The sequence below is a fragment of the Nonomuraea rosea genome, from assembly GCF_039539705.1.
Lineage (GTDB): Bacteria > Actinomycetota > Actinomycetes > Streptosporangiales > Streptosporangiaceae > Nonomuraea > Nonomuraea rosea.
Genome location: NZ_BAABDQ010000010.1, coordinates 227102 through 283767 on the forward strand (window position 1 = coordinate 227102; position 56666 = coordinate 283767).

51 protein-coding genes (1 of these 51 cut by a window edge) are annotated in these 56666 nt (G+C 69.9%); 31 read left to right on the plus strand and 20 right to left on the minus strand.

Annotation, left to right across the window (positions count from 1 at the left end; genetic code table 11):
* The 4 genes from secD to ABEA43_RS24570 form a co-directional block, all read left to right on the plus strand.
* Positions 1-1324 carry the 3' portion of a protein translocase subunit SecD gene (secD, locus tag ABEA43_RS24555; protein WP_345565212.1) on the plus strand. The gene continues 494 nt to the left of window position 1, outside the view, so only the last 1324 of its 1818 coding nucleotides appear in the window; the start codon falls outside the window, past its left edge; its stop codon occupies positions 1322-1324.
* 1 nt (position 1325) lies between these two features.
* Positions 1326-2315 (plus strand): protein translocase subunit SecF, encoded by a 990-nt coding sequence (secF, locus tag ABEA43_RS24560; RefSeq protein ID WP_345565213.1) that lies wholly within the window; start codon positions 1326-1328, stop codon positions 2313-2315.
* A 314-nt stretch (positions 2316-2629) separates the two neighbouring features.
* The gene (locus ABEA43_RS24565; RefSeq protein ID WP_345565215.1) at positions 2630-3148 is read left to right on the plus strand and encodes an adenine phosphoribosyltransferase; all 519 of its coding nucleotides are present in this window, start codon (positions 2630-2632) and stop codon (positions 3146-3148) included.
* Between the two features lie 189 nt (positions 3149-3337).
* Positions 3338-5530, plus strand: coding sequence for a RelA/SpoT family protein (locus tag ABEA43_RS24570; RefSeq protein WP_345565216.1), 2193 nt, complete (start codon positions 3338-3340; stop codon positions 5528-5530).
* 21 nt (positions 5531-5551) lie between these two features.
* On the opposite strand, the gene ABEA43_RS24575 is transcribed toward ABEA43_RS24570, so the two are convergent.
* From ABEA43_RS24575 to ABEA43_RS24585, 3 genes are all read right to left on the minus strand, one after another.
* Complete coding sequence (locus ABEA43_RS24575; RefSeq protein WP_345565217.1) at positions 5552-6640, minus strand: cupin domain-containing protein; 1089 nt, start codon at positions 6638-6640, stop codon at positions 5552-5554.
* Positions 6641-6768: 128 nt separating this feature from the next.
* On the minus strand, positions 6769-7998 hold the full coding sequence (locus ABEA43_RS24580) for a DUF349 domain-containing protein (protein ID WP_345565219.1): 1230 nt from the start codon (positions 7996-7998) through the stop codon (positions 6769-6771).
* Positions 7999-8060: 62 nt separating this feature from the next.
* Positions 8061-8942, minus strand: a complete 882-nt coding sequence (locus ABEA43_RS24585; protein WP_345565221.1) for a peptidylprolyl isomerase — start codon at positions 8940-8942, stop codon at positions 8061-8063.
* Between the two features lie 138 nt (positions 8943-9080).
* On the opposite strand from ABEA43_RS24585, the gene ABEA43_RS24590 reads away from it, so the two are divergent.
* The 3 genes from ABEA43_RS24590 (at position 9081) to aspS (ending at position 12836) form a co-directional block, all read left to right on the plus strand.
* Positions 9081-9761, plus strand: a complete 681-nt coding sequence (locus tag ABEA43_RS24590; RefSeq protein ID WP_345565223.1) for an MBL fold metallo-hydrolase — start codon at positions 9081-9083, stop codon at positions 9759-9761.
* Positions 9761-11020 (plus strand): histidine--tRNA ligase, encoded by a 1260-nt coding sequence (gene hisS / locus ABEA43_RS24595; RefSeq protein ID WP_345565225.1) that lies wholly within the window; start codon positions 9761-9763, stop codon positions 11018-11020. The genes ABEA43_RS24590 and hisS overlap by 1 nt, the downstream gene beginning before the upstream one ends.
* 64 nt (positions 11021-11084) lie before the next feature.
* Positions 11085-12836, plus strand: a complete 1752-nt coding sequence (gene aspS, locus ABEA43_RS24600; protein WP_345565227.1) for an aspartate--tRNA ligase — start codon at positions 11085-11087, stop codon at positions 12834-12836.
* Between the two features lie 78 nt (positions 12837-12914).
* Here the strand turns inward: aspS and ABEA43_RS24605 are convergent, their stop codons facing one another.
* Positions 12915-13802, minus strand: coding sequence for a peptidylprolyl isomerase (locus tag ABEA43_RS24605; protein ID WP_345565229.1), 888 nt, complete (start codon positions 13800-13802; stop codon positions 12915-12917).
* A 169-nt stretch (positions 13803-13971) separates the two neighbouring features.
* Here ABEA43_RS24605 and ABEA43_RS24610 point away from each other — a divergent pair, with 169 nt between their 5' ends.
* From ABEA43_RS24610 to ABEA43_RS24685, 16 genes are all read left to right on the plus strand, one after another.
* The gene (locus tag ABEA43_RS24610) at positions 13972-14454 is read left to right on the plus strand and encodes a DUF2231 domain-containing protein (RefSeq protein WP_345565231.1); all 483 of its coding nucleotides are present in this window, start codon (positions 13972-13974) and stop codon (positions 14452-14454) included.
* Between the two features lie 227 nt (positions 14455-14681).
* Positions 14682-16019 carry a replication-associated recombination protein A gene (locus ABEA43_RS24615; RefSeq protein WP_425570359.1) on the plus strand — a complete coding sequence of 446 codons (1338 nt, stop codon included), beginning with the start codon at positions 14682-14684 and terminating at the stop codon, positions 16017-16019.
* Between the two features lie 319 nt (positions 16020-16338).
* Positions 16339-16731, plus strand: a complete 393-nt coding sequence (locus tag ABEA43_RS24620) for a DUF948 domain-containing protein (RefSeq protein ID WP_345565235.1) — start codon at positions 16339-16341, stop codon at positions 16729-16731.
* Positions 16728-16961 carry a hypothetical protein gene (locus tag ABEA43_RS24625; protein WP_345565237.1) on the plus strand — a complete coding sequence of 78 codons (234 nt, stop codon included), beginning with the start codon at positions 16728-16730 and terminating at the stop codon, positions 16959-16961. The genes ABEA43_RS24620 and ABEA43_RS24625 overlap by 4 nt, the downstream gene beginning before the upstream one ends.
* A gap of 36 nt (positions 16962-16997) precedes the next feature.
* Complete coding sequence (alaS, locus tag ABEA43_RS24630) at positions 16998-19673, plus strand: alanine--tRNA ligase (RefSeq protein ID WP_345565239.1); 2676 nt, start codon at positions 16998-17000, stop codon at positions 19671-19673.
* 13 nt (positions 19674-19686) lie between these two features.
* The gene (gene ruvX / locus ABEA43_RS24635; RefSeq protein ID WP_345565241.1) at positions 19687-20166 is read left to right on the plus strand and encodes a Holliday junction resolvase RuvX; all 480 of its coding nucleotides are present in this window, start codon (positions 19687-19689) and stop codon (positions 20164-20166) included.
* The gene (mltG, locus tag ABEA43_RS24640) at positions 20163-21365 is read left to right on the plus strand and encodes an endolytic transglycosylase MltG (RefSeq protein WP_345565243.1); all 1203 of its coding nucleotides are present in this window, start codon (positions 20163-20165) and stop codon (positions 21363-21365) included. Before ruvX ends, mltG (ABEA43_RS24640) begins: the two co-directional genes overlap by 4 nt.
* 211 nt (positions 21366-21576) lie before the next feature.
* A complete protein-coding gene (mltG, locus tag ABEA43_RS24645; RefSeq protein ID WP_345565245.1) occupies positions 21577-22725 on the plus strand; it encodes an endolytic transglycosylase MltG in 1149 nt (382 codons plus the stop codon).
* Positions 22726-23128: 403 nt separating this feature from the next.
* A complete protein-coding gene (locus ABEA43_RS24650; protein ID WP_345565246.1) occupies positions 23129-23992 on the plus strand; it encodes a shikimate dehydrogenase in 864 nt (287 codons plus the stop codon).
* A gap of 186 nt (positions 23993-24178) precedes the next feature.
* Positions 24179-24859, plus strand: a complete 681-nt coding sequence (gene infC, locus ABEA43_RS24655) for a translation initiation factor IF-3 (RefSeq protein ID WP_425570360.1) — start codon at positions 24179-24181, stop codon at positions 24857-24859.
* Between the two features lie 167 nt (positions 24860-25026).
* Complete coding sequence (gene rpmI / locus ABEA43_RS24660; protein ID WP_103958467.1) at positions 25027-25221, plus strand: 50S ribosomal protein L35; 195 nt, start codon at positions 25027-25029, stop codon at positions 25219-25221.
* 24 nt (positions 25222-25245) lie between these two features.
* Positions 25246-25629 (plus strand): 50S ribosomal protein L20, encoded by a 384-nt coding sequence (rplT, locus tag ABEA43_RS24665; protein ID WP_345565249.1) that lies wholly within the window; start codon positions 25246-25248, stop codon positions 25627-25629.
* Positions 25630-25700: 71 nt separating this feature from the next.
* Positions 25701-26513: a TrmH family RNA methyltransferase gene (locus ABEA43_RS24670; protein ID WP_345565251.1), complete on the plus strand. Its 813-nt coding sequence runs from the start codon at positions 25701-25703 to the stop codon at positions 26511-26513.
* A 50-nt stretch (positions 26514-26563) separates the two neighbouring features.
* On the plus strand, positions 26564-27655 hold the full coding sequence (locus tag ABEA43_RS24675) for a sensor histidine kinase (RefSeq protein WP_345565253.1): 1092 nt from the start codon (positions 26564-26566) through the stop codon (positions 27653-27655).
* Positions 27656-27785: 130 nt separating this feature from the next.
* Positions 27786-28826 carry a phenylalanine--tRNA ligase subunit alpha gene (gene pheS / locus ABEA43_RS24680; RefSeq protein WP_345565396.1) on the plus strand — a complete coding sequence of 347 codons (1041 nt, stop codon included), beginning with the start codon at positions 27786-27788 and terminating at the stop codon, positions 28824-28826.
* Entirely contained in the window at positions 28826-31381 is a 2556-nt protein-coding gene (locus ABEA43_RS24685; protein ID WP_345565255.1) for a phenylalanine--tRNA ligase subunit beta, read from the plus strand. The genes pheS and ABEA43_RS24685 overlap by 1 nt, the downstream gene beginning before the upstream one ends.
* Before the next feature lie 46 nt (positions 31382-31427).
* Here the strand turns inward: ABEA43_RS24685 and ABEA43_RS24690 are convergent, their stop codons facing one another.
* A complete protein-coding gene (locus ABEA43_RS24690) occupies positions 31428-32006 on the minus strand; it encodes a Uma2 family endonuclease (protein ID WP_345565397.1) in 579 nt (192 codons plus the stop codon).
* Positions 32007-32093: 87 nt separating this feature from the next.
* A complete protein-coding gene (locus ABEA43_RS24695; protein ID WP_345565256.1) occupies positions 32094-32531 on the minus strand; it encodes a GNAT family N-acetyltransferase in 438 nt (145 codons plus the stop codon).
* 83 nt (positions 32532-32614) lie between these two features.
* On the opposite strand from ABEA43_RS24695, the gene ABEA43_RS24700 reads away from it, so the two are divergent.
* Together ABEA43_RS24700 and ABEA43_RS24705 are read left to right on the plus strand one after the other, a co-directional pair.
* On the plus strand, positions 32615-32962 hold the full coding sequence (locus ABEA43_RS24700) for a VOC family protein (protein ID WP_345565258.1): 348 nt from the start codon (positions 32615-32617) through the stop codon (positions 32960-32962).
* A gap of 19 nt (positions 32963-32981) precedes the next feature.
* Positions 32982-33215, plus strand: coding sequence for a hypothetical protein (locus ABEA43_RS24705; RefSeq protein WP_345565259.1), 234 nt, complete (start codon positions 32982-32984; stop codon positions 33213-33215).
* Positions 33216-33231: 16 nt separating this feature from the next.
* On the opposite strand, the gene ABEA43_RS24710 is transcribed toward ABEA43_RS24705, so the two are convergent.
* From ABEA43_RS24710 to ABEA43_RS24735, 6 genes are all read right to left on the minus strand, one after another.
* Positions 33232-33837 carry a Uma2 family endonuclease gene (locus tag ABEA43_RS24710; protein WP_345565261.1) on the minus strand — a complete coding sequence of 202 codons (606 nt, stop codon included), beginning with the start codon at positions 33835-33837 and terminating at the stop codon, positions 33232-33234.
* Positions 33838-33915: 78 nt separating this feature from the next.
* Positions 33916-35169, minus strand: coding sequence for an MFS transporter (locus ABEA43_RS24715; RefSeq protein ID WP_345565263.1), 1254 nt, complete (start codon positions 35167-35169; stop codon positions 33916-33918).
* A gap of 140 nt (positions 35170-35309) precedes the next feature.
* Positions 35310-35660, minus strand: a complete 351-nt coding sequence (locus ABEA43_RS24720; protein ID WP_345565265.1) for a nuclear transport factor 2 family protein — start codon at positions 35658-35660, stop codon at positions 35310-35312.
* A gap of 35 nt (positions 35661-35695) precedes the next feature.
* Positions 35696-36106, minus strand: a complete 411-nt coding sequence (locus ABEA43_RS24725; protein ID WP_345565267.1) for a hypothetical protein — start codon at positions 36104-36106, stop codon at positions 35696-35698.
* Between the two features lie 145 nt (positions 36107-36251).
* Complete coding sequence (locus ABEA43_RS24730) at positions 36252-36587, minus strand: hypothetical protein (protein ID WP_345565269.1); 336 nt, start codon at positions 36585-36587, stop codon at positions 36252-36254.
* 125 nt (positions 36588-36712) lie between these two features.
* Positions 36713-38374, minus strand: coding sequence for a class I adenylate-forming enzyme family protein (locus ABEA43_RS24735; protein ID WP_345565271.1), 1662 nt, complete (start codon positions 38372-38374; stop codon positions 36713-36715).
* 277 nt (positions 38375-38651) lie between these two features.
* Between ABEA43_RS24735 and ABEA43_RS24740 the strand changes: the two genes are divergently transcribed.
* Both ABEA43_RS24740 and ABEA43_RS24745 read left to right on the plus strand, forming a co-directional pair.
* Positions 38652-40316 carry an endo-1,4-beta-xylanase gene (locus ABEA43_RS24740; RefSeq protein ID WP_345565273.1) on the plus strand — a complete coding sequence of 555 codons (1665 nt, stop codon included), beginning with the start codon at positions 38652-38654 and terminating at the stop codon, positions 40314-40316.
* A gap of 104 nt (positions 40317-40420) precedes the next feature.
* Positions 40421-41236 carry a maleylpyruvate isomerase family mycothiol-dependent enzyme gene (locus ABEA43_RS24745; RefSeq protein ID WP_345565274.1) on the plus strand — a complete coding sequence of 272 codons (816 nt, stop codon included), beginning with the start codon at positions 40421-40423 and terminating at the stop codon, positions 41234-41236.
* Between the two features lie 53 nt (positions 41237-41289).
* Here ABEA43_RS24745 and ABEA43_RS24750 read toward each other — a convergent pair whose 3' ends face one another.
* Entirely contained in the window at positions 41290-41742 is a 453-nt protein-coding gene (locus tag ABEA43_RS24750; RefSeq protein ID WP_345565275.1) for a BP74-related protein, read from the minus strand.
* 123 nt (positions 41743-41865) lie between these two features.
* The gene (locus ABEA43_RS24755) at positions 41866-42471 is read right to left on the minus strand and encodes a VOC family protein (protein WP_345565276.1); all 606 of its coding nucleotides are present in this window, start codon (positions 42469-42471) and stop codon (positions 41866-41868) included.
* Between the two features lie 128 nt (positions 42472-42599).
* On the opposite strand from ABEA43_RS24755, the gene ABEA43_RS24760 reads away from it, so the two are divergent.
* On the plus strand, positions 42600-42863 hold the full coding sequence (locus tag ABEA43_RS24760; protein ID WP_345565277.1) for a hypothetical protein: 264 nt from the start codon (positions 42600-42602) through the stop codon (positions 42861-42863).
* A gap of 6 nt (positions 42864-42869) precedes the next feature.
* On the opposite strand, the gene ABEA43_RS24765 is transcribed toward ABEA43_RS24760, so the two are convergent.
* Together ABEA43_RS24765 and ABEA43_RS24770 are read right to left on the minus strand one after the other, a co-directional pair.
* Complete coding sequence (locus tag ABEA43_RS24765) at positions 42870-44909, minus strand: glycoside hydrolase family 99 protein (RefSeq protein ID WP_345565278.1); 2040 nt, start codon at positions 44907-44909, stop codon at positions 42870-42872.
* 8 nt (positions 44910-44917) lie between these two features.
* On the minus strand, positions 44918-47695 hold the full coding sequence (locus tag ABEA43_RS24770) for a carbohydrate-binding protein (protein ID WP_345565279.1): 2778 nt from the start codon (positions 47693-47695) through the stop codon (positions 44918-44920).
* 199 nt (positions 47696-47894) lie between these two features.
* Between ABEA43_RS24770 and ABEA43_RS24775 the strand changes: the two genes are divergently transcribed.
* The gene (locus ABEA43_RS24775; RefSeq protein ID WP_345565281.1) at positions 47895-48347 is read left to right on the plus strand and encodes an NUDIX domain-containing protein; all 453 of its coding nucleotides are present in this window, start codon (positions 47895-47897) and stop codon (positions 48345-48347) included.
* Positions 48348-48478: 131 nt separating this feature from the next.
* Here the strand turns inward: ABEA43_RS24775 and ABEA43_RS24780 are convergent, their stop codons facing one another.
* The 3 genes from ABEA43_RS24780 to ABEA43_RS24790 are packed head-to-tail and all read right to left on the minus strand — an operon-like array spanning position 48479 to position 51598.
* Positions 48479-49300: a carbohydrate ABC transporter permease gene (locus tag ABEA43_RS24780; RefSeq protein ID WP_345565283.1), complete on the minus strand. Its 822-nt coding sequence runs from the start codon at positions 49298-49300 to the stop codon at positions 48479-48481.
* 28 nt (positions 49301-49328) lie between these two features.
* A complete protein-coding gene (locus tag ABEA43_RS24785; protein WP_345565284.1) occupies positions 49329-50243 on the minus strand; it encodes a carbohydrate ABC transporter permease in 915 nt (304 codons plus the stop codon).
* Positions 50240-51598: an extracellular solute-binding protein gene (locus ABEA43_RS24790; protein ID WP_345565285.1), complete on the minus strand. Its 1359-nt coding sequence runs from the start codon at positions 51596-51598 to the stop codon at positions 50240-50242. Before ABEA43_RS24790 ends, ABEA43_RS24785 begins: the two co-directional genes overlap by 4 nt.
* 78 nt (positions 51599-51676) lie before the next feature.
* On the opposite strand from ABEA43_RS24790, the gene ABEA43_RS24795 reads away from it, so the two are divergent.
* Positions 51677-52861, plus strand: a complete 1185-nt coding sequence (locus tag ABEA43_RS24795) for an ROK family transcriptional regulator (protein ID WP_345565286.1) — start codon at positions 51677-51679, stop codon at positions 52859-52861.
* Positions 52862-52926: 65 nt separating this feature from the next.
* On the opposite strand, the gene ABEA43_RS24800 is transcribed toward ABEA43_RS24795, so the two are convergent.
* Positions 52927-55920, minus strand: coding sequence for an alpha-mannosidase (locus tag ABEA43_RS24800; protein ID WP_345565288.1), 2994 nt, complete (start codon positions 55918-55920; stop codon positions 52927-52929).
* A gap of 115 nt (positions 55921-56035) precedes the next feature.
* On the opposite strand from ABEA43_RS24800, the gene ABEA43_RS24805 reads away from it, so the two are divergent.
* Positions 56036-56605 (plus strand): dienelactone hydrolase family protein, encoded by a 570-nt coding sequence (locus ABEA43_RS24805; protein WP_345565290.1) that lies wholly within the window; start codon positions 56036-56038, stop codon positions 56603-56605.
* Positions 56606-56666 lie beyond the last annotated feature (61 nt).

The following is a 56666-nucleotide window of genomic DNA, read 5'->3' on the forward strand; positions in this document are numbered from 1 at the left end:
CTCGGCTTCGGCGCCGAAGCCCAGCACGTCTCCGACGGGCAAGGCGCTGTCGTCGGCACTCACCGAGGCCGCGGCGTCGCCCGCGCCCTCGTCCGCTCCTTCGGCCACGCAGAGCGGCCAGAAGCAGGAGACGAAGAAGGGCCAGGACCCCAAGTCCTCCCCGTCGGCGTCGCCGAGTGCCCAGGCCAGCACGCCGCCCACCGAGGACCCGGCGGCGACGGGCGTCAACACCGAGGGCATCGACCCCGCGGTGCTGGCCCAGTTCAACAAGCTCGACTGCGCCAACCCGGCCAACCGCGGCCAGGGCGTCCAGGACAACCCGAACAAGCAGTACGCCGGCTGTGAGACCGACGGCAGCTACAAGTACGTCCTCGACGTCGCCAAGGTCGTCGGCACCGACATCGACACGGCCTCGGCGGGCATCCGCCAGGGCACCACCGAGTGGGTCGTCCAGCTCGACTTCAAGAGCAAGGGCGCGGCCGAGTGGAGCAAGCTCACCACGGCCGCCTACAACTCGCAGGAGCCGCGCAACAAGGTCGCGGTCGTGCTCGACGGCGTCGTCATCACCGCCCCGAACATCATCAGCCCGATCCCCGGCGGACGGGCCGAGATCACCGGCGGCTTCGACCAGCTCAGCGCCACCAACCTGGCCGACCAGCTCAAGTACGGCGCGCTGCCGCTGAAGTTCAACCGCAGCTCGATCGACACGGTCTCCTCGACCCTGGGCCAGGACCAGCTCGAAGGCGGCCTGGTCGCCGGCCTGATCGGTCTCGCGCTCGTGGTCGTCTACTGCCTGCTCTACTACCGGGGCCTGGGCATCGTGGCGGTCCTGAGCCTCGTGATCGCGACGATCATCACGTACACGGCGGTGGTCGTGCTCGGTCACAATGCCGGCTTCCGGCTGTCGCTGCCGCACATCATCGGCTTGGTGGTCTCGATCGGCATCACCGCCGACTCCTTCATCGTGTACTTCGAACGCATACGTGATGAGATGAAGGAAGGTCGGCGCTCGCTTCGCGCGGCCGTCGAGGTGGCCTGGGTCCGTGCCCGGCGCACGATCCTGATCGCCGACGCCGTCATGTTCATCGCCGCGATCGTGCTGTACTTCCTGGCGGTGGGCGGTGTGGCCGGGTTCGCGTTCGCCATGGGCCTGACCACGCTGATCGACATCGTGGTGGTGTTCCTGTTCACGAAGCCGTTCATCGCCGTGCTGGCGAAGGTGAAGTTCTTCGCCAAGGGACACCCGCTGTCGGGTCTCGACGCCGAGCGCATGAGCGAGGTCGGCAGCACGACCGGCCGCACGAACACTCCGCAGGAGGCCTGAGATGGGATTGGGGCGTCGCCTCTATCGTGGCGAGATCGATGTCGACTTCGTCGGCAAGTGGAAGCTCTGGTACAGCCTGTCCGGCTTCCTGTTGCTCATCTCGCTCGCCGGCCTGCTGATCAACGGGCTCAACCTGGGCGTGGAGTTCACCGGCGGCTCCGTCTTCTCGTTCAAGGCGCAGACGGCCAACATCGAGCAGGTGCGTGCCGCGTTCCAGGAGGAGGGTGTGCACCAGCCGATCGTGCAGACGGCCGGAGACCGCTGGCGGGTCACCACCGAGACCCTCTCGGAAAGCACCATGAACCAGGTGCAGACCGCCATCGCCAAGGACTTCAACGTGCCCACCAACCAGGTCGACATCCAGTCGATCGGCGCGTCCTGGGGCGGTGAGGTGTCCCAGAAGGCCTGGCTGGGCCTGGGCGTGTTCATGGTGGCGATCATCCTGTACCTGTCGATGGCGTTCGAGCCGAAGATGGCGCTGGCCGCCATCGTCGCGCTCATCCACGACCTCGTCATCACGGCCGGCGTCTACGCCTGGTCCGGCTTCGAGGTCACGCCCGCGACGCTGCTGGGCTTCCTGACCATCCTCGGTTATTCGCTCTACGACGCGGTCGTGGTGTTCGACATGATCAAGGAAGTCACGGCCAAGCTGGGACACACGTCCAAGCAGACCTACTCGATGGCGGCCAACAACGCGCTCAACCACACGCTGATCCGGTCACTGAACACCTCGCTGGTCGCGATCCTGCCGGTGGCGGCGATCCTGTTCATCGGCACCACGCTGCTCGGCGCGGGCACGCTGAAGGACCTGTCGCTGGCCCTGTTCGTGGGCATGATCGTCGGCACCTACTCGTCGCTGTGCGTGGCCACGCCGCTGCTGGTGACGCTGAAGGAGCGGGAGCCGAAGTACCAGGCCATCGCGAGGAGGCTCGCCTCCTCGGGCGGCAAAGGGGCCAAAGGCTCCAAAAGCGCCGCGGTAGCCAAGGGCTAGCCGCAACGGCATGCGCACGACGCCCCCGCCCGGGAAGGGCGGGGGCGTCGTCGTGTGCGGGCGTCAGGGGCGTCCAGACGGTCCGGGAGCTCCAGGTTGGGCATATGGGCGGGTACGACCCTCCAGGGGCCGTACGGGACGTCCTGGGGCCCTGAGGGGCTCGCCTGGACGTGCCGGAGGGGTGGCGCGGTCCTGGCGGGAGCCGGAATGCACCATCATGGAGCCCGGCGGACGACCGGTTGAGAGAGCCGGTGGGACGAGCCGGTTGAGAGAGCCGGTGGGATGAGCCGGTGGAGAGATGCGAGGGAACCCCCATGAGTGAGCTGAGCGCGCTGATCCTGGATCGGATCAGGGACGTGCCCGACTACCCCAAGCCGGGTGTGCTGTTCAAGGACATCACCCCGCTGCTGGCCGACCCGGTCGCGATGGCGGCGGTGGTGGACGAACTGGCCGGGCTCTGCCAGGTGGACAAGATCGTCGGCATCGAGGCGCGCGGCTTCATCCTGGCCGCTCCGGTGGCCTACCGGGCGGCGGCCGGATTCGTGCCGGTACGCAAGAAGGGGAAACTGCCCGCCGAAACCCTCGAAGAGTCCTACGATCTGGAGTACGGCTCCGCGACCATCGAGGTCCACCGTGACGCCTTCACTCCCGGCGACCGGGTTCTCATCGTCGACGACGTGCTGGCCACGGGTGGCACCGCGAAGGCTGCGATGGAGCTGGTGGAGAGGGCCGGAGCCGAGGTCGTCGGCATCGCCGTGCTCATGGAGCTGGGCTTTCTCAAGGGACGGGAACGGCTGCCGGATGTGGAGCTGCACTCCCTCGTGATCGTCTGAGTTCTGGCCCGCTACGGTCCAGGTTTGCCACCTGGATACACTGGGGGGATCTGGACTCGAACGTGAGGAGCCATTGCGTGAGGAGTCTGTGTGCCCCGTGATGTGGTCGCGCCCGACGTAACCGACTCCGGCAATGCCGAGGCGGCAGGCGTTCCAGCGGTGCGCCGAAGGCGTTTTGGGGGTGGGGCCATGAATCCGGTGCTGGAGCCGTTGTTCCGCACGGTCCGTGCCACCCATCCCAAGGCCGACCTGCGCCTGATCGAGCGCGCCTACGATGTGGCCGCCTACCACCACCGCGACCAGAAGCGGAAGTCCGGCGACCCGTACATCACCCACCCGCTGGCCGTGGCGACGATCCTGGCCGAACTCGGCACCGACGACGAGACGCTGTGCGCGGCGCTCCTGCACGACACGGTGGAGGACACCGCCTACAGCCTCGACGAGCTGCGCGGCGACTTCGGCGACACGATCGCGTCCCTGGTGGACGGCGTGACCAAGCTCGACAAGGTCAAGTTCGGCGACGCCGCGCAGGCCGAGACCGTGCGCAAGATGGTCGTGGCGATGTCCCGCGACATCCGGGTGCTGATCATCAAGCTGGCCGACCGGCTGCACAACATGCGCACCATGCGCTACCTCCCCGAGCACAAGCGCCACCAGAAGTCGCGCGAGACGCTGGAGATCTTCGCTCCGCTGGCCCACCGCCTGGGCATGAACACGATCAAGTGGGAGCTCGAGGACCTCGCCTTCGCGATGCTCTACCCCAAGCGCTACGACGAGATCGCGCGCATGGTGTCGGAGCGGGCGCCGCGCAGGGACCTGTTCCTGCAGGAGGTCATCGAGAAGGTGCACGGCGACCTGCGCGAGGCGAAGATCCGCGCGGTGGTGAAGGGCCGGCCGAAGCACTACTACTCCGTCTACCAGAAGATGATCGCGCGTGACGTGGCGTTCGACGACATCTACGACCTGGTGGGCATCCGCGTCCTCGTCGACAGCGTGCGCGACTGCTACGCGGCGCTCGGCACCATCCACGCCAGGTGGAACCCGGTGCCCGGGCGGTTCAAGGACTACATCGCGATGCCCAAGTTCAACATGTACCAGTCGCTGCACACGACGGTGATCGGTCCCGAGGGCAAGCCGGTGGAGCTGCAGATCCGCACCCACGCGATGCACCACAGGGCCGAGTACGGCGTGGCCGCGCACTGGAAGTACAAAGAGGAGGTCGGCGCGCCCGGCCCCACGGGCAAGGTCAAGCCGGGCAGCGACATGGCCTGGTTGCGCCAGCTCCTCGACTGGCAGAAGGAGACCTCCGACCCGGGCGAGTTCCTCGAGTCGCTGCGCTTCGACCTGTCGGTCTCCGAGGTCTACGTGTTCACCCCGAAGGGGCAGGTCATCGCCCTGCCGGAGGGGGCCACGCCGGTCGACTTCGCCTACGCCGTGCACACGGAGGTGGGCCACCGCTGCATCGGCGCGCGGGTCAACGGCCGCCTGGTGCCGCTGGAGTCGCGGCTCGGCAACGGCGACACGGTGGAGATCTTCACCTCCAAGTCGCCCGACGCCGGGCCGTCGCGCGACTGGCTCAAGTTCGTCAAGTCGGGCCGGGCTCGTAACAAGATCCGGCAGTGGTTCTCCAAGGAGCGCCGCGAGACCGCGATCGAGGCGGGCAAGGAGGCCATCGGCCGCGCCATGCGCAAGCAGGGGCTGCCGCTGCAACGCCTGATGTCCGGCGAGGCGCTGCTCGCGCTGGCCCGCGACCTGCGCTATCCCGACGTGTCCGCGCTCTACGCGGCCGTGGGGGAGGGGCACGTCGCCGCGCAGGCCGTCGTACAGAAGCTGGTGGCCTCGATCGGCGGCGTCGACAGCGCCGAGGAGGACATCGCCGAGACGTCGCTGCCGACGCGGCTGCGCGGCCGTCCCCGTGGCGGGGGCGGCGCGGGCGTGGTCGTGGCCGGCGACGCCGACGTGTGGGTACGCCTGTCGAAATGCTGCACCCCGGTGCCCGGCGATGAGATCGTCGGATTCGTCACCCGGGGGCACGGCGTGTCCGTGCACCGGGGCGACTGCACCAACGTGCAGCAGCTGAAGACGCAGCCGGACCGGCTGGTGGAGGTCAGCTGGTCGCCCAGTGACGACAGCGTGTTCCTGGTGGCCATCCAGGTGGAGGCGCTCGATCGGCCGCGGCTGCTTTCCGACGTCACCCGTACGCTGTCCGACCAGCACGTCAACATCCTGAGCGCGTCCGTCACGACGTCACGGGATCGGGTGGCGGTCAGCAAGTTCACCTTCGAGATGGGCGACCCGAAGCACCTGGGACACGTCCTGAAGGCCGTACGCAACATCCAGGGCGTCTTCGACGTCTACCGCGTCAGCGGCGCCGGCGGCTGACCCGCCCAGCCCGGGGCGGCGTCAGCCGGACAGGCTGGGCAGGTTGACGACGATCGCCTCCTGCGTGCTGCGGGCGATCACCACCACGGCCTCCTGCGAGGGATCCGGGTTCTCCTCACGGTGCGGCACGTAGGGCGGGACGTAGATGTAGTCACCGGGCCCGGCGTCGAGGCGTACTTCGCGTGAGTCCTGGAGGAAGACGAACGACGGCGTGCCGCTGACGACGTAGATGGCCGTCTCCGAGGCGCCGTGGTGATGGTCGGAGGAGCGGGTGGCAGGGGAGACGTGCGTCTGGCCCATCCAGAGCCGCGCGGACCCGGCCGTGTCACCGCTGATCGCGGCCAGCCGGCGCATGCCGGAGCTCTGCGCCGTGTCGCCCGAGAGCTGCCCAGAGGCGATGTGACGCAGCGGCTGGTGAAACGGGTCGCCCTCGGCCCGGTAACCCTCCCAGAGACGCCCTCCCGCCCGCTCCAGCACGTCCGAGGCGACGGCGGCCAGGCGTACGGGATCCTCACGGGCGGCGAGCAGCGCTTCCGCGAGCGCCGGATCGTGCTCGCGCAGCTCGCGCAGCAGCCACTTCCCGCTCCCGTGCCACTTGCGCCCCACACTGAGCGCCAGGCGGGCGGTGTCCTGCACCAGCGCCCAGCGGATGAACGCCTGCTCCCCGGGATCGGTCGCCCCCGACAGGTCGTCCAGGAGGTCGGACACGGCGTATCGGGCGCGTTCGACCTGGGTGTCGCTCGGGTCGCCCGGCCCGGCCGACAGCCGCTCGCCCAGCGCGCTCTGCAGGTCGCTGGCCCGCCCGCCCGTCCTGTCGGCCAGCACCGCACCCTCCGCGCACATGCGCGCCAGGCTGGGCTGCCGCCTGCCGAAGTCCTTGTCGAGGTAGACGTCCAGGCTGGTCTCGCTGTGCACGAACAGCTCGACCGGCCACTCGCGCCAGCGCAGCGACTCGCGGTAGGGGGTGGTCAAGCCGTCGAGCACCACCACGACGTCGAGGTCGGAGGCGCTGGTGCGGCGTTCGGTGAGCACGCTGCCGCCGACGAAGGCGTAGAGAGCGCCAGGGAACATCTCCTCGACGAGGGCACGCGCGGCGCTGACGGGATCCATGCCGACAGCCTAGATCTCAGGCGCCGTCGCGCGCCGCCCGATTCTGCGACCTTGAACGACGGTGCCCGTAAGGGGGCCGTGCGGCCCGTGCCCGGTGAGAGGCCCGTACGGGGGCCCTCACACCGGGCTCAGCTGAACTCGGTGAGCGTGCGCTCGGCCTCCTCCAGCCAGGAACGGCGGGCGATCAGGGCCTCCTCGGCCTCCTTGACGTCCTTGGCCCGCCCGGCCGCCTGCGCCTTGACCAGCCGCTTCTCGAGCTGCTCGATCGAGGTGCGGAGCTGGTCGACCGTGCTCTGGGCACGCGCCCTGGCCTCGGGGTTGGAGCGCTTCCACTCGGCGTCCTCGGCCTTGCGCACGGCCTCGTCCACCTTGCGCAGGCCGCCCTCGAGCCGGTCGCGCTGCTCGCGCGGCACGGGACCGGCGGCCTCCCACCGCTCCAGGATGTGCCGCAGCGCCCCGCGGGCCGTGCGCACGTCGGTGACCGGCAGGATCTTCTCGGCGTCGGCCAGCAGGTCCTCCTTGATCTCCGCGTTGGCGGCCAGCGAGGCGTCGCGCTCGGCGAACACCGCAGAACGGGCCTGGAAGAACTGGTCCTGGGCGCCCTTGAAGCGGGCCCACAGCTCGTCCTCGGCCTCGCGCGAGGCCCGGCCGGCGTTCTTCCACTGCTGCATCAGCTCGCGGTAGATCGCCGCCGTCGCGCCCCAGTCGGTGGAGTCGGCGATCGCCTCGGCCTCGACGACGATGCGCTCCTTGGTCGCCCGGATGCCCTCGCGCTGCTCGTCGAGCCCCGCGAAGTACTGCTTGCGCCGCTTGGCGAACGCCGTGCGGGCGGCCGACAGCCGCTTCCACAGCGCGGCCTCGGTGACCCTGTCGATGCGGTCGGCGGCCTTCCACTCCTCGACCAGCTGGCGCAGCCGCTCACCACCCGACTTCCAGTGGGTGGTCTCGTCGGCGATGCGCTCGGCCTCGTCGACGATGCGCTCCTTGACCGTGCGCGCCTCCGCGCGCGCCTGCTCGCGAGCCGCCTTGACCTCCTCGCGGCGCTGGCCGACCAGCTCCGTCAGGCCGTCGAGACGAGCCACGAGCGCGGCCAGGTCGCCGACGGCGTGAGCGTCGGCGACGGCCTCGCGCAGCTTGGCGATGTTGGCCTCCGCCTGTGCCGGAGCCAGGTCGGTGCCCTTGACGCGCTGTTCGAGCAGCTGCACCTGGCCGGCCAGCTCGTCGTACTTCCGATGGAAGTAGGCCAGTGCCTCTTCGGGTTCACCGGCCTGCCAGGAGCCGACGGCCCGCTCTCCCTCAGCCGTACGCACGTAGACGGTGCCGTCGTCGTCTACCCGGCCCCACGGGTCGGTGCTCACCGTGTCCTCCCGCACTATCCATCAGACCCTTCGGGACTACTTCGTCCCTAGTTTGTATTACGTCAGCTCTTGCCGGCGATTGTCACGTCTTTGATTTCGACGGTTTCCTTCGGTGCTCCGGTCCCGTCGCCCATGTCGGCGATGACGCCTGCTTTGTTCACCTTGTCCAGGATGTCGAGACCCTTGGTGATCGTACCCACCGGCGTGTAATCCGGGGTGAGTCCGATGTCTCCGTAAACGAGGAAGAACTGGCTGCCCGTGCTGCCCGGCGCCGAGGTCTTGGCCATCGCCATCACCCCGCGCTTGTACGCCGCGCCCTTGAGGTTCTCCTCGGCCATCACGTAGCCGGGGCCGCCGGAGCCGTCCTGGCTCTTGCCGTCGGCCTTGGCCGTCGGGTCGCCGCACTGCAGCATCGGGAACTTCTCGCTGCCGAGCCGGTGGCACTTGCTGCCGTCGTAGTACTTCTTCTCCGCCAGATGCACCAGAGAGTTCGTGGTGCACGGAGCCTTGGCGTTGTCGAGCTCGACCACGATGTCGCCGAGGTTCGTCTTGAACGTCATCGTCTTCGTAGCCGGTGTGGTCTTGACCTTCTTCGCCGGCAGGCCGACGTCCTTGATCTGACCGCCCGCCGTGTCCTTGACGTAGTCGCAGGTGCCCGTCGCCGCGTTGTACGGCTTGGGCCCAGCGGCCGGCGTGGTCGTCGCGCTCTCCTGGGCCGACGCTGACGCCGACGCCGACGGCGACGCGGCCGCCTCCGTCTGCGGATCGCCACCGCCCAGCAGCGCGACCGCGGCCACGATGCCGCCCACCACGACCACTACGCCCACGGTGGAGCCGATGATCGCCGTGCGCTTGGACTTCTGCTCGCGCTCGATGCGGCGCTGCAACTGCCGCTCGTGATGCTCGCGCGCCAGCTGCTTCTGCCGGTCCTTCCCCGTGGCCACCGCTTTGCCTCCCATAGTCAATCAACTGAGGTGGGCGAATCGTATCGGCCAACGGGTAATGATTCGCAGCCCGGCGACCCGCACCGGTACCCTTCGGTTACATTCCCATTGGCTTTTCGACGAGATCACCTGAGGCAGATGCTCATCGCCGGCTTCCCCGCAGGGGCCTTCCAGACTAATTGTTACGTTGTCGCGCCTGCCGCCGGCGAGGAGTGCGTGATCGTCGACCCAGGTCAGGACGCGACCGACGGCGTCGACGAGCTGCTGCGCGAGCACCGGCTCAAGCCGGTCGCGGTCCTGCTCACCCACGGGCACCTCGATCACGTCTGGTCGGTGGCCCCGGTCTGCGGCGCGCGCGACGTGCCGGCGTGGATCCACCCCGACGACCGCCACCTGCTGAGCGACCCGGCCGCGGGCTGGTCGGGCACGAGCGCCTCGATGTTCGCCGGTCTGACGCTGAGCGAGCCCGACGACGTGCGCGAGCTGGCCGACGGGGCCGTGCTCCGGCTTGCGGGCCTGGAGCTCGTGGTCGATCACACGCCCGGCCATACGAGGGGGTCGGTGGGCTTCCGGCTGCCCGATGACGAGGTTCTCTTCTCGGGCGACCTGTTGTTCGCCGGCTCCATCGGACGCACCGACCTTCCGGGCGGCGACTATCCGACGATCCTGCGCAGCCTGGCTACCAAGTGCCTGCCGCTGCCTGACGATACGGTCGTCCTGCCGGGCCACGGACCACAGACCACGATCGGCCGCGAGCGCGCAACCAACCCATACTTGAAAGAGGCGGCGCCGCACGCCGGTCCCACACGAGGGATCTAATGAGCTTCCAAGCACCGAAAGGCACCTTCGACTGGCTGCCTCCCCGCTCCGAGCGGGTTCTGGCCGTACGCGAGGCGCTGGTCGCGCCCCTGCGCCGGGCGGGATACGGCTACATCGAGACGCCTGTCTTCGAAGACACACAGTTGTTCGCCAGGGGCGTAGGCGAGTCGACGGACATCGTGTCCAAGGAGATGTACACCTTTCCCGACAAGGGAGGCCGCTCCCTGACGCTGCGCCCCGAGGGCACGGCCTCGGTCGTGCGCGCGGTGCTGCAGCACAACCTGCACATCGGCCAGCTCCCGGTCAAGCTCTGGTACTCCGGGAGTCAGTTCCGCTACGAGCGCTCCCAGAAGGGCCGCTACCGCCACTTCTGGCAGGTCGGCGCGGAGGCCCTCGGCTCGGAGGACCCGGCGCTCGACGCCGAGCTGATCCTGCTCGGCGCCCGCGGTTTCGCCTCGCTCGGCCTCAAGGGCGTCCGGCTGCTGATCAACTCGCTGGGCGACAAGACCTGCCGGCCCGCCTACCGTGCGGCGCTGCAGGAGTTCCTGCGCGGGCTCGACCTCGACGAGGACACCAGGGCGCGGATCGAGATCAATCCGTTGCGCGTGCTCGACGACAAGCGGCCGGAGGTGCGGGCCCAGCTCGACGGCGCGCCGCTGGTCGTCGACCACCTGTGCGCGGCGTGCACGGCCTATCACGAAGAGGTCCGCGGCCTGCTGAGCACCTCGGGGGTGGCCTTCGAGGACGACCCGCGCCTGGTGCGCGGGCTCGACTACTACACCCGCACCACGTTCGAGTTCGTGCACGACGGTCTCGGCTCGCAGTCCGCCGTCGGCGGCGGCGGCCGCTACGACGGTCTCAGCGAGATGCTCGACGGCCCGCCGCTGCCCAGCGTCGGGTGGGCGCTCGGCGTCGACCGCACGTTCCTGGCCATGGAGGCCGAGGGGTTGCTCGGCGACGCCGCGGAGTCCCGCCTCCAGGTGTACGGTGTCCCGCTGGGTGACGACGCCCGCCGCCGGATGTTCCTGCTCATCAGCGAGCTGCGCGAGGTGGGCGTCAGCGCCGACATGGCCTTCGGCGGCAAGGGGCTCAAGGGCGCGATGAAGGGCGCCGACCGCTCGAGAGCCACGTACGCGCTGATCCTGGGCGAGCGTGACCTCGCGGCCGAGGCCGTGCAAGTGAAAGACCTGACCACCGCTGAGCAGACCGAGGTCCCTCTGGCCCAGGTCGTCGACTTCTTGAAGGGGAAAGTGCAGTGATCCGCCAGTCGGCACGCGCCCGGTCGCTGCCGCCCTTCTCCTATCCGCATGAAGGGAAAGTGCAGTGATCCGCACGCATACGGCCGGGTCGCTCCGCGAGGAGCATGCCGGGCAGCAGGTGACGCTCGCAGGATGGGTGGCCCGCCGCCGTGATCACGGCGGCGTGGTCTTCATCGACCTGCGCGACGCCTCCGGCTCGGCGCAGGTGGTCTTCCGCGAGGAGGACCACGCCCACGACCTGCGCGCCGAATACTGCGTACGGGTGGTCGGCCTGGTCAGGGTGCGTCCCGAGGGCAACGAGAACCCCGACCTGGCCACCGGCGCCATCGAGGTCGTGGCCGAGCGCGTCGAGGTGCTGAGCGAGTCGGCGCCGCTGCCGTTCCCCATCGAGGGCAACGTGGGGGTGTCGGAGGAGGCGCGCCTCAAATACCGCTATCTCGACATCCGCCGCCAGCAGGTCGCCGCCGCGATGCGTACCCGCTCCAAGGCCACCTACCTGGCCAACGAGACCATGCACGAGCTGGGCTTCGTCTACGTCGAGACGCCGACGCTGACCCGCTCGACGCCCGAGGGCGCCCGCGACTTCCTGGTGCCCGTACGCCTGCAGCCGGGCAACTGGTACGCGCTCCCGCAGTCGCCGCAGCTGTTCAAGCAGCTCCTGCAGGTGGCCGGCCTGGAGCGCTACTACCAGCTCGCCAAGTGCTACCGCGACGAGGACCTGCGGGCCGACCGGCAGCCGGAGTTCACCCAGATCGACGTCGAGATGTCCTTCGTGGACCAGGAAGACGTCATCGAGGTCGGCGAGAAGCTGATCGGCAGGCTGTGGCGGGAGATCGCCGGCTACGAGATCCCGGCGCCGCTGCCGCGCATGACCTACGCCGACGCGATGGCCCGCTACGGCTCCGACAAGCCGGACCTGCGCTTCGGCCAGGAGCTGGTCGAGATGACCGGCTACTTCGCCGACACCACGTTCCGCGTCTTCCAGGCCGCCTACGTCGGCGCCGTGGTCATGCCGGGCGGCGCCTCGCAGACCCGTAAGGAGCTCGACGGCTGGCAGGAGTGGGCCCGCTCGCGCGGCGCCAAGGGCCTGGCCTACGTGCTCGTGCAGGAGGACGGCACGCTCGGCGGCCCGGTCGCGAAAAACCTGTCCGCAGAGGAGATCTCCGGGCTCGCCGCCAAGGTCGGCGCCGAGCCGGGCGACGCGGTCTTCTTCGCCGCCGGGGCGAAGAGCGCCTCGCGTGACCTGCTCGGCGCGGCCCGGCTGGAGATCGGCCGCCGCTGCGGGCTGATCGACGAGTCGCAGTGGTCGTTCCTGTGGGTGGTGGACGCGCCCATGTTCGAGCCGGTGACCGACGACTCCGGCGCGGAGATCGGCTGGACGGCCGTGCACCACCCGTTCACCGGGCCCAAGCCCGAGTGGGCCGACAACTTCCAGGACCACCCGGGCGAGGCCCTCGCCTACGCCTACGACATGGTCTGCAACGGCATGGAGATCGGCGGCGGCTCGATCCGTATCCACCGGGCCGAGATGCAGCAGCGCGTGTTCGACGTGCTGGGCATCTCCAAGGAGGAGGCGGAGAGCAAGTTCGGCTTCCTGCTGGAGGCGTTCAAGTACGGCCCTCCGCCGCACGGAGGCATCGCCTACGGCTGGGACCGGATCTGCATGCTGCTGTCCGGCGGCGAGTCGATCCGCGACGTGATCGCGTTCCCGAAGACGGCCTCCGGGTTCGACCCGCTCACGGCCGCGCCCACGCCGATCACGACCGAGCAGCGCAAGGAGGCGGGCGTCGACGCCAAGCCGAAGGCCGAGGTGTGACGCGGCGCTCCCGTCGCTCCCGTACAACGTGAAACGGCAGGCACCCGCTCGGGTGCCTGCCGTTTCAGATCGCGGCCGCTACTTGAGCGTGACGCGCTTGATGATGATCGGGTTCTTCGGCGCGCTGGAGCCGCCGTCCCCGGTGATGTCGTCCGGGTTGGTGAGCACGCCGTCCTTGGCGACCTTCTCGATGATCTCCAGGCCGGACGTGACCATGCCCAGCACCGAGTAGGTCGGCTCGAGCTGCGAGTTCTCGTCCGACAGCGAGATGGCGAACTGGCTGCTGTTCTGCCCGGCCGCGTCGAGCGGCTGCGTCAGGAACACCACGCCCTTGGTGTAGGGGATGGCGCCCACGGCCTCGTCGGCGAACACGTAGCCCGCCGTGCCCTGCCCGTCCGTCGGGTTCTTGCCGTCGGCCTTGGCCTGCGGGTCGCCGCACTGCAGCAGGAAGATGCCGGCCGTCTCGGGCGTGGCGAGCCGGTGGCACTTGGTGTTGTCGTAGAAGTGCTTCTTCGACAGGAACGACATCGAGTTGACCGTGCACGGGGTGGCGTTCGGATCGACCTGGATGACGATGTCGCCGTGGTTGGTGGTCACGGTCATCGTCGAAAGCTTCAGATTGGGCTTCTTGCCCGGCATGCCGACGTACTTATTCGGTACCGAATCGTCACGCTTGTACGAGCATGCGACCGCGCCCGGCTTCGTCGTCGGGGTGGTGGTCGGCAGCTCCGTGGGAGCGGCGGAGGTCGCCGAGGCGGAGGGGGAGCTGGCCGCCGCCGGGTCCGTCTTGTTGCTGTCGGCCAGGGTGGTCGCGGCGAAGATGCCGCCCGCGACCACGACCACGGCCACGCCCGCGCCGATGAAGGTGTTCCGCTTCGTGCTGGACGGCTGGTCGGCTGCGCGCTTCTCCTGCCGCTCCTTGTGCTCCCGCGCCAGCTCGCTCTTGCGGTCGTCGTCGCCGCTCACCGCTTGTCTCCTTCATTTTGCCGACACATGACCAAACAACTCGCCGAATGCTACCGGCCTCCGATATGTGCCGGATGTAAGTGGCCAAAGCCGGTCTCTGTGGCACGAGTGATCGCGAACCATATCGTGCTGGGATGCGTAGTTGAAATGAGCACTAAGGAGACCCCACATGTTCGACCAGATCCTGGGCCTGCCGGCCCATCCGCTGATCATTCACTTCGCCGTAGTGCTGACCCCGCTGCTCGTCGCCGTCGCCGCGGCCTACGCGCTGCTGTCGCGCCGGCGCGCGTACGTCGCGTGGGCGGTGGTGCTGCTCTCCCTGGCCGCGCCCGCGGCCGTCTTCGCGGCCAAGCAGAGCGGTGAGAGCCTCAGGTCCGCTCGCTTCGCCACGGCGGACGGCGCGCTGGGCGCGCGGATCTCCACCCACCAGAGCTTCGCCAATCCGCTGCTGCTGTCGGTGGTCGGGCTTGCGGTGGCGGCGCTGCTGCTCGTGTACGCCACCCGGCCGGCCCGCGACTCGGTCGGCGGCGACCGGCTCGGCCGGCCCGTCACGCTGGGGCTGTCGGTGCTGACGCTGGTGCTGGCCGCCGTCGCGGGCTACTTCGTGTTCCGTGCGGGCGACTCCGGCGCGAGAGCGGTCTGGGGCTCCTAGCGCCCGCCCCCGCGTTGCCGGCGGTGTGAGGCTCGTAGCGCTCGCCCCCGCGCGTGCTCGGGCCGTCCTGCCCGCTGTCTGCGGTGCGTGGGACGCTCGGGCCGTCGCTGCCCGCTGCTTGTGGCGTGCGGGGCGCTGGGGGCCGTCCCACCGTGTAATCTCGCGTTGTGGATAGCCTGTTCGATTCGGCGGCTGAGGAGGCCACCCCGCAGCCCCTCGCGGTGCGGATGCGCCCGCGCAACCTCGACGAGGTGATCGGCCAGCGTCACCTGCTCGGCCCCGGCACCCCGCTGCGGCGGCTGGTCGAGAGCGAGGCGCCCATGTCGCTGTTCCTGTGGGGTCCCCCGGGCACCGGCAAGACCACCCTCGCCTACGTGGTCTCCAATGTCACCAAGCGCCGCTTCGTCGAGGTCTCGGCCGTGTCGGCGGGCGTCAAGGACGTCCGCGCCGCCATCGACAACGCCCGGCGCGAGCTGGGCATGAGCGGCCGGCAGACCGTGCTGTTCGTGGACGAGGTGCACCGCTTCAACAAGGCGCAGCAGGACGCCCTGCTGCCGGCCGTGGAGAACCGCTGGGTGACGTTCATCGGGGCGACCACCGAAAACCCGTTCTTCTCGGTCATCTCACCGCTGTTGTCGCGCTCGCTGCTGCTCACGCTGGAATCCCTGTCCGACGACGACATCCGCGTGGTGCTGGAACGCGCCGTGTCCGACCCGCGCGGCCTCGGCGGACGCGTCACGCTCGCGCCCGAGGCCATGGAGCATCTGGTACGCCTGGCGGGCGGGGACGCGCGCCGGTCGCTGACGTACCTGGAGGCCGCTGCGCTCCTGGCCGAGCCTTCAGAGGGGCCGTCAGATGGGCCCTCAGAGGGGCTGCTGGAGTTGCCGGAAGGCGACGACGACGCGTCGGCCGCGCAGGAGGAGCCGGTCCCCCGCATCACCGTCGAAGGGGTCGAGAAGGCCGTCGACAAGGCGGCCGTCCGCTACGACCGGCAGGGCGACCAGCACTACGACGTGATCAGCGCGTTCATCAAGTCCATGCGCGGCTCCGACGCCGACGCGGCGCTGCACTACCTGGCCCGCATGATCGAGGCCGGCGAGGACCCGCGCTTCATCGCCCGCCGCATCGTCATCTTCGCCTCGGAGGACGTCGGCATGGCCGACCCCACGTGCCTGCAGACCGCCGTGGCCGCCGCGCAGGCGGTGCAGCTCATCGGGCTGCCGGAGGGGCAGATCAACCTGGCGCACGCGGTCATCCACTGCGCGATGGCGCCCAAGTCCAACGCGGTGGTCAAGGCCATCGGGGCGGCGATCGGCGACGTCCGGCGCGGGCTGATCGGGCAGGTGCCCGGCCATCTGCGGGACGCCCACTACCCGGGGGCGGCCAAGCTCGGGCACGGCGACGGATACAAGTACCCGCACGATTTCGACCACGGGCTGGTCCGTCAGGAGTACGCGCCCGAGCAGGTGCGCGAGCGGCGCTACTACGAGCCGACCCGGCACGGCGCCGAGGCTCCGGTGGCCGAGCGCTGGGCCAAGATCCGCGACTTCCTCAGAGGGCCGTGATCCCGGCTCCGGTCCTGGCCCGGAATCGGGTTCCGGTCCCGGCTCCAACAGGGGTTCCGGGTCCGGGGTCCGGCATTCAGCTGGTTGCGATACCGGCTTTGCGTGGCGCGATCAGATGAACCCGGCGCGCGGCTCGTACGCGTGAGATAACGGCTGGTCGAGCCGGAGATCGGGACCCGTGGCGGGCGCGGGCGGGTGGTCATGGAAGTGCCAGGGCCCGACGCGGCGGCCAGGCCGAGCCCGCCGTCCTCAGTAAGGTTGTCACTCGAACGCGATAGGGTCTTGCCGTTCCGGCCCAGCTTACGAGGGAGATGAGCGGATGCTTACCGCTGGAGAGGTCGCCGGGCTGATCGCCGCCACGGGCTGGATAGTCCTGGTCTGCGTTCTCACCATGGTGCTCGTCAAGCTCGCCAGGCTGCTCACCGAGACCACCAAGGCGGTCTCCGACCTGAACAACCGCCTGACGCCGCTGCTCGACGACATGAGTGTCACGGTCAACGAGACCAACAGGCAGCTGGCCGCGGTCGAGGCCATCGCCAGGGACGTCAAGCAGGTCAGCGGGCACGCGGCCAAGCTCAGTGGGGTGACGCAGACCATCTTCACCGGTCCGCTGATCAAGGTGTCGTCGCTCGGCTACGGCGTGCGCCGCGCCATCGAGGCCCGCCGGGCCCGCAAGCCCAGGCAGCGACCGGTGCAGAGGCGGCCCCGATGATCAGGAGGCTGTTCTACCTGTCGCTCGGCGCGTTCCTCGCCTTCTGGGTGATGCGCAGGCTGCAGGCGCTGCACCCCGACCATGTGGCCCGCAGGACCGCCGACGGCGCCGCGGGGATGCTCCGGCGGGTGAGAGACTTTACCTCTGACGTGTCCGGCGAGGCCGCCGAGCGCGAAACAGAGTTGCGAGCTCGCTTCGGACTCGACAACCCTGATGACGACAACAGATGACCACCGATGATCACCACAACGTAAAGGATGGCCACAATGGAGTCGGCAGAGATCGCCCGCCGCTTCCTGCGCTTCTTCGAGGAGCGTGGGCACAAGGTAGTGCCCTCGGCCAGCCTGATCGCTGAGGACCCGACGCTACTCCTGGTTCCTGCCGGTATGGTGCCGTTCAAGCCGTACTTCCTGGGGCAGCGCAAGCCTCCGGCGTCCCGGCTGGCCACCGCGCAGAAGTGTGTGCGCACCCCCGACATCGAAGAGGTCGGCAAGACCACGCGGCACGCCACGTTCTTCCAGATGCTCGGCAACTTCTCCTTCGGCGACTACTTCAAGGCCGAAGTGATCCCGTTCGCGTGGGAGCTGCTCACCCGCTCCGAGTCCGACGGCGGCTTCGGCTTCCCCGAAGACCGGCTGTGGGCGACCGTCTACCACGACGACGACGAGGCCTACGACATCTGGCGCAACCGCGTCGGCGTGCCCGACGAGCGCATCCAGCGCCGCGGCCTGGAGGACAACTACTGGCACATGGGCGTCGCCGGTCCTGGCGGGCCCTGCTCGGAGATCTACTACGACCGCGGCGCCGAATACGGCAAGGAGGGCGGCCCCGTCGCCGACGAGGACCGCTACCTCGAGGTCTGGAACCTCGTCTTCATGCAGTATCAGCTGAGCCAGGTCCGCACCAAGGTCGACTTCGACGTGGCGGGCGAGCTGCCGGCGAAGAACATCGACACCGGCATGGGCCTGGAGCGCATGGCGACGATCCTGCAGGGCGTCGACAACCTCTACGAGATCGACACCACGTACAAGATCCTCGACAGGGCGGCCGAGCTCACCAAGACCCGCTACGGGCGCGACCACCGCGCCGACGTCAGCCTGCGGGTGATCGCCGACCACGTCCGCACCGGCACCATGCTGGTCGCCGACGGGGTCATGCCGGGCAACGAGGGCCGCGGCTACGTCCTGCGCCGCATCCTGCGCAGGTCCGTACGCAACCTGCGGCTGCTCGGCTCCGGCGACGAGCGCTACATGCACGAGCTGACCGACGTCGCGCTCAACGTCATGGGCGAGCAGTACCCCGAGCTCAAGACCGACGCGCCGCAGATCCACGGGATCATCGACGCGGAGGAGGCGAGCTTCCTCGGCACGCTCCGCACCGGCACCGCGATCTTCGACGTGTCGGTGGAGGAGACCAAGCGCAAGTCCGGCACCACGATCCCGGGCGACCAGGCGTTCAAGCTGCACGACACCTACGGCTTCCCGATCGACCTGACGCTGGAGATGGCGGCCGAGCACGGGCTCACGGTCGACGAAGAGGGCTTCCGCCGCCTGATGAAGGAGCAGAAGCAGGCGGCCAAGGCCGACGCGGCGGCGAAGAAGACCGGCAACGCCGACATCTCGGTGTTCGGGCAGCTGCTGGAGGCGGCGGGCAAGGTCGAGTTCCTCGGTTACGACCAGACCGAGGCCGACACGAGCATCGTCGGCATCCTCGTGGACGGCGTCCCCGTCCCCGCGGCGGGCGCGGGCACGACCGTGGAGATCGTGCTCGGGCGCACCCCCTTCTACGCCGAGGGCGGCGGCCAGCTCGCCGACCAGGGTGTGATCCGCACCAGCGGCGCCGAGGCGGAGATCGTCGACGTGCAGTCGCCGATCGCGGGCCTCGTCGTGCACCGCGGCAAGATCCGCTCGGGCGAGCTGAAGGTCGGCGACGAGGCGCAGGCGGAGATCGACCTGGAGCGCCGCCGCGCGATCTCGCGCAGCCACAGCGCCACCCACCTCGTCCACCGCGGCTTCAAGAACGCGCTCGGCGAGACGGCGGCGCAGGCGGGCTCGGAAAACTCGCCCGGCCGCTTCCGCTTCGACTTCACCGCCTCGGGCGCGGTGCCGCAGAGCGTGCTGCGCGACGTCGAGGACGAGGTCAACGCCGTGCTCATCAACGACCTCAAGGTCAACGCCTTCTACACCTCCCAGGCGGAGGCCAGGGCGATGGGCGCGCTGGCGATGTTCGGCGAGAAGTACGGCGACGAGGTCCGCGTGGTCGAGATCGGCGACTACTCGCGCGAGCTGTGCGGCGGCACCCACGTCCACAGCTCCGGCCAGCTCGGCCTGGTCAAGGTGCTGGGCGAGCAGTCGGTCGGCGCGGGCGTGCGCCGCGTCGAGGCGCTCGTCGGCATCGACGCCTTCCGCTTCCTGGCGCGCGAGAGCGTGCTGGTCGCGCAGCTCACCGAGCAGCTCAAGGCGCGCCGCGAGGAGCTGCCCGAGCGCATCGAGGGCATCGTCACCCGGCTGCGCACGGCGGAGAAGGAGCTGGAGAAGGTCCGCTCGGCCCAGGTGCTCCAGGTGGCAGGCGATCTGGCGGCCCAGGCTCGTGACGTGCAGGGAGCCGCCGTGGTGACACACCGCGCGCCTGATGGCACCGGTGCCGATGACCTGCGTAAGCTCGCGCTTGACGTGCGTGGCAGGTTCCCGGCCGACAGACCGGCGGTCATTGTGATCGCCGGTGCCCCCTCCGACCGGCCGGTGGTGGTTGCCGCGGTCAATGAGGCGGGGCGCGAGCGGGGGCTCAAGGCCGGGAGACTGGTCGGCGTCGCCGCCAAGGCTCTTGGGGGTGGCGGTGGCGGCAAGGACGATGTCGCGCAAGGCGGCGGCACACGACCGGAGGCGATCGGCGAGGCGCTGCGCCTGGTCGAGCAGGCCATCGCTGAGCAGATCGCCGGATAGTCCGGCCGCTGACATGAGGTTCGGTTCACGGATCGGCGTCGACGTCGGCTCCGTACGCATCGGGGTGGCCCGCAGTGACCCTTCGGGCATGCTGGCCACGCCGGTGGAGACCGTACGGCGGGGCAAGGGCGACCTTGCGCGCATCGCCGTGATCGTCGCGGAGCACGAGGCGATCGAGGTGGTGGTGGGGCTGCCCACCTCACTGTCGGGCCGCGAGGGGCAGGCGGCGACGCTGGCGCGCGAGTTCGCCGTCAAGCTCGCGGTGCGGCTCGCGCCGACGCCCGTGCGGCTGTTCGACGAACGGCTGACCACGGTGGCGGCGCAGCAGAGCCTGCGGGCCAGCGGCGTGAAGGCCAAGAAGCAGCGCGGGGTCGTCGACCAGGCGGCCGCGGTCGTGCTGTTGCAGGATGCGCTCGACTCCGAGCGCGCCACCGAGAGACCACCAGGCAGGCCCGTCGAACCGCCCCCAGCGGCCGACGGACCTGCCTCATGAGCGGCCCGCAGGAGAACGACGACGACGTCGGCGACGTGATCCCGTTCCGTTCCGCGGATGAGGGAGACACCCAGGAGGCCGGGCCGCCGGCCGGCGAGCCCGAGCCGGCGAATCCGGAGCGGCAGGCCGGCGAGGAGGCGGAGGTCATCCCGTTGCCCGCCCGGCGGCATGGCGCCGTCCGCAAGGCCGGCCTGCTGTCCGCGGGCCTGGTGGCCGCCGTGGTGGCGCTGGGCGTGGGGGCGATCACGGTGATCAAGCCGTACGTGAGCCCCGACGACTTCGACGGGGCCGGCAACGGCGCCGTGACGGTGCGCATCGCGCCCGGCTCCAGCGCGGAGGCCATCGGCTCCGCGCTGGCCGAGGCCGGGGTGGTGGCGAGCGTTCGGTCGTTCGTGAAGGCGACCGAGGACCGCGCGGTGACCGACCGGCTGCGGCCCGGCCACTACCGGCTGCGTAAGGGCATGGCGGCGGGGGCGGCGCTCGACCTGCTGCTCGCGCCCGCGTCCAGGATCGTGCGGCGGGTGACGCTGCCCGAGGGCATGCGCACGGCCGAGATGCTGCGCCGCCTGGCCCAGCAGGCCGGGCTGCCGCTCAAGGAGCTGGAGAACGTCGACAAGGGTCTCGTCGGGCTGCCCGAATACGCCCAGGGGCTCGAAGGGTTCATGTTCCCCGCGACGTACGAGATCGAGCCCGGGGACTCCGCCGTGGACGTGCTGGCGGCCATGGCCGAGCGCTTCGGCGCCGCCGCCCGGCAGGTGGGCCTGGTGGAGCAGGCCGCACGCGTGCACCTGACGCCTCTGGAGGCCGTTACGGTGGCCAGCATGATCCAGGCCGAGGGCGGGACCGACGAGGACTACCCCAAGATCGCCAGAGTGATCTACAACCGCCTCAGGAAGAACACTCCGCTGGAGATCGACAGCACTGTCCTGTACGCGCAGAAACGTCGGACACTGCGGGTAACGGAGGGCGACACCAAGGTCGACTCTCCTTATAACACCTATCGCCACAAAGGACTGCCGCCAGGGCCCATCGCCAATCCTGGAGAGAAGGCGCTGATGGCGGCCTTGAACCCGGCGGATGGCGATTGGCACTGGTTTGTGACGACAGATCCGGCGCATAGAATCACCAAATTCACCAACAAAGAGAGCGAGTTCGTGAGATACCGGGAAGAGTTGAACAAGAACCTCGGGACGAGCTGATGTTCGACGGGACCCACTCCGTTCCCGCGCAAAAGCCCCAAAACAGGGCATGCGCTCTCTTTCCGTCCCCTAGCATGGCTACCCAGAGTGATCTCCGCCGGTTGCGGGAGCGTGCCCGGCGGTTCCCCCAGTTCCGCTCGGTGACCCCAGCCAGTTGGGCAGTTTCGCTTGACGACCGGCGGGCCGAACCGGGAGATTGGCCAGCGCACCTATGAACGATCTCGATCTGAACAACCTGCTCGGCGCGGAGGACGACGAAGGTCGTACCCGCGCCTCCCGGGCGTCCGCCCGGCGTGGCCGCCGGCGGCGCAGGCGCCGCAACCGGGGCGGTTTCATGGCCCCGCTGCTCGCGTTCGTCGTGCTGGCGGGCATCCTCGGCGGCGGTGGCTACTACGGCTACCTGTGGCTCAGCGACGCGCTCGTGCCCGACGACTACACCGGCCAGGGCACCGGTGAGGTCGTCATCGAGATCAAGGACGGCCAGAGCGCGTCGGAAGTGGCACTGGAGCTGGAGAAGCAGGGGGTCGTGGCCAGCGCCAGAGCGTTCACCAACGCGATCGCCAACGCCAACATGAGCGACAAGCTGCAGCCGGGCTCGTACAAACTGCGCAAGAAGATGCCGGCGGCCAGCGCCGTCGCGCAGCTCGTCCCGGGGAACCGGCTGCTCGCCACGGTGACGGTCAAGGAGGGCCTGCGCCTGTCCGACACCCTGACCACGCTCGCCGAGAAGACCGGCAAGCCCGTCAAGGAGTTCACCGCCGCGGCCAAGGACGTCGGCGAGCTCGACCTGCCGTCCTACGCGAAGAACAAGCTGGAGGGCTACGCCTTCCCCGCCACGTACGAGTTCCAGCCGAAGACCACCCCGTCGCAGATGCTGGCGACGATGGTCGACCGGTTCAAGAAGACGGCCGAGAAGGTGGACCTTGAGGGCGGAGCGAAGTCGCTCGGCCACACGCCGCACGAGATCATGATCATCGCGAGCATCGTGCAGGCCGAGGCGGGGCGCGCCGAGGACATGCCGAAGATCGCCCGGGTCATCTACAACCGGCTCGACAGCAAGCCGCAGATGAAGCTGGCGATGGACAGCACGGTCATGTACGCCCTGAACAAGTACGGCACCGCGGCGACGTTCGAGGAGACGAAGACCAAGAACAAGTTCAACACGTACTTGTACTACGGTCTGCCGCCCGGCCCGATCGCGAACCCCGGGGACCACGCCATCGAGGCGGCCCTCAGCCCGACCAAGGGCGACTGGCTGTACTTCGTGGCCACCGACCCCAAGAGCAACGTCACCAAGTTCGCCACCACCGAGGCCGAACGCCAGGCGCTCCTTGCTGAATACCGGCGGAACGGCGGCTAGAACCCACCTCCATCCTTTACGGCTGCGCACGGTGGGCGCCTCCCGCCGTCGCGGGTGACCGTCCCTCGAAGGGACGCTCCTCCAGCGGCGGGTCGGCCCACCGTGACGCGCGTCCGGTGGGCCGTCCGGGTGGTTCGGACCCGCACTGCCTGCCATGGCGGCGGGTCGTCCCCCTCGGGACGGCTCGCCGCCGGGCGTCAGCGGGTCGTTCTACACAGGACGGCCCGCCCTCGGGCATCAGCCCTACTCGGGACGGCCCGCTCTCGGGCGTTTCCGCGGGAGGTGGCGGCGCTCGGCCGCGGTGTGGCGAGAGCTGCTGGCGGTTCGGCGTGGCGGGGGGTCTGCGGGGCGGGTGGATGGGTGAGGGTTGGCGGTAAGGTCTTCGAGGTCGGAAGGAGTGGGGATGCGGGCTGCGGTGATGGGGTCGCCCATCGATCACTCGCTCTCGCCCTACCTGCACAGGGCCGCCTACCAGGCGATGGGGCTCGGCGGGTGGAGCTACGAGGCGTTCGAGTGCGATGAGGCGCGGCTGCCCGGGCTGCTGCGCGAGCTGGGGCCGGTTCGCGGGCAGGTGCCCGGCGACGAGGACGCCTGGGCGGGGCTGTCGCTGACGATGCCGCTCAAGCGGGCCGTGCTGCCCCTGCTCGACACCGTCTCCGAGCTGGCCGTCGAGGTCGGCGGGGCCAACACCGTGGTGTTCCGCGACGGGCGGCGCCACGGCGACAACACCGACGTCTACGGCATCGAGCAGGCGCTGGCCGAGGCCGGGGTGGCCGCTCCACGCTCGGCCACGGTGCTGGGCGGCGGCGCCACGGCGGCCTCCGCGCTGGCGGCGCTGCGCAACCTGGGCCTGTTCTCGGCGACGCTGCTGGTGCGCGAGCCCGCGCGGGCCGGGGAGACGGCCGAGGTGGCCGAGCGGCTCGGCGTGGCGCTGGCGGTGGAGACGTTCGACAAACTGGACGCGCTCACCCGGGTGGACCTCGTGGTGTCCACGTTGCCCGGCGGGGCGGCCGACATGTTCGCGGCCCGGCTGGCGGGCGTGCCGGCGCTCTTCGACGTGGTCTACTCGCCCTGGCCGACGGGCACGGCGGCGGCCGTGCGGGCCGCGGGGGGCACGGTGGTCGGGGGGTTCGCGATGCTGCTGCATCAGGCGGTGCGGCAGGTGGAGCTGATGACCGGCCGGGCGGACGTGCCGGTGGAGGCGATGCGGGCGGCCGGGGAGGCCGAGATCCGCAGGCGGCGCGAACAGCTTGGCCAGCAGGGATGATTCGAGGAAGCCTGGTGGTTGTGGTAATGTAGCTCCCTGATCGGTCCGGCATCTTTGCTGGACGCGCAAGCGGAGGTCTCCCTCCCACCTAGTCACCGACGGTGACCTGGTCCAGGATCACGCCGGACTTCTCCGGGGAGCTCGAGGTCACGAAGCCAAAGAGCTCTGTGGCCCCGCATGCGCGACGTGCGGGGCTTTTCGTGTTCCACGCGAAGCTCCCGGCACGACGAGCACGTAGGGATCGCAAACCTAGGAGGCCCCATCAGCACTGAGCCCCGCATCAACGAGCGTATCCGAGTTCCCGAGGTTCGCCTCGTGGGCCCGAACGGCGAGCAGGTAGGCATCGTCTCGATTCACGACGCCCTGAAGCTCGCCCAGGAAGCCGACCTCGACCTCGTCGAGGTCGCGGCGACGGCTCGACCGCCCGTGTGCAAGCTCATGGACTACGGCAAGTTCAAGTACGAGTCCGCGATGAAGGCGCGCGAGGCGCGCAAGAATCAGGCGCACACGATCATCAAGGAGATCAAGCTCCGGCCGAAGATCGACCCGCACGACTACGAGACCAAGAAGGGTCACGTGGTGCGGTTCCTCAAGGCGGGGGACAAGGTCAAAGTCACGATCATGTTCCGTGGTCGCGAGCAGTCCAGGCCGGAGCTCGGCTTCCGGCTGCTGCAGCGGCTGGCGGACGACGTCCAGGAGCTGGGGTTCGTCGAGTCCCACGCCAAGCAGGACGGCCGTAACATGATCATGGTGATCGGTCCGCACAAGAAGAAGGCCGAGGCCAAGGCGGAAAAGGCCGCGGCCAAGGCGCAGCGTGGCGGCGAGGAGCCTTCCGTGGGCGAGGAGCCCTCCATACCGGAAGAGTGACCCGCAGTTGGGGTTAGCCTTACAACGGTGCCTCGCGCCAGCGGTATTTCGCAGGTAGCGGGGTCTGCGCCTACCCCCAGCAGCCACCGGCAGACGAAGACGCCGCGACCGGGCCGGCCAGCACCGGCCCGGCCACCGGCACGACCGAAACGAGGAGAGACGGCGACATGCCGAAGATGAAGACGCACAGCGGTGCGAAGAAGCGGTTCCGGATCACCGGTACCGGCAAGATCAAGCGCCGCCGCGCCAACCGCGCGCACTACAACGAGTGGAAGTCGTCCACGCTGACGCGCCGTCTCAAGAACGAGGTCGTCCTTTCCGACGCCGACTCCAAGAAGATCAAGAAGCTGCTCGCCAAGTAGCGCGAACCCCCGGGGAGATAGAACATGGCACGCGTGAAGCGGGCGCTCAACGCCAAGAAGAAGCGCAAGGTCGTCCTCGAGAGGGCGAGCGGTTACCGTGGCCAGCGGTCACGGCTTTACCGCAAGGCCAAGGAGCAGATGCTCCACTCGATGACGTACGCCTACCGGGACCGCAAGGACCGTAAGGGTGCGTTCCGTCGTCTCTGGATCCAGCGGATCAACGCCGCCGCACGCCAGAACGGCATGACTTACAACCGTCTGATCCAGGGTCTGCGCCTGGCGCACATCGAGGTCGATCGCAAGATCCTCGCCGACCTCGCGGTGAACGACAGCCAGACCTTCGCCACGCTCGTCGAGGCCGCCAAGAAGGCGCTTCCGGCGGACGTGAACGCTCCGGCCGCGAGCTGAAGCGACTGTCTTGAACGAGGGGCCCACCGATGACGGTGGGCCCTTTGCTGTATGCACACGAGAGGGAGAGCATGGCCGGGTCTGAGCTGACCAACATGAGGTCGCCGCGGGTGAAGGCGGCCAGGCGGCTCACCAAGCGGGCCTACCGGGAGCAGGATCGCAAGTTCCTGGCCGAGGGGCCGCAGGCGGTGCGCGAGGCGCTCAAGCTCGGCGGCGTGACCCTGGAGCTGTTCGCCACGGCCGAGGCCGAGCTGCGCCACCCTGAGCTGATCACCGAGGCCACGCTCCAGGGCGTCCCGGTCCACCGCGCCAGCGGCGAGGTCATGTCGGAGCTCTCCCAGACCGTCACGCCGCAGGGACTGCTGGCCGTGTGCGGGCTCGTCCACGTGCCGCTGGAGCAGGCTCTGGGGGGTGCGGACGGCACGCCGCGTCTGGTCGCCCTGCTCGCGCACGTGCGCGACCCCGGCAACGCCGGCACCGTCATGCGGGCCGCCGACGCCGCCGGCGCCGACTCGGTGATCTTCACCGACGCGTCCGTCGACCCGTACAACGGCAAGTGTGTACGCGCCAGCGCCGGCAGTCTGTTCCATTTGCCGGTCGCCATCGGTGCACCGGTGAGCGCCGCCGTGCGTCAACTCAAGGAGCGGGGGCTGCGCGTGCTGGCGGCAGACGGCGCGGGCAAGCACACGCTCGACGATGTCGATCTGTCGGGACCCACTGCGTGGATCTTCGGCAACGAGGCTTGGGGACTGCCGGAGGAGATACTCGCCGAGGCGGACGATGTGGTGAGAGTGCCCATCTACGGACAGGCTGAAAGTCTGAACCTGGCCACTGCGGCGGCGGTATGCCTTTACTCTTCCGCCAGGGCGCAGCGGGTGCCCTAGGTGGTTGGAAACCCGCTATTGTCGGCGTTGTAGGCGGAGGAGGCGAGGTCGTGCACGGCGCAGACACCGACGGGCGAGTGGTGGCCGCCGCGTGCACGATCGCCATCGACGACCTTCCCGACGGTCTTATCGTGACCGACCGATATGGGTGTGTCGTGGCCGTGAACCGGGCTGCGGCGAGGCTCACCGGGGTCGCCATGGAGCGCTCGGTCGGTCGGCACATGAACGACATCTTCCCCTTCCGCGACCATGACGGGCGCGACTGGTGGAAGGCGCTCGACCCGGAAGGCGGCCTGCCCAGCAGGAGCAGGGTGCCGGAGCGCCCGCTGCACCTGCCCGGCGGTCAGGAGCTCTACGTCGCGGCCAGGCTCGTCCGCGAGCCGGAGCGCGGCGGCGAGGTCGAGCGGGTCGCGATCACCCTGCGCGACGGCGGCGCCCGCGCCCGGCTTGAGCGCAGCCGCGCCGACCTGGTCTCCACCGTGGCCCACGAGCTGCGCTCGCCGCTGACCAGCGTCAAGGGATTCACGGCCACGCTGCTGGCCAAGTGGACGCGGTTCACCGACGAGCAGAAGCGCGTCATGCTGGAGACCGTCAACAACGACGCCGACCGGGTCACCAGGCTGATCACCGAGCTGCTCGACGTCTCGCGGATCGAGTCGGGCCGGCTGGAGGTGCGCCGCCAGGTCGTGGACGTTCCGGCCAGGGTGCGCAGGCTCATCGCGGGCCGGGTCGCGGCGGGCGAGCCGGAAGACCGCTACCGCCTGATCGTGGGCGACCATCTGCCGGAGATGTGGCTCGACCAGGACAAGATCGACCAGATCCTGGGTAATCTGGTGGAGAACGCGGTGCGTCACGGGCGTGGCACTGTGACGATCGAGATCGAGTCCGTCGGATGGGGAGTTGCCGTGTCGGTGCGCGACGAGGGCGAGGGCATCGAGCCCGAGCTGGCTCCGCGCGTCTTCAGGCAGTTCTGGCGCGGCGGCAACAGCCGCAGGCGCGGCGGCACCGGGCTGGGCCTGTTCATCGTGAAGGGCCTGGTCGAGGCGCACGGCGGCACGATCGCCGTGCAGCGGGCGCCCGAGGGCGGTGCGGAGTTCCGATTTACCGTGCCCACCGGCACGCCCGACTTCGCGTCTGTCTAGTCGCTTGATTCGGGCCCGGTGGGCGGGCCCCACTAGACTCTTTTCGCTCAAGCCCTGGATACGGAGCTCTCTCTTGTCTGACTACGACCCCGTCGAGGTGACACCGTTGCATGCCGACGAGGTGTCCCGCATGGAGGCCGACGCCATCGCGGCGATCAAGGCCGCTGCCAGCCTCGACGCACTCAAGCAGGCCAGGCTGGCGCACGCGGGCGACCGCTCGCCCATCGCCCTGGCCAACCGCGAGATCGGCGCCCTGCCGCCGAAGGCCCGCGCCGAGGCCGGCAAGCGCGTCGGCGGCGCGCGCCGTACGATCAACGAGGCGCTCGCCGCCCGCCAGACCGAGCTGGAGGCCGAGCGCGACGCGCGGGTGCTCGTCGAGGAGACCGTCGACGTCACGCTGCCGTGGGACCGGCGGCCGCGCGGCGCCCGCCACCCGCTGACCACGCTGCAGGAGCGCATCGCCGACGCGTTCGTCGCCATGGGCTACGAGGTGGCCGAGGGGCCCGACCTCGAAGGCGAGTGGTTCAACTTCGACGCCCTCAACATCGCCAAGGACCACCCGGCCCGCTCCGACCACGACACGTTCTTCGTCGGGTCCACCGGCTCCGGCATGGTGCTGCGCACGCAGACCTCGCCCGTGCAGATCAGGGCGCTGCTCCAGCGCGAGCTGCCGGTCTACGTGATCTCGCCGGGCAAGACGTTCCGCACCGACGAGCTCGATGCCACTCACACCCCGGTCTTCCACCAGACCGAGGGGCTGGCCGTGGACGAGGGGCTGACGATGGCCCACCTCAAGGGGACGCTCGACCGGTTCGCGGAGGTGATGTTCGGCAAGGGCATCACGGCCAGGTTCCGGCCCAACTACTTCCCGTTCACCGAGCCGTCCGCCGAGATGGACCTCAAGTGCTTCGTCTGCCGGGGCGCCTCGGCGGTCCCCGGCAACCCGCCCTGCCGCACCTGCAAGTCGGAGGGCTGGATCGAGTGGGGCGGCTGCGGCATGGTCAACCCGCGCGTGCTCGTCGCGTGCGGTGTCGATCCCGCGCGCTACTCCGGGTTCGCCTTCGGCATGGGCATCGAGCGGACGCTGATGTTCCGCCACAACGCCGAGGACATGCGTGACATGGTCGAGGGAGACGTGCGCTTCACGCTCCCGTTCGGAATGGAGATCTGATGAAGGTCCCGCTCTCCTGGCTGCGGGAGTATGTCGATCTCCCGGCGGTCACGGCCCACGAGGTGGCCGACAAGCTCACCGCGGCCGGGCTCAAGCTCGAGTCGATCACCTCGCACGGCCACGACGTCAAGAACGTCGTCGTCGGCGAGGTTCTCGAGATCGAGGAGCTGTCCGGGTTCAAGAAGCCGATCAGGCACTGCAAGGTCGAGGTGGGGGAGGCGACGCCGCGCGAGATCGTCTGCGGCGCCACGAACTTCGCCGCCGGTGACCGCGTGCCCGTCGTCCTGCCCGGCGGCGTGCTGCCCGGCGGGTTCGAGGTGGGCGCGCGCAAGACGTACGGGCGCCTGTCCGAGGGCATGATCTGCTCCGAGCGCGAGCTCGGGCTGGGCGACGACCACAACGGCATCATGGTGCTGCCCCCTGACACGCCCATCGGCACCGACGTGGTCGAGCTGCTCGGGCTGCGCGACGACGTGATCGAGCTGGAGATCACGCCCGACATCGGCTACGCGCTGTCGATCAGAGGCGTGGCGCGCGAGGCGGCGACCGGGTTCGGCGTGGCCTTCCGCGACCCCGCCGACGTGGAGCTGCCCGCCGAGCCCGAGCCGTCGTGGCCGGCCTCGATCGCCGACCCGACCGCGTGCGACCGGTTCGTGCTCCGTGAGGTCCGCGGGTTCGACCCGGCCGCCGAGAGCCCGCTCTGGATGCGCGTACACCTCACGCGGGCCGGCATGCGGCCGGTGTCGCTGGCCGTGGACGTCACCAACTACCTGATGCTGGAGCTCGGGCAGCCGCTGCACGCGTTCGACCGCGACAAGCTGAGCGGCGAGATCGTCGTGCGCAGGGCCGCGGCGGGCGAGCGGCTGGAGACGCTCGACCACGTCGTGCGCGCCCTCGACCCCGACGACATCCTCATCACCGACCAGTCGGGGCCGATCTCGATGGCGGGCACGATGGGCGGGCTGGAGACCGAGATCTCCGGCGGCTCGACCGACATCGTCGTCGAGGCCGCTCACTTCTCCGCCACGGGCATCTCGCGCGAGTCGCGCAGGCACGGGCTGGTGTCGGAGGCGTCCAAGCGGTTCGAGCGGGGCGTCGACCGGGAGCTGCCGCTCGTCGCCTCGTGGCGGGCCGTGCAGATGCTGGCCGAGCTGGGCGGCGCCACCGTGTCGCCCGGCGTCACGCACGCCGAGGCCGAGGTGTCGCCCGCGCGCATCGCGATCCCGTCCGGCTATCCGGGCACCGTGGCCGGGGTCCCGTACACGAAGGAGACCGTGGTCGCGCGGCTGGAGCAGGTCGGCTGCGTGGTGACGGGCGGCGACGACCCGGCCGTGCGGCAGGGCGGCGTCGACCCGACCGGGGTCGTGACCGGCGGCGCGCTGGCGGCCAGGCTGGCCGTCACCGGCGCCGACATGATCACGGTGACGCCGCCGTCCTGGCGGCCCGACCTGACCGACCCCAACGACCTGGCAGAAGAGGTCATCCGGCTGGAGGGCTACGAGAGCCTGCCGTCGGTGCTGCCCTCGGCTCCGGCCGGGGCCGGGCTGACCGAGGGGCAGCGGCTGCGCAGGAGGGTCGGCCGCGCGCTGGCCGAAGGCGGCTACGTCGAGGTGCTCAACTACCCGTTCATCAGCCCCGACGACTTCGACCACCTGCAGCTCCCCTCCGACGACGCCCGGCGCCGGGCCATGCGGCTGGCCAACCCGCTGTCGGAGGACGAGCCGCTGATGCGCACGACGCTGCTGCCGGGGCTGCTCAAGACCCTGGTGCGCAACGTCGGCCGCGGGTTCCCCGACGTGGCGCTGTTCGAGACGGGGCCGGTCTACCGGCCGCGCGAGGGTGCTCCTTCGACGGCGCCGGTGCTCGGCGTCGAGCGGCGGCCGACCGCCGAGGAGCTGGCCTCGATCGAGGCGGCGCTGCCCGACCAGCCGCTGCGGGTCGCGGTCGTGCTGGCCGGCGAGTTCGAAGGGTCCGGCTGGTGGGGCCCCGGGCGGGCGGCCTCCTGGGCCGACGCCGTACACGCCGCGCGCCTGGTGGCGGCCGAGTCGCGGGTCGAGCTGTCGATCAGCGCCGACCAGCACGAGCCGTGGCATCCGGGCCGCTGCGCCGCCCTCTACGCCGGTGACACGCTGGTGGGGCACGCGGGCGAGCTGCATCCGCGGGTCGTCGAGGCGTACGGGCTGCCCAAGCGGACCGTGGCCATGGAGCTGGAGCTGTCGCGCCTGGAGGCCGCCATGACGGGGCCGGTCGACGCGCCCGTCGTGTCCGCCTATCCGGTGGCCACGCAGGACGTCGCGCTGATCGTGCCCGACTTCACGCCGGTGGCCGACGTGGAGCTGGCCCTGCGTGACGGGGCCGGCGAGCTGCTGGAGTCGATCCGGCTGTTCGACGTCTACGCGGGGGAGCAGGTGGGCGAGGGCAACAAGTCGCTGGCCTACTCGATGCGCTTCCGCGCCGCCGACCGTACGCTGACCGTCGAGGAGACGACGGCGGCGAGGGACGCGGCGGTGGCGATGGCGGCCGACCGGGTGGGGGCTCAGCTCCGTAGCGTCTGAGCGCTGGCCGAAGGGCTGGTACGGCGGAGGCCGTGCCGGCCCTTCGTCATATGGTGTCGATCTCCGTGAGATCGACGTCGATGGGGAAGGGGACGTCCACCTTGAGTTTGGTGTGGTGGATCCCGGTGTGGAAGTAGGTGTTGGTCGCGGGGTCGAGCTCGTAGACGTAGACGACCGCCGCGTCCTCGCGCTCTTCGACGCGCCAGAAGTGCGGGATGCCCGCTTCGGCGTAGAGGACCGGCTTGCGCTTGCGATCGCGCACCACGGACTCCGGGGAGACCACCTCAATCGCCAGCGTGACGTCCTCGGCTTCGTAGAAGGTCGCGCTGTTCCTGATGACGGCACCGGGTCCCAGCACGATCAGATCGGGCTCGGGACGCTGCCGGGGGCCGAGCTTGACGCCTATCTCTCGGCGAACCCGATATCCCTCTGGCGCTGCATTGCGCAGACCTGTCTGCAGCAAGAACAGGACGGAGGTATGGAAGTCTCGCTGGGGGCTCACGAAGACCAAGCTTCCATCAATCAACTCTGTGTGTGCAGGCAGATCCGGAATGTGATCGAGATCTTCTGCTACGAAACCCTGCGGTGGCGGAAAGACCCAGTCGGGCAGCGAGGGAGATGTCATCGCAAAGATCACCGCTTCGGCAGTCATGTTCCAACGCTACCAATCTATTGTGCTCACGCCTTGTGAACGGGCGTACACGCAGCTGTCTTAGTCGGCCAGCGCGTACCGGTAGAGCGTCGAGTCGCGGCGTTGGAAGCCCAGGCGCTCGTACAGGCGGTTGGCCGCCTCTCGTGATGGGCGCGACGTCAGGTCGACGGTGCGGGCGCCGGCTGTGCGGGCGAGCTCGACGGCCCGGGTCGTCAGGGCCGCCGCGACGCCCTGGCCGCGGGCGGCCTCGTCCACCACGACGTCCTCGATGCGTGCGCGGGCGCCGGTGGGCAGCGGGATGATCACCAGGGTCAGGGTGCCGGCGATGCGGCCCTGGGCGCGGGCCAGCAGCACGGTGATCGTGTCGGCGGCTGCCAGGCGGGTCAGGGTGGCGTGGTCGAGCGGCTTCGCGGACGCCGACAGCTGCGGCAGCAGGAGGGCGAACGCGTCCACGATCTCGTCGCTCGCCTCCCTGAGGATCTCTATCTCGACGGGCACGGACCGACCCTACTCCGTGGTGCGGGGCCCGGCCGGATCGCAGGGTCCTGTGAGATGGTGTGAGGGTGATTCAGGGAGTGCATTTGCTGCTGAACAGCCGGGATCCGGTGGCGGACCGGGCGTTCTTCCGTGACGTGCTCGGCTGGCCGTCGGTGGAGGATCCGGCGTCGGGAGGCGGGTGGCTGATCTTCGAGACGCCGCCGTCCGAGCTGGGCGTGCATCCGACCGATGGCGATTCCACGGTGATGATGCACCTGATGTGCGACGACCTCGAGTCGACCGCCGCGGAGCTGGCCGCCAAGGGGGTCGAGGTGGGGCCGGTCGCCGAGAGGGAATATGGCCTGGTCACGACGCTGACCTTGCCCAGTGGCGCGGTGATCGGTCTGTACGAGCCGCGGCATGAGAGCCCCCTGGCCTCCTTCCGTCCGTGACGGCTGGACAATGGTGGGCATGAGGCAGTTGCTCGTGTTCGCGGAACGGGATGACGCCGAGGAGGTCGCGGAGACGCTGGGGGAGTGGTTCGCCGCGCTCGGGGTGCCTCGGGTGGTGCGGGAGACGCTCGCGGGGGAGGACGACGCCGAGAGCGCGCAGTGGCTGGTCGTCGTCGAAGGGCTTGACGAAGGTGCCCTGGCGAAGGTGGATGAGCTGGTGGAACGCTATGAGGGGTGGCGGGAGGCGGGCTGACCGGCTCTCGCTGGGCTCAGAGCTTGTCGATCTCGGTAAGGTCGATGGCCAGGTCAAAGGGGACGGTCAGCTTCAGAGACTCGTAGTGGATGCCGGTGAGGGCGTAGGACTTGGTGGCCGGGTCGAGCGCGTAGACATAGACCACAGGTCTGTCGGAGTCATTCTCGACCCGCCAGAAATGCGGGATGCCGGCCTCCGCGTAGAGCTGTGGTTTCCGGTGGCGATCGCGCAGCTTCGATTCCGGGGAGACGACCTCGACGATGACGACGACGTCTGCCGCGGCGTAGAAGGTGTCGGTAAGGTTTCGCACGGCCTCGGCCTTGATCACCATGATGTCAGGCTCGGGGCGCTGACTGGGGGCGAGGATGACGCTCATCTCTCGCCGCACACGAAGATCTCCCGGCACGGTTTGGCGTAGACCGGTGAGCAAGAGATCGACCAGATGTGCGTGGAAGGAAGCCTGCGGACTCGCGAAGATCAAGCTTCCGTCGATCAGCTCTGTATGTGCGGGCAAGTCTGGAATGCGGTCGAGGTCTTCTGCGGTGAAGCCTCCCCGTGGCGGGAAGACCCAGTCAGGCAGCGAGGGAGTGCCCATCTCTCCGCTCACCGCATCGGCCGTCATGGCTGGACGCTACCAACCTGGTGTCGTGGTTCGCTGACTTTACGTCACAGGCTGCGGAACGGGGCGGTCTGCTCGGGGTCAGGCGAGGGCCTGTTCGCTGGCCTCTCGGCGGGCCTTTTCTGCCAGGGCGTGCTCGTCGGTTCTCGCGTCGTAGTCGCGGAACTTGGGCAGTGCCGCGCCCAGGGCCATGACGGCGGCGACACAGAGCAGGCCGCCCGCTCCGAGGGAGAAGCGAGTGCCGCCGAAGTTGGCCATCAGGCTGGCTCGGGCGTTGCCCAGCATCGGGCCGCTGGCGTAGGAGAGGAGCTCGATGCCCGCCAGCCGCCCGCGCAGCTCGCGTGGGATCGTCTGGTTCCACATGGTCATGCGGAAGATGCCGCTGACCATGTCGGCCGCGCCGGCGAAGGCGATGCAGACGAGCAGGATCCAGATGTTCGGCGCCAGGGCGGAGAGGGCCACAGCGACGCCCCACAGCGCGGCCGCGATGATCACGCCGAGGCCCTGACGCTGGACGCGGGCCGCCCAGGCGCCGGTGAGCGAGGCGATCAGCGCGCCCACCGCGCCGGCTGAGTACAGCAGCCCGAGCGCCTGCGGCGTGCGCAGCTCGTCGGCCAGGAACGGGAACAGCGCCGTCGCCATCGCGAACACCATCGCCGCGATGTCCACCAGATACGTGCCCATCAGGTCGCGGCGGCCCACGGCGTATCGCATGCCCTCGACCAGCGACCGCAGCGACGCCGGCGCGGCGTCCTCGGCGGCCGGCAGGGAACGGATGCGCCACAAAAGGAGCATGGACAGCACGAAGGTGGCGGTGTCGATGGCGTACGCGGCGGCGGTGCCCCAGGTCGTGACCAGCAGGCCGCCGAGCGCGGGGGCCACGATGGCGCCGAAGTTCCAGCGCAGGCTCGACAGGACCGCCGCCGCGCCCTGCTGCTCGTGCCGGACCACCTGCTGCAGGGTGGCCTCCTGGCTCGGGCGCTGCAGGCAGGCGATGCCCATGGAGGCGGCGCCGACCACGTACAGGACCCAGACCTGGGGGTTGGGCAGCAGCGCGTTGACCATGAGGGCCGCCGAGGTGACCAGCAGGCCCAGCTCGCACCAGACGATGATCTTGCGGCGGTCGAGGGAGTCGGCGATCGCGCCGCCCCACAGGCCGAACACGACCATGGGCACGAACTCCGCGAGACTCACCAGGCCGACGGCCAGGTAGGAGTCGGTGAGCTCCTTCATCTGGTACGGCACCGCGACCATCGAGATCATCGTGCCGAACATCGTGATGACGCCGGACGAGAACAGCAGGCGATAGTCGCGAGAATCCCGCAACGGGCCCACGTCTATCGCGAGATTACGGAGAAGGCGTTTCAGTCCAGCGGGCACGAAGGTCAATTGTCCGATGAACGTGGTGTTCGGGGCAAATGGATAAGAGCCCCCGGTCGGTGGCGCATGACCGGAGGCTCTTGAAGGGGGAGAAATCAGCCGGGGATCTTGTCGAGGAAGCCGAGCACCTTGCGGATGCGGCCGTCCTCGGCCAGTTCTACGACGTCGAAGCCGATCGCGACCGGCTCCCCGCCCTCAGGGCCGAGGTGCCAGGTGAAGCGGGCGAGGTGGCCGTGGGCGTCGTACTGGTCGCCGGGGGTGAAGACGAGGCCGGGGAACATGCCCTGGGCGCCTTCGATGACGGCGTTGATGCCGGGGTGGCCGGCCACGTCCGCCAGCGGGTCGGTGTAGGTGGCATCCTCGGTCCAGAGCTCGGCCACGGCCTTGGCGCGGGCGTCGGCGTCGGTCTCGTTCCAGGCGGCGAGGTAGCGGTCGACGAGGGTCATATCAGGTCACTCCCAGGTGGTTCGGGGCTACGGGGTCAGGCGGTGGCGCGGGACTTGCGGAGGCCGGTGATCTGGAGCTCGGCGAAGACGCCGACCACCAGGGCCTGGGCGATGGCCCAGATCGCGCCGATCGTGGTGAAGCCGGCCGCGCCGGTGACGACGGCGGCGACGCTGGCGAGGGTCCAGATGATGTTCAGGGCGATGACGGCCTTGGTGCCGGCCGGGCTGATCGTGCGGCGGGTGGCCAGCAGCGCGACGCCGGCGCCGTACACGAGGAGGAAGACGCCGATCCCGCGCAGCAGGGCCGCGTCGGGGCCGAGCAGATCGCTCACAGGGCCGGCGAAGGCGAGGTAGACCAGCCCGTTGCCGGCGGTGACGACGGCGTCGGCGGCCAGCGCGATGCGCAGGAACTTGGTCCGGTCGGCGGTGACGGTCAGGGCGGTCATATCGGGCTCCTTCAGGCGATGCGTTCTGACACCTGAAAGATGTCAGGCAGCGCGTAGGTGCCGCGATTACGCCCTAGGTAATGCGCTTCGGTGAAACGGTGCCCGACCTGCGGATTCGTGGTTCGGAAAAAGGTGCAGGGGATGGTCAGCGGTAGGTGGTCGTCTTGTCGCCCGGGCTCGGGTACGCCATGGCGCGCAGCAGGCCGGCCTCCCTGCCGTGCCTGGCCGGCGCGCCCCGCAGGCGGCCGCGCAGCACCTGCTGGCACGCCCACACCTGCACCGCCGCGAACAGGGCGAGCAGGACGATCAGCCACGGCCGGGGCTGGATGCCGTCGGCGATGGAGCCCCCCAGGTACGCGACGAACCGCCACAGGGAAGCGATGTCGCCGATGACCAGTGCGGCGACCGCGAGGCCGAGCACGGCGACCAGGTAGGCCGCCGCGACGACGGTCGCGATCCTGCCGAAGCGGTGGCGGCGCACGAGGCTGCTCCAGGGGGCGCGGGACGGCGGAAGCGCCCAACCCCAGCGAGCCGCAGGGAAGTCGATCAAGGCTCGGTTGGGTGACGGCGCCGCGCCCCCGGAGGGCGGGCTCAGGCGGCCCGGGGTCAGGAGCCCAGGACCTCCCTGCGCAGGTGGGTCTTGAGGATCTTGCCGCCGGGGTTGCGGGGCAGTTCGCCCTCGCGGAACCACACGCGTACCGGGATCTTGAACTTGGCGATCCGGTCCGTCAGGAACGTCCGCAGCTCCTCGGTCGTGACCGACTGGCCGGGCGCCAGGCGGATCACCGCGCCGACCTCCTCGCCCAGCTCGTCATGGGGCACGCCGATCACCGCCGCGTCGTCCACCGCCGGATGCTCGAACAGCGCGGCCTCCACCTCGGCGCAGTAGACGTTCTCGCCGCCCCTGATCACCATGTCCTTGGCCCGGTCCACGATGTAGACGAAGCCCTCGTCGTCGATCTTGGCCAGGTCACCGGTGTGCAGCCAGCCGCCGACGAACGTCTGCGCCGTCGCCTCCGGCTTGTTCCAGTAGCCCAGGATGACGTTCGGGCCGCGTACGCACAGCTCGCCGACCTCGCCGGGCGGCAGCTCGGCGCCCATCGGGTCCACCACGCGCACGTCCACCACCGCCGTGGGCAGGCCGATGCTGTCGGGCTTGGCCTGGTACTCGGCGCCGCCGTTGCCGATGGCCAGCGCGGTCGTCTCGGTCATGCCGTAGCCGTTGGAGGGGGCGCGGTTGGGGAGGTTCGTGGTGATACGTTCCAGCAGCTTGGGCGGGGCGGGCGCGCCGCCGTAGCCGAGGGTGGTCAGGGAGCTCAGGTCGTACTTGCCGAAGTCGGGGTGGGACATGAGCTGCCAGGCGTTGGTCGGCACGCCGATCATGGCGCTGACCCGCTCGCGCTCGATCAGGCGCAGCGCCTGCTCGGGGTCCCACTTGTACATGAGCACCAGGCCGCCGCCGCTGAACATGGTGGTCGTCATGCCCGAGAAGCAGCCCGTCACGTGGAACAGGGGCACGGTCAGCAGGGTGATCCTGCGGGTGCCGGCCGCCGCCGCGATGTCCTTGCCCGCCATGGCCGTGGCGCGCATGAGACCGTAGGCGACGGTCATGGGGGACTGGCCCAGGTTGCGGTGGCTGCCGAGCGCGCCCTTGGGGTTGCCGGTCGTCCCCGACGTGTAGAAGATCGTGGCCGGGTCCTCGGGGGACAGCTCGACGTCCGGCAGCTTCACGTCGGCGGAGACCTCGCCCAGCACGTCCTCGAACGCGCGCGCCCCTTCCGGCGCCTCGCCCCTGGCGACGATCAGCGGCACGCCCGTCGAAGCCAGCCTGACCGCCCGCTCACCGTCCGCGATCAGGACCTTCGCGCCGGAGTCGCGCACGCCGTAGGTCAGCTCGGCCTCCGTCCACCAGGCGTTCAGCGGTACGGCGATCGCCCCCGTCGCCAGCGTGGCCGCGAACGAGACCACCCATTCCGGGTAGTTGCGCATGGCCACGGCCACCCGGTCGCCCTTGCGCACGCCGTACTCGTCGACCAGGCGGTTGGCGAGGGTGGCGGCCCGGCGGAAGAGGTCCTCGAACGTGATGTGCTCGTCCTCGTACACGAGGAAGACCTTGTCGCCATGGAACCTGCTCATCTCCAGCAGGGCGCGGAAGTGGGCGGGTGCGTGCTTCCATGTGCGTACCCCGGTGTCGCCGATCTCCTCGATCTCGAAAAGCTGGCCAGGTCCGGTGAGCTGGGCCTGAGCCTGGGCGTGCGAAAGGGACATGCGCAGAACTCCCGCAATAGACGATTATTCCGGATAAATCACAGTACCGACCGGTAGGTACGTCGCGCTAGAGCAGGAAAAACGGGCGCCACGGCAGGCCCCGGTGGCTCATGACCGGGCCGGCGACGTGAAAGTTTCATTTAGGCTCCGATAGTTTCCGGCCGCCAGCTGCTGGTTCAGCGTCGTCCCGCGACCGGCGTTGGCCCCTCGCTTGCATGTCCATGCCGTCTGCGGTGCGATGCGGCAAAGATCGAAAACTTTCGGAATCGAGTGGTAGATGTCTGTGCATTCGTCCTCACTCGTCAGAGTCCTCACCCTGGTGGGAGTGCTCGCGACCTTCCTGCTGCCCGCCACCCCGGCCGACGCGTCCGCGCCCCTGCGCACGCACGCGGCGAGCCGGGGCAAGTTCATCGGTGCGGCGCTCGCCACCGGCCCACTGTCCAATGAGACCTCTTATCGCAACATAGCGGCCACCGAGCTCAGCCAGGTCACCGCCGAGAACGCGATGAAGTGGGACGCCACCGAGCCCAGTCAGGGCCAGTTCAACTTCTCCGGCGCCGACGCCATCGTCAACTTCGCCACGCAGAACAGCCAGCAGGTTCACGGCCACACGCTCGTGTGGCACAACCAGACGCCGGGCTGGGTGCAGAGCCTGAGCGCCACCGCGATGCGCACGGCGATGCAGAACCACATCAGCCAGGTCGTCGGCCACTACGCGAGCAACGCGACCGTGGTCTCATGGGACGTCGTGAACGAGGTCTTCGACGACAGCGGCAACCTGCGCACGTCGTTCTGGTACAACACGCTGGGCGAGAGCTACATCGCCGACGCCTTCCGCGCCGCCCGCGCCGCCGACCCCGACGCGCGGCTGTGCATCAACGACTACAACACCGAGGGGATCAACGCCAAGAGCACCGCGATCTACAACCTGGTCTCGTCCCTGCGTCAGCAGAACGTGCCCGTGGACTGCGTGGGCTTCCAGAGCCACCTGGCCATCCAGTACGGCTTCCCGAGCGACTTCCAGCAGAACCTCCAGCGCTTCGCCGCGCTCGGCGTCCAGGTCCGGATCACCGAGCTGGACGTGCGGATGCAGCTGCCGAGGGACGCCACGAAGGACGCCACCCAGGCCACCTACTACCGCAACGTCGTCAACGCCTGCCTCGCCGTCACCGCCTGCGCGGGCGTGACGATCTGGGGCTTCACCGACAAGTACTCCTGGGTGCCCGACACGTTCTCCGGACAGGGCGCGGCGCTGATCTACGACGAGAACTACCAGCAGAAGCCCTCGTACACCGCCGTGCACGACGCGCTGGCGGGCGGCACCACCACCGATCCCACCCCGCCGACCACGCCCGGCACGCCCGCCGCGAGCAACGTCGCATCGAGCTCGGCCACGCTGACGTGGACCGCCTCGACCGACAGCGGCGGCAGCGGGCTCGCGGGGTACGACGTCTTCCGCGAGCAGGGCGCGACCGACCAGCAGCTCGGGCAGAGCACCACCACCTCGATCTCGCTGACCGGGCTGAGCGCCTCGACCCAGTACCAGGTGTACGTTCGCGCACGTGACGGAGCCGGGAACCTGTCGGCGAACTCCGCCCTGGCCACCTTCACCACCACCGCGGGCGGCGGTGGTGGCGGCGGCTGCACGGCGGTGGGGACCGTACAGAGCCAATGGGGCAATGGGTACGTCGTCCAGCCCGTGGCCGTCACCAACACCGGCACGTCCGCCATCACCGGCTGGACGGTCACCTTCACCCTGCCCGCCGGCCACACGCTGAGCGGTTCGTGGAACGCGGCCGTGACCGTCAGCGGGCAGACCGTCACCGCGAAGAACATGGGCTACAACGGCAACCTGGCGCCGAACGCCGGCACCACCTTCGGCTTCCAGGTCAGCCGCCCGAACGGCAACACGCAGACGACCTCCGGGTACACCTGCGCGTGACCGGGACCTCCCCTGGGTGGCCGGCCGCCCAGGGGATTCTCTCTTCCGGGAACATTGACATTTAAACCGTTGAGGTCTGTCGTTCGCCGTAGGAGGTGAACGGCATGAACGAATGGGATGCCACCTCGTACGCGGGAAAGGACACCATCCTGCGGGTCGTGGCGGAGGAGGCTGAGCGGCTGTTCGCGCTGGCCGAGGCCGAGGAGGCCTGGGAGGCTCCGACCGCCTGCCCGGGCTGGACGACGCGAGACGTGGTCGCGCACATCGTGGACACGACGGAAGGGTATTTCGCCGGCTTCGACGCGGCCCGCGGGGGCGCGCTCCCTGAAGGGGCGTACGGGCTGCCCGGGATGGGGGCCCGGGTCAACGAGCAGGCCGTGGCGCTGCGGGGGATCCCGCAGAAGGAGCTGCTCGACCGGCTCAAGGCGGACTTCGAGCGGATGCGGGCGATCCTGCGCGAGCTCGGCGAGGACGAGTGGGCGGGGCTGACCGTTCCGCACTACTACATGGGGCCGCTGCCCGCGTACTTCTACGCGGCCGGGCAGCTCATGGACTACGCGGTGCACTCGTGGGACATCCGCCAGGGCACCGGCAGGGCGCACGGGCTGTCGGGCGAGGCGGCCGATCTGCTCGTGCCGTTCATGTTCGTGCTGTGGCAGTCGACGATCAGGAGGGAGGCCGACCTGACGCCGTTCGAGCTCGGGATCCGGGTGGGCGGGGTCAACGGCGGCGACTTCCACGTCTCGGTCGGAGCCGACGGGATGGCGTACCGGGAGGGGAGCTTGGTGGGGCTGCCCGCGGTGATCGAGTTCGACGCGGGGAGCATGGTGCTCACGACGTTCGGGCGGAGCAACGCGGGGACGGTCAGGGGCGACCTGGCGATCGCCGACCGCTACCTCAACCTGTTCTTCCGGATCTGAGCGCCGTACGGCCTGCCGGTCTGTGCGCCGGCAGGCCGTGGCGCCGGCGGCTGCTACAGCTCGTTGACCAGGCGCGAGGTCCACGGGCACCACACGAGGCCGGGCAGGAACGGGCCGCCCGCCTCGTCCAGGTGGTCCTCGACATAGGGGATGACGGCGTCGCAGACCTCGATGGCCACGTCGAAGAAGTCGACGGTCTCGGGCTGGTAGTGATAGCTCCAGGGGGCGTTGTAGGGGGCCGGCACCTTGCGGATCCTGCCGACGACGTGCGGCCGGTCCGTGGTCTCGCCGCTGAGCAGGGCCCGGGCGTGGGCGATCTTTCCGGCGTCCGTGAGCTGGAGGACGAACCGCGCGCCGGTGATGTCGGTCATCGTGAAGTACGCCGGCGCGGCGGCCTGCCGGGCGGCGCCGCTCGTGCCGGCCGCCGTGGCCGGGGCGACGGCGGTCAGGACGGCGAGCGCCGCTGCGGCGAGGGGAAGGCCGATCTTGCGGGCGAGACCTGGCATGGATTACCTCCGGTGCGTGGAGTCACGAAGCGTGACTCTCCGACACGGAAGGTAGTCGAGCGATTACCGAGTGTGGCACTAGCGGAACGGCCACACCGTGCTGTCCCTGATCGCGGCAGGTGATCAGGGCTCCAAGGTGATCCCCTCGCGCTTGAGGTCCTCGACGATGCCGTCCACCAGGCGGGTGCCGACGGTGTGGTGCAGCCGCCCGTCGTCGCGCAGCTCGCGTACGGCGGGCACCGGGTCCTGGTCGGCGAACAGCCGTTCGTCGGTGTAGTCCACCGGGCGGCCCGTCGGGTCGATGGTCCACCAGGAGGCTTCCAGTGCGATGCCGTTCGGGTCGCTGAAGTAGATCGAGCGCAGGAACCCGTGGTCGATGACGTCGGTGACCTCGCACGCGTGGGCCTTGAGCCGGTCGCGGAGCCGGTTGAGTGAGTCCTCGTCCGGCAGGTGCAACGCCAGGTGGTCGAACTGCGCCGCCTTGGCGTACGGCACGCCCGCGGGCTTGGCGAAGCTGTCGAGGGGCTGGCCGGTGTATTCGAAGAAGGCGACGGTGTTGCCCGGCGCCACTTCGAAGAAGTAGTGCTTGAACGCGGGGACGGCAAGGGTGGTGACCAGGCGGGCGTCGAGCACGCCGTGCCAGAAGCGCACGGTCGCGTCCATGTCCGCAGTCACCAGGGCAAGGTGGTGCACGCCGCGCCAGTGCACCGTTTCTGGGGTCGCAGCCATGCGCCAACCGTACGCCTTTCAACTATCTCTGTTAAGCCAGAGCCTTGTGCCTGTCGAGGGCTTTCTTGGGCGCTGCTTATAGCGAACGTAAGAATGGAGTCAATGTAAGATCTGGCCCGTGGCCTCTGGTGAGCGGGTCCCCGCGCGGCGGGAGCTCGCGGGCGGCCGGGAAGCCACCCGCTACCTGCTCGAACGCGGCTACCACCGGATCGGCTTCGTGTGCGGGCCCGCCGAGGAGGGGCCGGCGGCCGAGCGCGTGGCCGGCCAACCCGGCCGGGGAGGTCGGCCGGGCCGGCGCGCGCAGGCTGCTCGACCGGCTCGAAGGCAGGGTGGCGGAGCCGTCGAGCGAGCTGATCATCCCGGCCAGGCTGATGCGCCGCGAGTCCGCCTGACCCGCGCTATCCCGCTGACGGCCGGAACCGCTCCACCCAGTAGCGCGTGCGATCCAGGTACGCGGTCTCGGCGGCGGCGCCGGACGTGCCGTACGCGCCCTCGAAGCTCTGGTACCCGGACCTGACGACGGCGGGTTCGAGCACGCTGCCCTCATGCCATTCGTTGAACGAGGTGATCGACACCCACGTGGGGGCGGTGCCGATGGCGTTGGCCCACTCCTTGTCGTAGGTGGCGCCGTTGTCGCGGGCCAGGGTCGGGGTGGTGTTGCCGGGGACGGCGCGGTCGTCGATGTAGCCGGGACCGACCGACGGCGCCCAGACCAGGTTGTGCTGCTTGGCGTACGCGGCGGCCTGCTGCCAGCCGGGCGCGGTGGCCCCGGCGATGGCGTCGTAGGTGTACATGCCGGAGAAGTGGGCGATCTTGGAGGTGTCGGTGGTCTGGGCGAGGACCACGTTCGTGCCGGTGACCTGGTCGAGCGCCGTCCAGTCGGTGATCAGCAGGCTCTCGAAAATGTAGAACGCGTTGCGGAAGGCCGGGTGGGCGCCGTAGGTCTGGTTGAGGTACTGGACGTCGGACACGACCGAGGCGGCGGTGCGGCCGGCGTACGGCTCGATGTGCCAGGCCACCTTGACGCCCTCGCGCTGGGCGGCGTCCATGACCCGGCGGGCCAGGCCGTCCTCGTAGCCGCCGCGGCCCCACCAGCTGTAGACGAGCACGCCGGCGCCCGACTGCCTGATCCACTTCATGTGCTGGTCGATCGCGGCCTGGTCGCCCGAGTCGTACGGGCCGAGCTTGGGGTAGAGGTCGGCGCCGACGTCCGCGGGCGGCGTGTGCCCGCCCTGCTGCCAGTGCCGCCAGGCCCCGCTCACGGGCGGGCTGCCGTACCAGGGGTAGTAGAAGACGTGCACGTCCGGCGAGACCTGCGCCGGCGTGCCCGTGCCCAGCGTGAAGGTGTCGACGTCGAACAGGGAGCCCGCGCCGCCCGCGAAGACGAGGAAGAGGGGGCCGGTGCCGGTGCCGGTGAGGGTCGTGGTGACGCTCTGGAAGGTTTCCCAGCCGCCGGTGACCGGGACGGTGAGGGTGCCGAGCTGGGTGCCGGTGGCGGAGCCTGCGCGGATGGTGATGGTGCCGCCGGCTCCGGCGGAGGAGACGCGGGCGGTGAAGGTCTTCGCGCCGGTGGCGCTGACCTGCGCGTAGCCTGCCCAGTCGCCGTTGTCGATGTAGCCGAGGGTCCGTCCGCCGCTGGCCGGCGCGTGGTTCGCGATCTGCACGCCCTGACCCGACGTGTACGCCTCGCCCTCGGTCGGGGCGGGGGTGGCGCTCACGCCGGCCGCGTACTGGATGCCGCCGAGCAGGAGCCGCCGGAAATCTCCGTCACTGTACGACTCGGCGGTGTGGCCGAGACCGGTGTAGAACGACCTGCCGGAGCCCTGCGCGTGATACCAGGTGATGGGGTGGTCCGCGCCCATCGTGCCGCCCGAGTAGCTCGCCTCGTCCAGGGTCTGCAGGACCTTCACACCGGGACGCGGGTTGGTGCGGTAGTCGTACCACTCGTCGGTGCGCGTCCAGGTCGCCCCCAGGTGCGCGGTGGCGGGGTGCGAGCGGTCCTCGTTCCTGATCACGGCCTGCTGGATGGCCGGATGGCTCTTGAACCAGGCGCCGACGAGCTGCCCGTAGTACGGCCAGCCGTACTCGGTGTCGGCGGCGGCGTGCACGCCCGCGAAGCCGCCGCCGTCCACGTACGCCTGCAACGCGGCCTGCTGACCGTCGTTCAGCACGTCGCCGGTGGTGCTCAGGAACACCACGGCCCGGTAGTTCGCCAGACCGGCGGCGGTGAAGACGCTCGCGTCCTCGGTCGCCGTGACGGTGAAGCCGTTGGCCGTGCCGAGGCTTCTGACGGCCTCGACGCCGGCCGGGATGGAGTCGTGACGGAAACCGGCCGTCTTGGAGAAGACCAGCACCTGGTAGGCGGCGCCGGCGGTGGCCGGCGCCGGCGCGAACACGCAGACGAGCGTGGCGATGACGATCGCGATGAGAGGACGCATGCCGCTGCCTACCTCGTGAGGGTGAAGGTGTCGATGTCGAACAGGAAGCCCGCGCCGCCCGCGAAGACGAGGAAGAGGGGGCCGGTGCCGGTGCCGGTGAGGGTCGTGGTGACGGTCTGGAAGGTCTCCCAGCCGCCGGTGTTCGGGACGGTGAGGGTGCCGAGCTGGGCGCCGGTGGCGGATCCCGCGCGGACGGTGATGGTGCCGCCGGCTCCGGCGGAGGAGACGCGGGCGGTGAAGGTCTTCGCGCCGGTCGTGCTGACCTGCGCGTAGCCTGCCCAGTCGCCGTTGTCGATGTAGCCGAGCGTTCGTCCGCCGCTGGCCGGCGCGTGGTCCGCGATCTGCACACCCTGACCCGACGTGTACGACTCCGCCTCCGTGCCGGTCTCGAACGTGAACGCGTCCAGGTCCAGCAGGTTGCCCTGCCCGGTCACGCCCTTGAACACCAGGAAGAGCGTCGTCGTGCCGGACGGCGCGCCGGTCAGATTCGCCGAGACGGTGGTGAAGGTGTCCCAGCCGCCGGTGTTCGGCACGGTCATGGTCCCGAGCAGGGTGCCGGTGGCCGACCCGGTCCGCACCTCGATCGTGCCGCCCGGGCCGCCGGACGACACGCGGGCGGTGATCCTCGTGGCGTCGCCGAGCGCGTACGGCTGGAAGGAGATCCAGTCGCCGTTGTCGGTGAACCCGGCCGTCCTGCCGCCCTCCGCCCCGCCGTGGTCGGCGGCCTGGATGCCCGACTGCGCGCCGAAGTGCTCGGCCTGCCGATGCCTGGGCTGCAGCGTACGGGTGCTGTGCGTGGTCAGGCCGCCCTTGTCGGTGTACTCGGCGTCGAGGACACCGTAGATGTTGGCGGCGCTGTCGTGCTCACCGTCGACCGGGATCGCGATCGAGCCGGTGCAGCCCGTGTTCGAGGTGATCGCGTGGCTGTGGCTGTCATGCCCGAGCAGGTACGTCACCTTGACCTTCGCGCAGTCGATCGCGCCGTCCTCGGGATCGGTGACCGTGACCGCGAACGGCAGGGTGTCGCCGAAGGAGAACAACTGCCCGTGCGCGGGCCTGGTCAGGGTGACCGACGGGGCGGTGTTGCCGGCCGTCACCACCAGGCTGGCCGTGCCCGTCAGCCCTTGCGGGTCCCGGACCGTGAGCGTGGGTGTGTACGTGCCGTTGGCCGCGTAGGTGTGGGACGGGTTGGGCTGGGCCGAGGTGGCGCCGTCGCCGAAGCTCCACGCATAGGTCAGCGCGCCGCCCTCGGGGTCGGAGCTGCCCGCCGAGGAGAAGGCCACGGTCAGCGGCGCCGGGCCCGAGGTCTTGTCGGCGGCGGCCTTGGCGATCGGGTTGCGGTTGGTGCCGCCGATGTACTCGACCCGGTAGAGCGCCTGGTCGCCCGCGCCCGTGCCGTAGTCGAGCACGTAGAGGGCGCCGTCGGGGCCGAAGTCGGTGTCGATGATCTGCGTGCCCGTCCACGGGAACGCCTCGATCACGCCGGGCGAGCCGTCGGCCTTCACCTCGATGGCCTTGATCCACTTTCGCCCGAACTCGGCGGCGAAGTAGCGGCCGTTCAGGGCGGCGGGGAACTTGACCGGCGAGTTCAGCGCGGCGTCGTACCGGTAGACCTCGCCGCCCATCGGCGACTCCGACCCGCTGCCGAACTCCGGCGGAGAGCCGGCGTCTCCCGCGTACCTGATCCAGCTCGGCTTGGCGGGCGGCAGGGTGGCCAGGCCGGTGTTGCGGAAGGAGTTGTTGGCGGGGCCGCCGGCGCAGTCGTACTTGGCGGAGGCCGGGCCGCTGGGGAAGGCGTACTCGGTGTAGGTCTCGGCGGCCGTGTTGGTCCCCGTGCAGTACGGCCAGCCGTAGTTGCCCGGCGCGGTGATCCGGTCGAACTCGACCTGCCCGCTCGGGCCCCTGCTCGGGTCGGTGGTGCCCGCGTCGGGCCCGTAGTCCCCCAGGTAGACGACGCCGGTGGGCCGGTCGACCGACATCCTGAACGGGTTGCGGAAGCCCATCGCGTAGATCTCCGGCCTGGTCCGGGCGGTGCCCGGCGGGAAGAGGTTGCCGGTCGGGACCGTGTACGTGCCGTCCGGCTGCGGCTTGATGCGCAGGAGCTTGCCGCGCAGGTCGTTGGTGTTCCCGCTCGATCGCTGCGCGTCGAACTGGGGGTTGCGGCCGGTGCGCTCGTCGAGCGGGGAGTAGCCGCTGGACTCGAACGGGTTCGTGTCGTCGCCGGTCGTCAGGTAGAGGTTGCCGGCAGCGTCGAAGTCGATGTCGCCGCCGACGTGGCAGCACTGGCCGCGGTCGTTCGGCACCTGGAGCACGACCTTCTCGCTGGCCGGGTCGAGGGTGGCGTCCGCTCTGAGGGTGAACCTGGAGAGGTTGAGGTGCCCCTTCCACGCCTCGAAGTCGGCGGCCGTGCCCGTGGTGGGCGCGTCGCCCGCGGGGGTGGTGAGCTTGGGGGAGTAGTAGAGGTAGACGAAGCGGTTCGTGGCGAAGGCGGGGTCGGCGGCGACGCCCTGCAAGCCCTCCTCGTCGTGGGTGTAGACGTCCAGCTTGCCGGCGATCTTCGTGTTGCCGGCCGGGTCGGTGTGCCTGAGCGTGCCGTCGCGGGCGGTGTGCAGGACGCCCCGGTCGGGCAGGACGGCCAGCGAGATCGCCTCGCCGGTCTCGGCGGGGCCGGCGGCCAGCTGGACCTGCTGGTAGTCGCCCGGCGGGATGTCGGCGGCGATCGAGGTCGCGGTGGTGGCGCCGGGGAGCGCCAGGAGTAAGGCCGTGAGGAGGCGTGCTGCTGCCATGGGCTTCCCTTCCTGACCTGGGGGGTTGAGTCAGGCGTCAGGCACTTGCGCTTGACGTTTTGTGCGGCAAAGGGAGATATTTCGCCAGAGTTGCGAATCGTTTGCGATGGTGACATCGGAAAAGTGAGCTGTCAAGACGGACTATTTTTACAGTTGATGAAAGATAAGTTGAGGCAGGTCAGCGCAAGGTCTCGTGTTTATGCTGGAAATTTCTGACTTTAAGGTCAGATCCAGCGCCTTGGGCCGCCCTGCGGCAGGCGGTCGCGGAGCAGCGGGACGCCGAGGGGGCGGCGGGCTCCGGCCGGGGGAGAGCCACGAGCAGGCCGCGTTGCGCGAGCTTCGCGAGGAGACCGGGCTGCCGGGGGCCGTCCTGGGGCCGGAGGTGTGGCGCGGGCGGCCGTGGACGGCGGTCCGTGACGGAGTCGCCTACGAGGTGCGGCAGCGCTACTTCCTGGCCCGGGTTCCCGCGTTCGAGATCGACACCTCGGGGTTCGAGGATTTCGAGAGGTCCTCGATCCGCGGGCATCGGTGGTGGAGCGCCGGGGAGCTGGCCGCCACGACGGACCTGCTGCGTCCGGCCGGGCTGGCGGAGCTGATGGCGGCGCTGCTCGCCGACGGGCCGCCGCCGGAGCCGGTGATCGTGGACGGCTGAGACCTCTTGCGCTTGGCCGTAGGTGGTCGGGCAGGTCGCCGCCGATCCGTTCGGTAACGCCCTCGTCCTGGTCGATCTGTCCAAAGGGCGGGAGCGTGACGGGCGTCGCGGCCCCGGAATGAGGGGGCGGGTCAGCCCTTGACCGAGCCGGCGAAGCTGAAGGAGCCGGCCAGATACTTGTTGACGGCCACGTACAGGACCACGGCCGGGGCCGTGTAGAGGATCGAGAAGGCGGCGAGCTGGCCGTACGCGACCTGTCCGTACTGGGAGAAGAAGGTGTAGATGGTGACCGCGGCCGGCTGTTTCTCCGGGGTGTCCAGCAGGACGAAGGGGGCGAAGAAGTTGCCCCACTGGCCGACGAAGACGAAGATCGCCACGACCGCGATCCCCGGGGCCATCAGGGGGCCGACGACCGCGGTCAGCGAGCGGACCCAGCCGGCCCCGTCCACCCAGGCGGCCTCCTCCAGGCTCACCGGGACGCCGTCCATGAAGTTCTTCATCATCCAGATGGAGAACGGCAGCGAGCTCGCGGCCAGGAAGAGGACCATCGCGGGCACGGAGCCGTACAGGTTGAATCGGAAGAACATCGCGTAGACCGGCACCAGGATCGCCGTCACCGGCAGGCCCGTGGTGAACAGCAGGGTCAGCATGAAGTGGCGGCGATAGCGGAGCTGGTAACGCGACAGCGGGTACGCCGCCAGGCCCGCCACCAGGACCGTCAGCACCGCCGTCGCGCCCGAGATGATGATCGAGTTGATCAGCGGCAGGATGATCGTCTCCCAGGTCAGGACCGCCTTGAAGTTGTCCAGGGAGAAGGTGAGCGACGGCTTGGCGGCCAGCGTCGCCTCCGGCTGGACCGAGGCGATCAGCACCCAGAGGAACGGGCCGACGAAGGCCAGGGCGATGAGGAGGAGCGCCAGCAGGGCCGCGCCCCTCGCGGCGAGCCGGGTCATGCGGTCCCCGTCCTGCGGTGTGGTCCTGTCATGCGTCCTCCACCTTGATCAGGCGTAGGTAGACGAGCGAGAACAGAGCGCCGATCACCAGCATGACCAGGGCGATCGCCGCGCCGTAGCCGATCTCGAAGTAGCGGAAGGCCTGCTCGTACATGTACAGCGGCGTCGTCTGGCTGGCCGTCCCCGGGCCGCCGCCGGTCAGGGCGTAGATGAGGCCGAAGCTGGCCAGGGTCTGCAGGGTGATCAGCATGAGGTTGGCCATGATGGAGCGGCGGATCAGCGGCAGCGTGATGTGCAGCAGCCGGCGGCCGGGGCCCGCGCCGTCCACCGCGGCGGCCTCCACCAGCTCGGCGGGCACCTCCGAGAGCGCGGCCGAGTACACGAGCATCGAGAAGGCCGTGCCGCGCCAGATGTTGGCCAGGATGACCGCGAGCATCGGCGCCGTGTACAGCCATTCCTGCGACAGGCCCAGGAACGAGTTGAGCGTGCCCTCCTCGGCCAGGAAAGAGAACCAGCAGGCCGCCGCCACGACCTCGGGGACGACCCAGGCGGCGATCACCACGCCGTTCACGACGCTGCGGGTCACCCGGCCGCGGCCGCGCTGGAGCAGGGCGATGATCAGGCCCAGGGTGTTCTGGCCGATGACCGCCGAGCCGATGACGAAGACGAACGTGAGCAGGAAGGAGTTCAGGAAGTTCGGGTCGCTGAAGAGCTTGACGAAGTTCGCCACCCCCACGAACTGGGAGTTCACCGAGGCCGAGCCCGTCAGGGTCTCGTTGGTGAAGGCGATGTAGACGCTCCACAGGATGGGACCGACCAGGAACAGGACCAGCAGGAGCAGCGCCGGGCCCAGGGGGAGGAGCCAGCGCAGCGTGCCCCGCCGCGACGGGCCGCGCCGGGGCGGGCTCGTCACGGGCGGGGCGGGTGCGGTGGTGATCGTCATCGGGCGAGGACCTTGTCGGGACCTCCGACCGCCGACGGCAGAGCCTTCACGTACGCCGCCGTGGCCTCCTCAGGGGTCCGCGTGCCCGTCGTGACCGCCTCCATGGCCTCCTGGACCTGGGCGGAGACCTTCGGGTACGCCTCGAAGGCCGGCCGGTAGTGGGTGACCGAGGCCAGGTCGGTCCAGAACTTGACGCTCGGGTTGTCGGCGCTGTACTTCGGATCGGCGGCGACGTCCTTGCGGGTGGCCAGGTCGCCCGTGCCCACCGAGTACGTCATCGAGTTCTCCTTGTTGGTGGCCACCGTGATGAAGTCGAACGCCTCCTGCTTGTTCTTCGTGTACGAGCTCATCGCCATGACCCAGCCGCCCGACATGCTGACCGCCCCCGGCGCCTCGCCGTTCTGCGTCGGCATGGGCGTCCAGCCCATCTTCTGCGTCCACTCGGGCCACGGCTTGGTGCCGGTCGGCTTCCAGGCCGAGGAGGCCCACGCGCCGTCGAGCGAGATGCCGAGCCTGGCCGCCGGGAACCATTCGAGGCTGACCTTGTCGGCGAGCTTGGCGTTGTGGGCGTCGGGCTGCTTGGGACCGAGCTCTTCGCGGTAGATGGTGTTGACGAAGGTCAGGGCGTCGGTGAAGCTCTTGCCCCCGGCCACCCACTTCTTCTGCGCCTCGTCGTAGAGGGTGCCGCCGGGGGTGCCGTACAGGAGCATCTCGAAGCCCTGCATGGTCGACGCCTCACCGTGGATCTTCGTCGAGTACATGCTGAACGGGATCGCGCCCTGGACCTTCTGCTTGATCGTGCGGGCGGCGGTGAGGACGTCGTTCCAGGTCTTCGGCTCCCAGGGGACGGTGATCCCGGCCTGGGCGAAGACCTCCTTCTGGTACCAGAGGCCGCGCGTGTCGGTGCTGATCGGGACGCCGTAGATCTTGCCGTCCCCGCCCTTGGCGGCCTGTTTCACCGAGTCGGGGAACTGGGCGCTCCAGTCGGGCCACTTGGCCAGGTAGTCGTCGAGCGGGGCCAGCTTGCCGGCCGCCACGTCCGCGTTGACCTGGAACGTGTCGTGGTAGTAGAGGTCGGGCGCCGAGTCGGGAGAGCGATTCAACAGGGCCAGCTTGGTGTAGTAGGCCTCGTTGTTGCCCTGGACGGGAGTGAGCTTGATCTTGACGCCCGGATGGGCGCTCTCGTACTGCTTCTTCGCGTCGCCGAGCATCTTCTCCAGATGCGGCCACGTGGGCTCGACCTTGTAGAGGACTTCGAGCTCCTTGCCGCCTGAGGTGTTCTGCGCAGGGTCGCCGCCACCGCAGCCGGCTACGGCCGTCAGCAGCAGGAGGGAACCGGCCAGCGTACGTTTCATCACGGTCTCCCCGTGTTTCCGTGGGTTGCGGAGAAACGTAAATCTTTTTGATTTACTAAGTCAACACTCTGTGGTGACATGTCTCACATGCAGCTGGGCACGAACCTGCCCAAGGTCGGTAGCTACAACCGGGCCGTCGTCCTGGAGGCGATCCAGGCCTCGGACGGGATCAGCCGGGTCCAGATCGCCCACAGAACCGGGCTGACCGCCCAGACCGTCTCCGTGATCGTGCGCAGGCTGCTGGCGGAGGGGCTGGTCGTCGAGGACGGGTCCGTGCCGTCGGGCGGAGGCAAGCCGCGCACGATCCTGCGCGTCGACCCCGGCGCCGGATACGCCATCGGCGTGCATTTCGACCCGAACGAGATCTCCTGCGTACTGGCCGATCTGGCGGGGCGGCCGGTCGCGCGGCTGCACCTGCCGGTCCGGGCGGGGCTGCGGCCGCGCGCGGTGATCGGGCAGATGGCCAGGGCCGCGCGGCGGATGCTCAGAGAGGCCGGGGTGCCCGACGGCAAGGTGCTGGGCGTGGGGCTGGCGTGTCCCGGGCCGCTGGACGCGGACGGTGTGATGGTCGGCCCGCCCAGGCTGGCCGGGTGGGACCAGGTGCCGATCAAGAGCCTGCTGCAGCGGGACACGCGTTTCCCGGTGACCGTGGACAACGACGCGACGGCGGCGGCGATCGGGGAGCGGTGGGCGGGGATCGCGCGGTCCACGCCGAGCTTCGCCTATCTCTACCTGGGGACGGGGATCGGCGGGGGGATCTTCCTCGACAACCAGGTGTATCGGGGACGGTCGCTGAACGCCGCCGAGTTCGGGCACATCACGGTCGAGCCGGACGGGCCCGAGTGCTACTGCGGCAACCGGGGGTGCGTCGAGGCGGTCTGCTGCCCGAGCGCGATCGAGGCGGCGATGGGGGACCGGCTGGCGCACGCCGGCATCTGCGCGGCGGCCGCGGCGGGCGAGCCGGAGGCGCGGCGGGTGATCGACCGGGTGGCGGGACGGCTGGCCGATGCCGCCGTCAGCGTGGTGAACATGCTGGACATCGACCTGCTCGTGCTCGGCGGGCCCGCGCTCAGGGAAGTCGGGGAGATCTACCGGGAGGTGATCGCGCGGGCCGTGTCGAGCAGGTCGCTGGCGCGGCGGCTGCACGTGGTGCGGGTGGAGACCTCGCCGATCGCGGCGGACGCCGCCGCCATCGGCGCGGCCTCGCTGGTGTTCCACGCCACGTACGCACCCCGCCTGGGCGCGCTGCTCAGCGGTGGCTGAGCAGCGCGCGTGCACGGCGGACTGCCTGAAGCGCAGGACTCACGGAAGGCAGCGTGCGCGAGTGATCAGGCGCGCTTCAGCCGGAGCGTGACCAGCTCGAACGGCCGCAGCGCCAGGGGGATCGCCTCCCCAGGACGCTGCGGCTCGCCCACCGGCCGCTCCAGCAGGTCGGTCGCGACGACCTCGGAGAAGGCGAAGCCCGGCGTCAGCCTCGCCTTGACCCGGCTGCCGCGTGACTCGTGGAAGCGGACGATCACGTCGCCGCTCTCGTCGTCGGCCAGCTTGACCGCCGTCACCACGACCGCGTCGTCGTCCACCGCGACCAGCGGCTGCACCGGCGCGGCGCCGGTGACGCGGCGCTCGGGCAGGTTGACGAAATAGCCCTCGCGGACCGCGTCGCCGATCGCCGCGCCCGGCACGAGCGCGTGCCGGAAGCGGTGCACGCCCTGGTCGGTCTCCGGGTCGGGGAAACGCGGGGCGCGCAGCAGGGACACCCGCAGCGTCGTGGTCGTGCCCGAGTCGCCGCGGACCGTACGGGTGACGTCGTGGCCGTAGGTCGAGTCGGTGACCAGCGCGACGCCCCAGCCGGGCTCGGCCACGTGCACGAAGCGGTGGTTGCACGCCTCGAACTTGGCCGCCTCCCAGCTCGTGTTGGTGTGCGTGGCGCGGAAGGCGTGGCCGTACTGGCTCTCGGAGGCGTACCTGTCGGCGTGCACGTCCAGCGGGAAGGCCAGCTTGAGGAACTTCTCCGTCTCGTGCCAGTCCACCTCGGTCTCGATGTCGAGCCGGCCGTCCGCGAGCGAGAGCACCTGCGTGACGCTTGACGAGCCGAACGAGCGCGTGACGCGGACCGAGCCGTCCCCGGTGCTTTCGACCGACCCCTCCACCAGGTCGGTGACCGTGTTGCGGTAGAACTCGTCCACGTCCCAGGCATCCCACTTGTTCGGGAAGTCGGGGTGCAGCTGCAGCAGGTTGGCGGCCTGGCCGGGCGGGACCGTCTCGCGCTCCGCGACCTGGTCGTAGGCGGAGACGACCAGGCCGCGGCCGTCGATCTCCACCCTGAGCCGGCCGTCGTCCAGCACGAAGCCGCCCTCGTCGCGGGCGCGCGCCTCGGCCCGCGGCCCGGGCCCGGCGATGCCCGCGCCGCCGGCCGCGATCCCGTGGCGGGCGTGCGGGGCCGCGTTGAAGACGAGCGTCTCGCCGCCGGTTCCGGCCAGCGCGCCCTGGGCGGTCTCGATGAGGGCCGTCAGCTCCTCGGCCACGGCCGCGTACGTCCTGGCCGCCTCCCGGTGCACCCAGGCGATCGACGAGCCGGGCAGGATGTCGTGGAACTGGTGCAGCAGCACCGTCTTCCAGATCCGGTCGAGCTCGGCGTACGGATAGGGCGCGCCCGCCCGGACGGCGGCCGTCGCCGCCCACAGCTCGGCCTCCCGCAGCAGCGACTCGCTGCGCCGGTTGCCCTGCTTGGTCCTGGCCTGGCTGGTCAGCGTGGCGCGGTGCAGCTCCAGGTACAGCTCGCCCACCCACACCGGCGGGTTCGGGTATTCGGCCTCGGCCTTGGCGAAGAACGCGGCCGGCGGCTCCCACACGACGGCGGGCGAGCCCTCCAGGTCACGCACCCTGGCCGCCTTGGCGACCATCTCGCGCGTCGTGCCGCCGCCCCCGTCGCCCCAGCCCGTCGGGGCCAGGGAGTGCCGGGCCAGGCCCTTGTCCTTGAAGTTGCGCGCCGCGTGCGCCAGCTCGCCGCCGGTCATCGAGCAGTTGTAGGTGTCGACCGGCGGGAAGTGCGTGAAGATCCGCGTCCCGTCGATGCCCTCCCACAGGAACGTGTGGTGCGGGAACGTGTTCGTCTGGCTCCACGAGATCTTCTGCGTGAGCAGCCGCTTCGAGCCGGCTGCCTTGATGATCTGCGGCAGCCCGGCCGCGAAGCCGAACGTGTCCGGCAGCCACACCTCCTCGTTGTCGATGCCGAACTCCTCGATGAAGAACCGCTTGCCGTGCACGAACTGCCTGGCCATCGCCTCGGAGCCGGGCATGTTCGTGTCGGACTCCACCCACATGCCGCCCGCCGGGACGAACCGGCCGGTGGCCACCGCCTTGGTCACCCTCGCCCACACCTCGGGCCTGTGCTCCTTGATCCACGCCCACTGCTGCGCCTGCGACATCGCGAACACGAAGTCCGGCTCGTCCTCCAGCAGCGCGGTCATGTTCGCGGCGGTGCGGGCCACCTTGCGCACGGTCTCGCGCAGCGGCCACAGCCAGGCCGAGTCGATGTGCGCGTGCCCGACCGCGCTGATCCGGTGCGCCGACGGCACGGCGGGGGCCGACAGCACGCCGGCCAGCTCGGCGCGGGCCGCCGCCGCCGTCCCGCCGACGTCCTGCAGGTCCACGGCGTCCAGCGCCCGGTCCACGGCGCGCAGCACCTCCCAGCGGCGCTGGCCGTCCACGGGGAGCTGCGCCATGAGCTCGCCCAGGACCTCCAGGTCCAGCACGAGCTGCCACACCTCCTCGTCGAAGACGGTGAGATCCATCCGGGCCAGCCGGTACTGAGGGTCGGTGCCCGCGGTGGCCAGGTCGCCGAGCGGCGTCGGGCGGTAGACGCCGTGGCCGAGGATGACGGGGTTGGAGGCGGCCTCGATGTGCAGACGGACGTGCTCGCCGCCGCGCGCGGGGGCGGCGATCCGTACCCACTGGGTGCGGGGGTTGAGGCCCTTCACCGGGGTGCCGTCGGGGCGGTAGACGAGGCCCTCGCACTGGAAGCCGGTCATGCTCTCGTCGAAGCCCAGGTCGAGCACCGCCTCGACGGTCTTGCCCGCCCATCGATCGGGCACCGTGCCGGTCACCGTGAACCAGCTCGTGCCCCACGGCGCACCCCACGGCGTGCCGACCGCGATCGGCTCGGCCGCCGCCGCCAAAGCCTCCGCGACCGGTACGGGCTCACCGGGCGCGTGCCACACCGACACCTCCAGCGGCACCGACTCGGCGTGGACCGCCGGGCGGATCCGCTCGTCCAGCACGCGCTTCAGCCGGGCTTCCACGAGGTTGCGATCGTCATGCATCAGGGGGCTCCTCACAGGTGGTGATCATGCGGTACGCATCTTCCAAAACGTTATGCATGACGCCCGGCCCCCGGCAACGCTGGTCCGCCCATCGGACCGGTGGTACACATTCGGCATGGCAGAGATCATCCTCTTGCACTCCGCACAGGGCCTGCGCCCGGGGGTGGGCGCGGCGGCGGAGGCTCTCCGCGAGGGCGGGCACATGGTGCGCACGCCCGACTACTACGACGGCGAGGTCTTCGACGAGCTCGAGGCCGGGCTGCGCAAGCGGGACGAGATCGGTCCCGAGGAGATCGGGCGCCGCTTCCGCCGGATCGGGAACGAGGTGAGGGGGCCCACGGTGTTCGCCGGGTTCTCGCTGGGGGCGTACGGGGCGCAGTTGCTCGCCGTGACGCACCCCATGGCCAGGGGCGCGCTGCTCTTCCACGGCGCGGTGCCGCTCGACGAGGTCACCGAGGGGGCGTGGCCGGCCCGGGTGCCCGTGCAGGTGCACCACGCCGAGCGGGACCCGTGGGTGGACGAGAGCGTGGTCGCCGGGCTGGGGGCGGCGGTGGGGGCCGGGTTCGAGTGCTTCGCCTATCCGGGGGACGCCCATCTGTTCGCCGATCCGGATCTGCCCGGATATTCCGGCGAGTCCGCGGCGCTCATGTGGAAGCGCGTCCGCGACTTCCTCTCCCGGATATAGCGCCAATTCCATGGAAATTTCGTACTTTAGACACCCTCAGCACCATTAACAGCACCCTACG

Excerpts from the sequence above, each read along its gene's own strand:
- rplT (WP_345565249.1), top strand. The coding sequence starts at position 25,246 with ATGGCACGCGTGAAGCGGGCGCTCAACGCCAAGAAGAAGCGCAAGGTC.
- ABEA43_RS24670 (WP_345565251.1), top strand. The coding sequence starts at position 25,701 with ATGGCCGGGTCTGAGCTGACCAACATGAGGTCGCCGCGGGTGAAGGCG.
- rpmI (WP_103958467.1), top strand. The coding sequence starts at position 25,027 with ATGCCGAAGATGAAGACGCACAGCGGTGCGAAGAAGCGGTTCCGGATC.
- ABEA43_RS24780 (WP_345565283.1), bottom strand. The coding sequence starts at position 49,300 with ATGACCCGGCTCGCCGCGAGGGGCGCGGCCCTGCTGGCGCTCCTCCTC.
- ABEA43_RS24770 (WP_345565279.1), bottom strand. The coding sequence starts at position 47,695 with ATGGCAGCAGCACGCCTCCTCACGGCCTTACTCCTGGCGCTCCCCGGC.
- ABEA43_RS24735 (WP_345565271.1), bottom strand. The coding sequence starts at position 38,374 with ATGTCCCTTTCGCACGCCCAGGCTCAGGCCCAGCTCACCGGACCTGGC.
- pheS (WP_345565396.1), top strand. The coding sequence starts at position 27,786 with ATGGAGGCCGACGCCATCGCGGCGATCAAGGCCGCTGCCAGCCTCGAC.
- ABEA43_RS24775 (WP_345565281.1), top strand. The coding sequence starts at position 47,895 with ATGCTGGAAATTTCTGACTTTAAGGTCAGATCCAGCGCCTTGGGCCGC.
- hisS (WP_345565225.1), top strand. The coding sequence starts at position 9,761 with ATGAGCTTCCAAGCACCGAAAGGCACCTTCGACTGGCTGCCTCCCCGC.
- ABEA43_RS24745 (WP_345565274.1), top strand. The coding sequence starts at position 40,421 with ATGAACGAATGGGATGCCACCTCGTACGCGGGAAAGGACACCATCCTG.
- ABEA43_RS24685 (WP_345565255.1), top strand. The coding sequence starts at position 28,826 with ATGAAGGTCCCGCTCTCCTGGCTGCGGGAGTATGTCGATCTCCCGGCG.
- secF (WP_345565213.1), top strand. The coding sequence starts at position 1,326 with ATGGGATTGGGGCGTCGCCTCTATCGTGGCGAGATCGATGTCGACTTC.
- ABEA43_RS24565 (WP_345565215.1), top strand. The coding sequence starts at position 2,630 with ATGAGTGAGCTGAGCGCGCTGATCCTGGATCGGATCAGGGACGTGCCC.
- ABEA43_RS24795 (WP_345565286.1), top strand. The coding sequence starts at position 51,677 with ATGTCTCACATGCAGCTGGGCACGAACCTGCCCAAGGTCGGTAGCTAC.
- mltG (WP_345565243.1), top strand. The coding sequence starts at position 20,163 with ATGAGCGGCCCGCAGGAGAACGACGACGACGTCGGCGACGTGATCCCG.
- ABEA43_RS24570 (WP_345565216.1), top strand. The coding sequence starts at position 3,338 with ATGAATCCGGTGCTGGAGCCGTTGTTCCGCACGGTCCGTGCCACCCAT.
- ABEA43_RS24710 (WP_345565261.1), bottom strand. The coding sequence starts at position 33,837 with ATGACGGCCGATGCGGTGAGCGGAGAGATGGGCACTCCCTCGCTGCCT.
- ABEA43_RS24720 (WP_345565265.1), bottom strand. The coding sequence starts at position 35,660 with ATGACCCTCGTCGACCGCTACCTCGCCGCCTGGAACGAGACCGACGCC.
- ABEA43_RS24620 (WP_345565235.1), top strand. The coding sequence starts at position 16,339 with ATGCTTACCGCTGGAGAGGTCGCCGGGCTGATCGCCGCCACGGGCTGG.
- ruvX (WP_345565241.1), top strand. The coding sequence starts at position 19,687 with ATGAGGTTCGGTTCACGGATCGGCGTCGACGTCGGCTCCGTACGCATC.
- ABEA43_RS24740 (WP_345565273.1), top strand. The coding sequence starts at position 38,652 with ATGTCTGTGCATTCGTCCTCACTCGTCAGAGTCCTCACCCTGGTGGGA.
- ABEA43_RS24790 (WP_345565285.1), bottom strand. The coding sequence starts at position 51,598 with ATGAAACGTACGCTGGCCGGTTCCCTCCTGCTGCTGACGGCCGTAGCC.
- ABEA43_RS24805 (WP_345565290.1), top strand. The coding sequence starts at position 56,036 with ATGGCAGAGATCATCCTCTTGCACTCCGCACAGGGCCTGCGCCCGGGG.
- ABEA43_RS24705 (WP_345565259.1), top strand. The coding sequence starts at position 32,982 with ATGAGGCAGTTGCTCGTGTTCGCGGAACGGGATGACGCCGAGGAGGTC.
- alaS (WP_345565239.1), top strand. The coding sequence starts at position 16,998 with ATGGAGTCGGCAGAGATCGCCCGCCGCTTCCTGCGCTTCTTCGAGGAG.
- ABEA43_RS24785 (WP_345565284.1), bottom strand. The coding sequence starts at position 50,243 with ATGACGATCACCACCGCACCCGCCCCGCCCGTGACGAGCCCGCCCCGG.
- ABEA43_RS24725 (WP_345565267.1), bottom strand. The coding sequence starts at position 36,106 with ATGACCGCCCTGACCGTCACCGCCGACCGGACCAAGTTCCTGCGCATC.
- ABEA43_RS24650 (WP_345565246.1), top strand. The coding sequence starts at position 23,129 with ATGCGGGCTGCGGTGATGGGGTCGCCCATCGATCACTCGCTCTCGCCC.
- ABEA43_RS24590 (WP_345565223.1), top strand. The coding sequence starts at position 9,081 with ATGCTCATCGCCGGCTTCCCCGCAGGGGCCTTCCAGACTAATTGTTAC.
- ABEA43_RS24765 (WP_345565278.1), bottom strand. The coding sequence starts at position 44,909 with ATGCGTCCTCTCATCGCGATCGTCATCGCCACGCTCGTCTGCGTGTTC.
- ABEA43_RS24750 (WP_345565275.1), bottom strand. The coding sequence starts at position 41,742 with ATGCCAGGTCTCGCCCGCAAGATCGGCCTTCCCCTCGCCGCAGCGGCG.
- ABEA43_RS24755 (WP_345565276.1), bottom strand. The coding sequence starts at position 42,471 with ATGGCTGCGACCCCAGAAACGGTGCACTGGCGCGGCGTGCACCACCTT.
- ABEA43_RS24625 (WP_345565237.1), top strand. The coding sequence starts at position 16,728 with ATGATCAGGAGGCTGTTCTACCTGTCGCTCGGCGCGTTCCTCGCCTTC.
- ABEA43_RS24575 (WP_345565217.1), bottom strand. The coding sequence starts at position 6,640 with ATGGATCCCGTCAGCGCCGCGCGTGCCCTCGTCGAGGAGATGTTCCCT.
- ABEA43_RS24615 (WP_425570359.1), top strand. The coding sequence starts at position 14,682 with ATGCGCCCGCGCAACCTCGACGAGGTGATCGGCCAGCGTCACCTGCTC.
- ABEA43_RS24610 (WP_345565231.1), top strand. The coding sequence starts at position 13,972 with ATGTTCGACCAGATCCTGGGCCTGCCGGCCCATCCGCTGATCATTCAC.
- ABEA43_RS24690 (WP_345565397.1), bottom strand. The coding sequence starts at position 32,006 with ATGACATCTCCCTCGCTGCCCGACTGGGTCTTTCCGCCACCGCAGGGT.
- mltG (WP_345565245.1), top strand. The coding sequence starts at position 21,577 with ATGAACGATCTCGATCTGAACAACCTGCTCGGCGCGGAGGACGACGAA.
- ABEA43_RS24800 (WP_345565288.1), bottom strand. The coding sequence starts at position 55,920 with ATGCATGACGATCGCAACCTCGTGGAAGCCCGGCTGAAGCGCGTGCTG.